This window comes from Aeromonas sp. R10-1 (assembly GCF_040908465.1).
In the GTDB taxonomy this organism is placed as follows: Bacteria; Pseudomonadota; Gammaproteobacteria; order Enterobacterales; family Aeromonadaceae; genus Aeromonas; species Aeromonas caviae.
In genome coordinates this window covers 1-56,121 of record NZ_JBFODT010000022.1, presented here as the reverse complement: position 1 = coordinate 56,121, position 56,121 = coordinate 1, and the positions used below count along the sequence as shown (strand labels likewise).

At 63.8% G+C, this 56,121-nt stretch carries 54 protein-coding genes (1 of these 54 only partly in view); 21 read left to right on the top strand and 33 right to left on the bottom strand.

What is annotated here, in order from left to right; all coding sequences use genetic code 11:
• The 4 genes from yegD to malZ all read left to right on the top strand — a co-directional run.
• A protein-coding gene (gene yegD / locus AB5Y93_RS09940) for a molecular chaperone (protein ID WP_010676066.1) crosses the window boundary here: on the top strand, positions 1–1,063 show its 3' portion. 299 nt of this gene lie to the left of the window's left edge; 1,063 of the gene's 1,362 nt are visible here — the last part of the coding sequence; its start codon lies beyond the left edge, outside the window; its stop codon occupies positions 1,061–1,063.
• Positions 1,064–1,241: 178 nt separating this feature from the next.
• Positions 1,242–1,661, top strand: coding sequence for an META domain-containing protein (locus AB5Y93_RS09935; RefSeq protein WP_010676067.1), 420 nt, complete (start codon positions 1,242–1,244; stop codon positions 1,659–1,661).
• Between the two features lie 69 nt (positions 1,662–1,730).
• Positions 1,731–2,579: an HDOD domain-containing protein gene (locus AB5Y93_RS09930; protein WP_319885945.1), complete on the top strand. Its 849-nt coding sequence runs from the start codon at positions 1,731–1,733 to the stop codon at positions 2,577–2,579.
• A 245-nt stretch (positions 2,580–2,824) separates the two neighbouring features.
• Positions 2,825–4,654, top strand: a complete 1,830-nt coding sequence (gene malZ, locus AB5Y93_RS09925; protein ID WP_368229263.1) for a maltodextrin glucosidase — start codon at positions 2,825–2,827, stop codon at positions 4,652–4,654.
• 154 nt (positions 4,655–4,808) lie between these two features.
• On the opposite strand, the gene AB5Y93_RS09920 is transcribed toward malZ, so the two are convergent.
• Both AB5Y93_RS09920 and AB5Y93_RS09915 read right to left on the bottom strand, forming a co-directional pair.
• Complete coding sequence (locus AB5Y93_RS09920) at positions 4,809–5,342, bottom strand: ATP--cob(I)alamin adenosyltransferase (protein ID WP_042016441.1); 534 nt, start codon at positions 5,340–5,342, stop codon at positions 4,809–4,811.
• Between the two features lie 94 nt (positions 5,343–5,436).
• Positions 5,437–6,558, bottom strand: coding sequence for a DUF5610 domain-containing protein (locus tag AB5Y93_RS09915; RefSeq protein ID WP_049636071.1), 1,122 nt, complete (start codon positions 6,556–6,558; stop codon positions 5,437–5,439).
• Positions 6,559–6,727: 169 nt separating this feature from the next.
• On the opposite strand from AB5Y93_RS09915, the gene trmA reads away from it, so the two are divergent.
• From trmA to AB5Y93_RS09895, 4 genes are all read left to right on the top strand, one after another.
• On the top strand, positions 6,728–7,861 hold the full coding sequence (gene trmA / locus AB5Y93_RS09910; protein ID WP_368229262.1) for a tRNA (uridine(54)-C5)-methyltransferase TrmA: 1,134 nt from the start codon (positions 6,728–6,730) through the stop codon (positions 7,859–7,861).
• Positions 7,862–8,125: 264 nt separating this feature from the next.
• Entirely contained in the window at positions 8,126–8,833 is a 708-nt protein-coding gene (rstA, locus tag AB5Y93_RS09905) for a two-component system response regulator RstA (RefSeq protein WP_039039674.1), read from the top strand.
• Positions 8,834–9,057: 224 nt separating this feature from the next.
• Positions 9,058–10,383 carry a two-component system sensor histidine kinase RstB gene (gene rstB, locus AB5Y93_RS09900; protein WP_368229261.1) on the top strand — a complete coding sequence of 442 codons (1,326 nt, stop codon included), beginning with the start codon at positions 9,058–9,060 and terminating at the stop codon, positions 10,381–10,383.
• A gap of 54 nt (positions 10,384–10,437) precedes the next feature.
• On the top strand, positions 10,438–10,620 hold the full coding sequence (locus tag AB5Y93_RS09895) for a hypothetical protein (protein ID WP_010676075.1): 183 nt from the start codon (positions 10,438–10,440) through the stop codon (positions 10,618–10,620).
• 72 nt (positions 10,621–10,692) lie between these two features.
• Here AB5Y93_RS09895 and AB5Y93_RS09890 read toward each other — a convergent pair whose 3' ends face one another.
• The 3 genes from AB5Y93_RS09890 to rpmE form a co-directional block, all read right to left on the bottom strand.
• Positions 10,693–11,949 (bottom strand): malic enzyme-like NAD(P)-binding protein, encoded by a 1,257-nt coding sequence (locus AB5Y93_RS09890; RefSeq protein WP_368229260.1) that lies wholly within the window; start codon positions 11,947–11,949, stop codon positions 10,693–10,695.
• Between the two features lie 179 nt (positions 11,950–12,128).
• Entirely contained in the window at positions 12,129–13,562 is a 1,434-nt protein-coding gene (locus tag AB5Y93_RS09885) for a DUF2867 domain-containing protein (protein WP_279988534.1), read from the bottom strand.
• A 116-nt stretch (positions 13,563–13,678) separates the two neighbouring features.
• On the bottom strand, positions 13,679–13,894 hold the full coding sequence (gene rpmE, locus AB5Y93_RS09880) for a 50S ribosomal protein L31 (RefSeq protein WP_010676078.1): 216 nt from the start codon (positions 13,892–13,894) through the stop codon (positions 13,679–13,681).
• 147 nt (positions 13,895–14,041) lie between these two features.
• Here rpmE and priA point away from each other — a divergent pair, with 147 nt between their 5' ends.
• Positions 14,042–16,249 carry a primosomal protein N' gene (gene priA, locus AB5Y93_RS09875; protein WP_368229259.1) on the top strand — a complete coding sequence of 736 codons (2,208 nt, stop codon included), beginning with the start codon at positions 14,042–14,044 and terminating at the stop codon, positions 16,247–16,249.
• Here the strand turns inward: priA and AB5Y93_RS09870 are convergent.
• Positions 16,246–16,785, bottom strand: coding sequence for a TetR/AcrR family transcriptional regulator (locus AB5Y93_RS09870; RefSeq protein ID WP_368229258.1), 540 nt, complete (start codon positions 16,783–16,785; stop codon positions 16,246–16,248). The two genes, priA and AB5Y93_RS09870, sit on opposite strands and share 4 nt — an antisense overlap.
• 150 nt (positions 16,786–16,935) lie before the next feature.
• Here AB5Y93_RS09870 and AB5Y93_RS09865 point away from each other — a divergent pair, with 150 nt between their 5' ends.
• Positions 16,936–17,331: an HPP family protein gene (locus AB5Y93_RS09865; protein WP_171864758.1), complete on the top strand. Its 396-nt coding sequence runs from the start codon at positions 16,936–16,938 to the stop codon at positions 17,329–17,331.
• 52 nt (positions 17,332–17,383) lie between these two features.
• Here AB5Y93_RS09865 and ompA read toward each other — a convergent pair whose 3' ends face one another.
• From ompA to ilvG, 6 genes are all read right to left on the bottom strand, one after another.
• On the bottom strand, positions 17,384–18,514 hold the full coding sequence (gene ompA, locus AB5Y93_RS09860) for a porin OmpA (RefSeq protein WP_368229257.1): 1,131 nt from the start codon (positions 18,512–18,514) through the stop codon (positions 17,384–17,386).
• A 248-nt stretch (positions 18,515–18,762) separates the two neighbouring features.
• Positions 18,763–20,295: a threonine ammonia-lyase, biosynthetic gene (gene ilvA, locus AB5Y93_RS09855; protein ID WP_041211987.1), complete on the bottom strand. Its 1,533-nt coding sequence runs from the start codon at positions 20,293–20,295 to the stop codon at positions 18,763–18,765.
• Positions 20,296–20,359: 64 nt separating this feature from the next.
• The gene (gene ilvD, locus AB5Y93_RS09850) at positions 20,360–22,201 is read right to left on the bottom strand and encodes a dihydroxy-acid dehydratase (RefSeq protein WP_043153414.1); all 1,842 of its coding nucleotides are present in this window, start codon (positions 22,199–22,201) and stop codon (positions 20,360–20,362) included.
• A 146-nt stretch (positions 22,202–22,347) separates the two neighbouring features.
• A complete protein-coding gene (locus AB5Y93_RS09845; protein ID WP_052815778.1) occupies positions 22,348–23,292 on the bottom strand; it encodes a branched-chain amino acid transaminase in 945 nt (314 codons plus the stop codon).
• A 12-nt stretch (positions 23,293–23,304) separates the two neighbouring features.
• Positions 23,305–23,562: an acetolactate synthase 2 small subunit gene (gene ilvM, locus AB5Y93_RS09840; protein WP_010676086.1), complete on the bottom strand. Its 258-nt coding sequence runs from the start codon at positions 23,560–23,562 to the stop codon at positions 23,305–23,307.
• Complete coding sequence (ilvG, locus tag AB5Y93_RS09835) at positions 23,559–25,205, bottom strand: acetolactate synthase 2 catalytic subunit (RefSeq protein ID WP_368229256.1); 1,647 nt, start codon at positions 25,203–25,205, stop codon at positions 23,559–23,561. The genes ilvM and ilvG overlap by 4 nt, the downstream gene beginning before the upstream one ends.
• A gap of 384 nt (positions 25,206–25,589) precedes the next feature.
• On the opposite strand from ilvG, the gene AB5Y93_RS09830 reads away from it, so the two are divergent.
• The 3 genes from AB5Y93_RS09830 to AB5Y93_RS09820 all read left to right on the top strand — a co-directional run bounded on the left by AB5Y93_RS09830 (position 25,590) and on the right by AB5Y93_RS09820 (position 29,103).
• The gene (locus AB5Y93_RS09830; RefSeq protein ID WP_368229255.1) at positions 25,590–27,107 is read left to right on the top strand and encodes a YifB family Mg chelatase-like AAA ATPase; all 1,518 of its coding nucleotides are present in this window, start codon (positions 25,590–25,592) and stop codon (positions 27,105–27,107) included.
• Between the two features lie 132 nt (positions 27,108–27,239).
• On the top strand, positions 27,240–28,139 hold the full coding sequence (locus tag AB5Y93_RS09825; RefSeq protein WP_039039683.1) for an acyltransferase: 900 nt from the start codon (positions 27,240–27,242) through the stop codon (positions 28,137–28,139).
• 7 nt (positions 28,140–28,146) lie between these two features.
• Positions 28,147–29,103: an acyltransferase gene (locus AB5Y93_RS09820; RefSeq protein WP_368229254.1), complete on the top strand. Its 957-nt coding sequence runs from the start codon at positions 28,147–28,149 to the stop codon at positions 29,101–29,103.
• Here the strand turns inward: AB5Y93_RS09820 and AB5Y93_RS09815 are convergent.
• Together AB5Y93_RS09815 and AB5Y93_RS09810 are read right to left on the bottom strand one after the other, a co-directional pair.
• Positions 29,049–29,534 (bottom strand): DUF523 domain-containing protein, encoded by a 486-nt coding sequence (locus tag AB5Y93_RS09815; protein ID WP_368229253.1) that lies wholly within the window; start codon positions 29,532–29,534, stop codon positions 29,049–29,051. The genes AB5Y93_RS09820 and AB5Y93_RS09815 overlap by 55 nt on opposite strands.
• Before the next feature lie 76 nt (positions 29,535–29,610).
• Entirely contained in the window at positions 29,611–30,261 is a 651-nt protein-coding gene (locus AB5Y93_RS09810) for a DNA mismatch repair protein MutT (protein ID WP_368229252.1), read from the bottom strand.
• Positions 30,262–30,335: 74 nt separating this feature from the next.
• On the opposite strand from AB5Y93_RS09810, the gene AB5Y93_RS09805 reads away from it, so the two are divergent.
• Together AB5Y93_RS09805 and pncB are read left to right on the top strand one after the other, a co-directional pair.
• Complete coding sequence (locus AB5Y93_RS09805; RefSeq protein WP_202044776.1) at positions 30,336–30,971, top strand: nicotinamidase; 636 nt, start codon at positions 30,336–30,338, stop codon at positions 30,969–30,971.
• 101 nt (positions 30,972–31,072) lie between these two features.
• Complete coding sequence (pncB, locus tag AB5Y93_RS09800; RefSeq protein WP_010676094.1) at positions 31,073–32,251, top strand: nicotinate phosphoribosyltransferase; 1,179 nt, start codon at positions 31,073–31,075, stop codon at positions 32,249–32,251.
• Between the two features lie 75 nt (positions 32,252–32,326).
• Here the strand turns inward: pncB and AB5Y93_RS09795 are convergent, their stop codons facing one another.
• From AB5Y93_RS09795 to rph, 9 genes are all read right to left on the bottom strand, one after another.
• A complete protein-coding gene (locus AB5Y93_RS09795; protein ID WP_010676095.1) occupies positions 32,327–32,935 on the bottom strand; it encodes a thiol:disulfide interchange protein DsbA/DsbL in 609 nt (202 codons plus the stop codon).
• A 209-nt stretch (positions 32,936–33,144) separates the two neighbouring features.
• Positions 33,145–34,134 (bottom strand): serine/threonine protein kinase, encoded by a 990-nt coding sequence (locus AB5Y93_RS09790; protein ID WP_039039688.1) that lies wholly within the window; start codon positions 34,132–34,134, stop codon positions 33,145–33,147.
• A 74-nt stretch (positions 34,135–34,208) separates the two neighbouring features.
• Complete coding sequence (ccoG, locus tag AB5Y93_RS09785) at positions 34,209–35,657, bottom strand: cytochrome c oxidase accessory protein CcoG (RefSeq protein ID WP_010676097.1); 1,449 nt, start codon at positions 35,655–35,657, stop codon at positions 34,209–34,211.
• A gap of 197 nt (positions 35,658–35,854) precedes the next feature.
• Entirely contained in the window at positions 35,855–36,118 is a 264-nt protein-coding gene (locus AB5Y93_RS09780) for a YihD family protein (RefSeq protein ID WP_010676098.1), read from the bottom strand.
• Positions 36,119–36,148: 30 nt separating this feature from the next.
• On the bottom strand, positions 36,149–37,303 hold the full coding sequence (locus AB5Y93_RS09775; protein ID WP_043153375.1) for a diguanylate cyclase: 1,155 nt from the start codon (positions 37,301–37,303) through the stop codon (positions 36,149–36,151).
• A 153-nt stretch (positions 37,304–37,456) separates the two neighbouring features.
• A complete protein-coding gene (gene cueR / locus AB5Y93_RS09770; RefSeq protein WP_010676100.1) occupies positions 37,457–37,846 on the bottom strand; it encodes a Cu(I)-responsive transcriptional regulator in 390 nt (129 codons plus the stop codon).
• Entirely contained in the window at positions 37,843–40,272 is a 2,430-nt protein-coding gene (locus tag AB5Y93_RS09765; RefSeq protein ID WP_368229251.1) for a heavy metal translocating P-type ATPase, read from the bottom strand. Before AB5Y93_RS09765 ends, cueR begins: the two co-directional genes overlap by 4 nt.
• A gap of 179 nt (positions 40,273–40,451) precedes the next feature.
• Positions 40,452–41,105, bottom strand: a complete 654-nt coding sequence (gene pyrE / locus AB5Y93_RS09760) for an orotate phosphoribosyltransferase (protein WP_010676102.1) — start codon at positions 41,103–41,105, stop codon at positions 40,452–40,454.
• A 75-nt stretch (positions 41,106–41,180) separates the two neighbouring features.
• Positions 41,181–41,897, bottom strand: a complete 717-nt coding sequence (gene rph, locus AB5Y93_RS09755) for a ribonuclease PH (protein ID WP_045522734.1) — start codon at positions 41,895–41,897, stop codon at positions 41,181–41,183.
• A gap of 146 nt (positions 41,898–42,043) precedes the next feature.
• Between rph and AB5Y93_RS09750 the strand changes: the two genes are divergently transcribed.
• Entirely contained in the window at positions 42,044–42,907 is an 864-nt protein-coding gene (locus AB5Y93_RS09750) for a YicC/YloC family endoribonuclease (protein ID WP_069652410.1), read from the top strand.
• A gap of 183 nt (positions 42,908–43,090) precedes the next feature.
• Here AB5Y93_RS09750 and AB5Y93_RS09745 read toward each other — a convergent pair whose 3' ends face one another.
• The 3 genes from AB5Y93_RS09745 to waaF form a co-directional block, all read right to left on the bottom strand.
• Positions 43,091–43,969, bottom strand: coding sequence for a DMT family transporter (locus AB5Y93_RS09745; RefSeq protein ID WP_368229250.1), 879 nt, complete (start codon positions 43,967–43,969; stop codon positions 43,091–43,093).
• 111 nt (positions 43,970–44,080) lie between these two features.
• Entirely contained in the window at positions 44,081–45,349 is a 1,269-nt protein-coding gene (waaA, locus tag AB5Y93_RS09740; RefSeq protein ID WP_368229249.1) for a lipid IV(A) 3-deoxy-D-manno-octulosonic acid transferase, read from the bottom strand.
• A 1-nt stretch (position 45,350) separates the two neighbouring features.
• Positions 45,351–46,448: a lipopolysaccharide heptosyltransferase II gene (gene waaF, locus AB5Y93_RS09735; protein ID WP_368229248.1), complete on the bottom strand. Its 1,098-nt coding sequence runs from the start codon at positions 46,446–46,448 to the stop codon at positions 45,351–45,353.
• 338 nt (positions 46,449–46,786) lie between these two features.
• Here waaF and AB5Y93_RS09730 point away from each other — a divergent pair, with 338 nt between their 5' ends.
• On the top strand, positions 46,787–47,563 hold the full coding sequence (locus AB5Y93_RS09730; protein WP_151028184.1) for a glycosyltransferase family 2 protein: 777 nt from the start codon (positions 46,787–46,789) through the stop codon (positions 47,561–47,563).
• A 341-nt stretch (positions 47,564–47,904) separates the two neighbouring features.
• On the opposite strand, the gene AB5Y93_RS09725 is transcribed toward AB5Y93_RS09730, so the two are convergent.
• Positions 47,905–48,948 carry a glycosyltransferase family 9 protein gene (locus AB5Y93_RS09725; protein ID WP_041214218.1) on the bottom strand — a complete coding sequence of 348 codons (1,044 nt, stop codon included), beginning with the start codon at positions 48,946–48,948 and terminating at the stop codon, positions 47,905–47,907.
• A gap of 221 nt (positions 48,949–49,169) precedes the next feature.
• On the opposite strand from AB5Y93_RS09725, the gene coaD reads away from it, so the two are divergent.
• Complete coding sequence (gene coaD / locus AB5Y93_RS09720) at positions 49,170–49,652, top strand: pantetheine-phosphate adenylyltransferase (protein ID WP_010676110.1); 483 nt, start codon at positions 49,170–49,172, stop codon at positions 49,650–49,652.
• Positions 49,653–49,726: 74 nt separating this feature from the next.
• Here coaD and AB5Y93_RS09715 read toward each other — a convergent pair whose 3' ends face one another.
• The 6 genes from AB5Y93_RS09715 to radC all read right to left on the bottom strand — a co-directional run bounded on the left by AB5Y93_RS09715 (position 49,727) and on the right by radC (position 53,375).
• Positions 49,727–50,599, bottom strand: a complete 873-nt coding sequence (locus AB5Y93_RS09715; RefSeq protein WP_161646791.1) for a VirK/YbjX family protein — start codon at positions 50,597–50,599, stop codon at positions 49,727–49,729.
• 176 nt (positions 50,600–50,775) lie between these two features.
• Positions 50,776–51,588 (bottom strand): bifunctional DNA-formamidopyrimidine glycosylase/DNA-(apurinic or apyrimidinic site) lyase, encoded by an 813-nt coding sequence (mutM, locus tag AB5Y93_RS09710; RefSeq protein WP_010676112.1) that lies wholly within the window; start codon positions 51,586–51,588, stop codon positions 50,776–50,778.
• Positions 51,589–51,602: 14 nt separating this feature from the next.
• Positions 51,603–52,058, bottom strand: coding sequence for a hypothetical protein (locus AB5Y93_RS09705; protein WP_368229247.1), 456 nt, complete (start codon positions 52,056–52,058; stop codon positions 51,603–51,605).
• Positions 52,059–52,148: 90 nt separating this feature from the next.
• Positions 52,149–52,316 carry a 50S ribosomal protein L33 gene (gene rpmG / locus AB5Y93_RS09700; protein ID WP_005323752.1) on the bottom strand — a complete coding sequence of 56 codons (168 nt, stop codon included), beginning with the start codon at positions 52,314–52,316 and terminating at the stop codon, positions 52,149–52,151.
• 11 nt (positions 52,317–52,327) lie between these two features.
• Positions 52,328–52,564 carry a 50S ribosomal protein L28 gene (gene rpmB / locus AB5Y93_RS09695; protein WP_005307492.1) on the bottom strand — a complete coding sequence of 79 codons (237 nt, stop codon included), beginning with the start codon at positions 52,562–52,564 and terminating at the stop codon, positions 52,328–52,330.
• A gap of 136 nt (positions 52,565–52,700) precedes the next feature.
• Positions 52,701–53,375, bottom strand: a complete 675-nt coding sequence (radC, locus tag AB5Y93_RS09690) for a DNA repair protein RadC (protein ID WP_041212008.1) — start codon at positions 53,373–53,375, stop codon at positions 52,701–52,703.
• A 147-nt stretch (positions 53,376–53,522) separates the two neighbouring features.
• On the opposite strand from radC, the gene coaBC reads away from it, so the two are divergent.
• The 3 genes from coaBC (at position 53,523) to slmA (ending at position 55,927) form a co-directional block, all read left to right on the top strand.
• The gene (gene coaBC, locus AB5Y93_RS09685) at positions 53,523–54,725 is read left to right on the top strand and encodes a bifunctional phosphopantothenoylcysteine decarboxylase/phosphopantothenate--cysteine ligase CoaBC (RefSeq protein ID WP_368229246.1); all 1,203 of its coding nucleotides are present in this window, start codon (positions 53,523–53,525) and stop codon (positions 54,723–54,725) included.
• Between the two features lie 76 nt (positions 54,726–54,801).
• Positions 54,802–55,260 carry a dUTP diphosphatase gene (dut, locus tag AB5Y93_RS09680; protein WP_368229245.1) on the top strand — a complete coding sequence of 153 codons (459 nt, stop codon included), beginning with the start codon at positions 54,802–54,804 and terminating at the stop codon, positions 55,258–55,260.
• Between the two features lie 70 nt (positions 55,261–55,330).
• The gene (slmA, locus tag AB5Y93_RS09675; protein ID WP_010676117.1) at positions 55,331–55,927 is read left to right on the top strand and encodes a nucleoid occlusion factor SlmA; all 597 of its coding nucleotides are present in this window, start codon (positions 55,331–55,333) and stop codon (positions 55,925–55,927) included.
• The last annotated feature ends 194 nt before the right edge of the window (positions 55,928–56,121 follow it).

Below are 56,121 nucleotides of genomic sequence, written 5' to 3'. Positions count from 1 at the left end.
AGAGCCGGACGAGGGCTACTACATCAAGTCCCCCAAATCCTTTCTCGGGGCCTATGGCCTCAAGGCTCCCCAGATCGCCCTGTTCGAGGACATCGTCTGCGCCATGATGCTGCACGTGCGCCGGGAGGCGGAGCAGCAGACGGGCAGCACCATCCGCCAGGCGGTGATCGGCCGACCGGTCAACTTCCAGGGACTGGCGGGGGAAGAGAGCAACCGCCAGGCCATCGCCATCCTGAGCGAGGCGGCACGCCTCGCCGGGTTCGAGCGGGTGGAGTTCCTCTATGAGCCGGTGGCCGCCGGCTTCGAGTTCGAGGCGCGCCTCACCGAGGATGCGGTGGTGCTGGTGGTGGACATCGGGGGCGGGACCACCGACTGCTCCGTGCTGCGCATGGGCCCGAGCCACCGTGACCAGCTGGATCGCAGCGGCGACCTGCTCGGTCACAGCGGCCAGCGCATCGGGGGCAACGACTTCGACATCCGCCTGACCGTTGAGGGCATGATGCCGCTGCTCGGCATGCACGAGACCCTCAAGACCGGCAAGCCACTGCCCCATCCCCTGTTCTGGGACGCCGCCGCCATCAATGACGTCAGTGCCCAGAGCCGTTTCTACAGCCTGGATACCGCCCGCCAGTTGCAGGATCTCCAGCTCGACAGCCAACCCGGCAGCAAGCTCCCGCGCCTTGCCAGCCTGCGGGCCCACAAGCTGAGCCATCAACTGGTGTGGCGCGCCGAGCAGGGCAAAATCGCCCTCTCCGACCACGAGCACAATCACCAGACCCTGAACGAGCTGGAAAAAGGGCTGGAGGCGGCACTCACCCGCCCCCAGCTGGCCAGTGCTTCCGCCCCCTTGCTGGAGAAGATTGGCGAGCTGATGGACGAGGCGATCCAGGCGGCAGGCGTGCAGCCTGACCGGGTCTTCGTCACCGGCGGCAGTGCCCGCTCCCCCCTCATCAAGGCCTTCATCCAGCAGAAACTGCCCAAGGTACCGCTGGAGGGGGGTGATGACTTCGGTTCGGTGGCCTCGGGCCTCGCCCGCTATGCCGAGCGCCTGTTTGCGGACTGAAACGGCCAGGGGAGCCATGGGCAACCGGTAGACAGGTTCGCTCGGGGCGGGTGTTGCCATTTGCCGACACCCCCTCTTCCCCCGGGGCGACAGAAGCGGTCGGGCTCCTCCCCCCTCGCCCTGCCGCCCGGGCCCGGGGACGGGTATGCTTGTCATACCCACCACCGGAGCCCCTTCAATGCCCAGATACCTGCTACTGCTGCTCGCCCTGCTTCTGCTCAGCGCCTGCAGCAGTGCTCCCCGCTTTGCCTCGCAAGACCTGCAACACCATCACTGGGTGCTCGATCGGCTGGATGGCCAGGCCATCGCCAGCCGCCGCAGCAATCCCCCCGACATCGAGATAGGTGAGCATTTCACCGTCAACGGCATCGCCGGTTGCAACCGCTACTTCGGCCAGGGTCACCTCAAGGGGAACAAGCTCTGGGTCACCAGCCTCGGCAGCACCGCCATGGCCTGCCCCCCCGAACTCGATCTGATAGAGCAGGCCGTGCTCGCCACCCTGACGGAGGGGGCCACACTGAGCGGTTCCACCCAGACCCTGATCCTCCAGGGAAAACGGCACCGTTTGGAATACAGACTGCAAGACTGGGTGTACTAGGGCTCACAAAACCGCTCGCCAGCAGGAACAACTGGCCAGGCTGTGGCACAATATGAGGCATTGTTAGCAATGGAGGCTGCCTCAGCCATGTCGATGGATCGCCTGTTTGGCAAGATCAAGCAACTGCCCACAATTCCGAAACTGCTGCACGAGCTGATGCAGAGTTTCAACGACGAGAATGCCCGCATCGACGAGATCGCGGCCAAGATCGCCATGGACCAGGTGATCAGCGTCAAGGTACTGCGGATGGCCAACTCCGCCGCCCTGCGCCGTGGCAATGAAATCACCTCCATCGAACAGGCGGTGATCCGCCTCGGTTTCAACCGCCTGCGCTCCGTGGTGGTCGCCTCCGGCATCATCAGCAGCTTCAAGGCCCCCCCCGGCTTTGACAAGCTCCACTTCTGGACCCAGACCTTCCAGGTAGCCACCATTGCCCGCACCCTGGCACAGCAGACCACCTCGGTGGATCCCGAGACCGCCTTCACCTGCGCCCTCATTCACAACATCGGCGAGCTGCTGATCCAGAGCACCCTGCCGGAAGAGGCGGGGCTCATCAATCTGGCCATCGAGAAAGGCAGCAGCCGGGTCGATGCCCAGCGGGAGATGCTGGGTTACGACTATGCCCAGCTCGGCGCAGAGCTGGCGCGGCGCTGGAACCTGTCGCCCGCCTTCGTGGATGCCATCGCCCAGCAGCTCGACCCCCTCTCCCACGATCCGGTCAGCAAGGAGGCCGTGCTCATCCGGCTCGCCGTCTTCGTCTCCTTCGCCTGGCAGGCCGGCGTACCGGCCCAGGCCATCATCGCCCGTTTCCCCAGAACCCTGGCTGACCAGCTGGGGCTGGATCCCGCCAGACTGGCGGATCAGCTGGAGCAGCTCCACGAGCAGGGCAACGCCCTGGCCGATTTGCTGACCCAGTAGATGCACAACGGCCGATCAGCAGGAGCCGGATCCCCGTCTCATTCTGGCGGATCAGCTGGAGCAGCTCCACGAACAGGGCAACGCCCTGGCCGATTTGCTGACCCAATAGCGTCACGGCAGGCCGCCCAGCCAAGCCGGAAGCACCGTCTCATTCTGACCGGTCGCCACATACACACGCCCATGGACGGGATAAGATGGCCTGCGCCCATCCCCCACTCCTGAGCCTCTCTGACACAGTAGATACCATGACCCATCCCTTCCTGTTTCACCCCCAGGCGGCACCCTGGTTCAAAGAGAGTGCCGACACCCTGCAGCTCACCCTGTTCAGCGAGCTGGACGCCCCCATCCGCGAGGTGTGGCTGCGCCACGAGCCGGACAACGAGGAGTATCTGGTCGCCATGACGCCGGTCGCCCCCCGGGACAGGCTTCAGGTCTGGCAGGTCGAACTGCCGCTGGCCAAGGGGCAGGAGATCCACCTCTACTGCTTCAAGTGCCTCACCGACGAGGAGCAGTGGTGGCTGCACGGGGCGGGCGTCAGCGCCGCCATGCCGCCGCGGGAGCAGCATTTCCGCTTCAACAGCCATCACCAGCCCCCGGCCTGGGTGCAGGATCAGGTGTTCTACCAGATCTTCCCCGACCGCTTCTGCAACGGCGACCCGTCGCTGAGCGTCAAGCATCACGAGTACGAGTACAGGGGCAAGGCGGTCATCAGCAAGGCCTGGGGCGAGCCGGTCAGCCGCCACGAAGAGGGGCACGGCGCCTGTGAATTCTACGGCGGGGATCTGGCGGGCATCGACGCCAAGCTGCACTACCTGCAATCCCTGGGGGTGACGGCGCTCTACCTCAACCCCATCTTCGATTCGCCGAGCAACCACAAGTACGACACTCAGGACTACTTCAAGGTGGATGCGCACCTCGGTACCAATGCCCAGTTTGCCGAGCTGACCCGCAACCTGCACCAGCGCGGCATGAGGATCATCCTGGATGCGGTGGTCAACCACACCTCCACCGAGCACCCCTGGTTCTGCCCGCCGCTGGGCGCCCAGAGCAACCCGGACTCCCCCTGGCGCAGCTTCTACACCTTCGATCAGGAAGGGGATTATGTTAGCTGGAAAGGGATCCGCAGCCTGCCCAAGCTGGATTTCTCAAGTGAACAGGTGCAGGACGCCGTTTATCGGGCAGACAACGCCATTCTGCGCTACTGGATGCGCGCCCCCTACCAGATCGATGGCTGGCGCTTTGACGTCATCCACATGCTGGGGGAGCGAGGCACTGCCGAGGGCAATCGCGGCCACGTGCGCGCCATTCGCGGTGCGGTGAAGCAGGAGAATCCGGACGCCTACGTGCTGGGCGAGCACTTCTTCGAGGCGAGCCAGTGGCTGCAGGGGGATCAGGAGGACGGCGCCATGAACTACTACGGCTTCGCCCACCCCATCCGCGCCTTCCTGGCGGGGCAGGACATCGCCTATCACCCCATCAAGATCAGCGCCACCGAGCTGGATCACTGGCTCAAGCTGGCGCGGGCCCATATTCCGTTCAAGAACCAGCTGGCCCAGTTCAACCTGCTGGACAGCCACGACACCGCCCGCTTCCTGCACCTGCTGGGAGAAGACAAGCAGCGGATGCGACTCGCCGCCACCCTGCTCATCACCTACATCGGCGTGCCCTCCATCTACTACGGCGACGAGGTGGGGCTCTCCGGCGGCAACGACCCGGACTGCCGCCGCTGCTTCCCCTGGGATACTACCGACTGGGATCACGTGCTGCACGACCACTATCGCCGCCTGATCCAGCTGCGCCGCCAGCGCCCGGCCCTGCGCCGGGGAGACATCCAGACCCTCTACGCCGGCCCTCACAGCTATGTGTTCGCCCGTACCCTGCAAAGCGATCAGGTGGTGGTCGCCTGCAACCGCCACCCCACGGAGCCCCGCACCATCAGCCTGCCCCTGTGGCAGACCGCCAGCCCCGCCAGCCGCTTCACCGACGCCTTCAACGGCGACAAGTTCGAGGTGGTGCAGGGGGTGGTGCAGCTCACCATCCCGGCCAACTCCGCCAGGGTACTGCTGTCGAGCTAGGGATCGCGGCAATAGAAAACCGGCGCTCGGGGCGCCGGTTTTTTTATGCCCGCACCCACCGAAGTGGCGGATGCTGCCTCATCGCTGTTTTTCGATCCGATAGCCCTACGTCGCCATGTGTGATGCGACGAATACATCAAACATCATCTCTTCATCAGTAGTTGATGCTGACATAGGGGACTTCGGTCACATCCCACGCCTGCTTGAGGTAGACGGTGAGCACGAAGAAGAAGTTGGCCAGCAGATTGGCGAAGCGATAGAGGATGGGATCGAAGCGCACGCCGCTCTCTTCCAGGCGTACCAGCAGACGCACCACCTTCTTGCTGCCACAGCGGCACAGGTGCAGGGTGGGAATGGGCTGGGGCCCCTGGGGCAGCACGAAGCCGGTCACCCGGCCGCGACTCGCCTCGTTGTAGTGATCGTACCGTCCCTTCAGCCAGTCCAGATCCTCCTCGAAGATGCCGAGCCGTCCCCGCACCGAGCCGTTGAGGTTGTAGATGAGCCGCTGCAGGGTCGCCAGATCCGCCATCACGGGCCGGGTATCCTCATCCGGCATCAGATGAGAGAGCACGGCCCCCACCTGGCAGCAGAGCTCGTCGGTGGCGATCTCGTAGTCGCACTGGAACTGGGTTTCGAAGATGAAGGGGTAGCAGAGCTCGCGCTTGTCTCTTGGCTTCTTGGGGTTCATGGCATCGCCGGGCTGGGGAAAAGGGCAGTGTGCCAGCCCGGGGACGGGCTGGCAAACACCCCGCCCCCGCCGGCATCACGGGGGCGTCGCCAGACTAGCCGGTCGCCATCTGCTGGCCAAGCAGCCTCATGGCTTCCAGCATCCGCTGGTTGAAGCCCATGAAGCCTGCCCCCTGGGTCGCCCCGTCCTGACCCCGCGCCGCCAGCACGGTGGGCGTCAGCGCCTCCTGCTGGGAAGGGGGCAGCAGGGCGTCGGCCTGCTGCTGCAACCGGCTGAGCCTCGGCAGGTAGTCCGCCAGGGGCTTGAGGCTCTCCTGCAGGGAACTGGCCCCCTGGTAGGTCTGACTCAACTTGGCCGATTGCTTGAGCTTGAGGGAGTAGGAGACCAGCTGGCTGTCATCCAGTTGCAGCCCGTTCAGCCCGTCCGCCAGGGTTTTGCCGTCGCCCCCCTTGAAGAACTGCCCGGCCAGCTCGTCCAGCCCCTTGACCAGGGTGCCGATGGCATCCATCTCGGCACTGTCGAGATCCCCCTCCAGGGAGAAGTCGAAGCTCTGGCTCGACTTGAGGCTGAACTGGCTGCCGCCCCCGTCGCTCTGGGACTTGAACTGCCAGCTGTCGCTGAAGCGCAGCATCACCTTGTCCCCGTCCCGGGTCTCGATCTCGAGGAGGGCCTGCTGGCGGCTGGCCATCCTGGCATCCCCCAGATCCGTGGTCGACACCTTGCCGAAGAACTCCTTCTCGAACTCGTCGAGCCCCTTCTGGATCAGCTTGTAGCTCTGATCCATGCCGGTCTTGATGTCCTCGTTGTCCGCCCAGTCACCGAGCTGCTTCCTGGCGTCACCGAAGCCCTTGTCCACCCCCTTGCGGGCCTGCTCCATCATTTTGGTCAGGTCGTCGTCGGACTTGCCGTCCGCACGGGCCGCGCCTATCCTCCCGGTGACGAACTGCAACACGTTGTCCGCCACCGACTGGAAATCGAACAGGGTCTCCGGGGTGATCTCCTGGGGTTCCTGCACCTTGGGTGCCTTGTAGCCCTGGCCGTTGATCTCCAGCGCAAATTGCAGCGCCTGCTGGATCAGCACCTGGGCCCATTTCGGGGGCTTGTTCAGGGAGACCTCATCCCCCTTGTCCGCCGTCTTCGACTCCGTCTGTTGAGGCGATTTGGGAGCAATGCCCACTCCCTTGGGTTGGGCTGCGCCCATGCCATCAATTTGCATCATTACTCTCCCGCCTATAGTGGTGGATCGGTTATCGGCCCGACTGGCCACTTCTTGACCACAAAAAACTTGGACAATCCGCAACGGCCTTTTAAAATCCCCACCCTTTGGTTGGCTGCGGCCTTCCCCCGGTCTTTCCCCGGCTCAGCCCGGTGCATGCGAGGTATCCATGACTCAATCCCAGCCATCTTCCGCCGACGCCCAGGGCAGACGGACTCCTGCCGACTACCAGGCCCAGCTCGACGAGAAGCGCGATCGCCTCACCCAGCTGTTCGCCCCCTTCAATCCGCCTGCGCTGGAGCTGCACGCCTCTCCCGCCGAACACTACCGGATGCGCGCCGAGTTCCGGATCTGGCATGAGGGGGACGACCTCTTCCACTGCATGTATGCACCGGCCACCAAGGAGATTATCCGGGTCGACAGCTTCCCCACCGCCAGCCTGCTCATCAACCGGCTGATGCCTGTGCTGCTGGCCGGGCTGCGCCCGCACCCCGTGCTGCGCAAGAAGCTGTTCCAGATAGACTATCTCTCCACCCAGTCCGGCCAGATCTGCGTCAGCCTGCTCTACCACCGCAAGCTGGAAGTCGAGTGGCAGCAGGCCGCCGAGGCGCTGCAGGCCGACCTGCGTGCCAAGGGGTTCGAGCTGCAACTGATTGGCCGCGCCCACAAGCAGAAGATCTGCCTGGGGGATGACTTCGTCATCGAACGCCTGACCGTGCAGGGGCGCGAGCTGGTCTACAAGCAGGTGGAAAACAGCTTCACCCAGCCCAACGCCGCCATCAACGAACAGATGCTGGGCTGGGCCCTGGACGTGACCAAGGGGAGCGAGGGGGACCTGCTGGAGCTCTACTGCGGCAACGGCAACTTCTCCATCGCTCTGGCGCAGAACTTTCGCAAGGTGCTGGCCACCGAGATCGCCAAGCCGAGCGTGGACTCCGCCCAGTTCAACATCGCCGCCAACGGTGTCGACAACCTGATCATCCTGCGCATGTCGGCGGAGGAGTTCACCATGGCGATGCGCGGCGAGCGGGAGTTCAACCGCCTCAAGGGGGTCGATCTCGGCGCCTACCAGTGCAACACCATCTTCGTCGACCCGCCCCGGGCCGGTCTGGACGACGCCACCGTCAAGCTGGTGCAGGATTACGACAACATCCTCTACATCTCCTGCAACCCCGAGACACTGCAGGCCAACATGGCCGTGCTCGGTGAAACCCACGAGATCGCCCGCTTCGCCCTGTTCGACCAGTTCCCCTGGACCCACCACATGGAAGCCGGGGTGTACCTGAAGCGCAAGGGCGGCTGATCCGGGCGGTTCCCCGGCTGCTCCATGGCAGCCGGAGCCGCTTTGGCCACTAAAGGGCGCGGATCCTGCCTCATCGCGCTGCCCCGACCCGCCACGGGACAAGTGGGGCGGCCCGATGCCAACCGGTTCATCCTGTCCCCCCTTCTCCCCCGGGAGAAAGGGCAAAAACCCCCGCATTGATTAGTTATCCCGGTGCAGAGCGCGGACGCAGCCGTTATGCTGGCGACACGCCCACTCACGCCATGACCGGGGAACCACGCCACCATGCCACGCGTTCTGTTTGTTGAAGACGATCCCGAGATAGGCCAGCTCATCAGCAGCTGGCTCGGTCGCCACGACATCGAGGTGATGCTGGAGACCCGGGGTGACCGGGCACTCGACAGGGCCCTGGCCGAGCAGCCGGATCTGGTGCTGCTCGACATCATGCTGCCGGGGCAGGATGGCCTCTCCCTGTGCCGGGATCTGCGCCCGCGCTTTGCCGGCCCCATCGTCATGCTCACTTCGCTGGACAGCGACATGAACCAGATCCTGAGCCTGGAGCTGGGGGCCAACGACTACATCCTCAAGACCACGCCCCCCCCGGTGCTGCTGGCCCGGCTACGAGTCCAATTCCGCCAGCAGGGGCAGAGCCAGCAGGCCGTGGTCCCCGCCGCCCCGCCCCAGCGCCTGCAGTTCGGCCGCCTCCAGATAGACGGCCCGGGTCGGGACGTGCGCCTCGATGGGGAGAGCATTCCCCTCTCCACCGCCGATTTCGACCTCCTGTGGGAGCTGGCCTGCCACGCGGGCCAGATCCTGGGGCGGGAGGCGCTGTTTCGCAGCCTGCGGGGGCGCGACTACGACGGCCAGGATCGCAGCATGGACGTGGCCATCTCCCGTCTGCGCCGCCGGCTCGGGGATGACAGCAACAACCCGACCCGCATCAAGACGGTGCGCCAGAAGGGTTATCTACTCGTACCCCAGGCTTGGGAATGAGCTGGTGTCTCACACGCCTGCACACCAGAAGCCAGGGAATGACAGCAACAACTCGATCTGGATCAAGACGGTGCGCCAGGTTACCTGCTGGTGCCCCAGGCCTGGGAATAAGCCCCGCCGAATGACCTTGATGCACTCAGCCTTCTCCCCTTGCGGGAGAAGGGTTGGGGATGAGAGGCAACAAGGCAATGTCCAGACGCAATCCAGGCAAGAGGAGAGCCCCCATGCGACGCCTGTTTATCCAGTTCTATCTGTTGCTGATAGGCTGCTTCACCCTCGCCATTCTGCTCATCGGGCTGGTCTATCAGGTCAGTGCAGAGCGGGCGGGGGACCGTTATCTGGAGCGGATGATGCAAGGCTCCCTCGGCCTGCTCACTGGCGAGCTGGCCCGGCTGCCGCCGGAACACTGGGCCACCCGCACCGGCGAGCAGAGCCGCCAGCTCAATCTGCCGCTGCAGATCGGCGTCCTCGCCAACCAGCCCTTGGCCAGCGAGGATCAGGCCTTCCTCGAGGCGGGAAACATCGTCATCGTCGAGGAGGATGACACCTTCCTGCAGCGCATCCCGAACACCGACAAGGTGCTGATCGTCGGCCCCGTCCCCTACCTCTCCTACCTGCACGAGCTGCACTGGGTGGACGTGGGGCTGCTGCTGCTCATCGGCCTTTCCCTCGGCCTGCCCATCCTGCTCTGGCTGCGCCCCCACTGGCGCGGCCTGCAACAGCTCGAACAGACCGCCCGCCGGGTCGGCGACGGGGATCTCTCCTGTCGCACCCGTTTGCCGCCCGGCAGCAGCCTGGGCCGGGTCGGCCGCACCTTCGACCAGATGGCGGAGCAGTTGCAGGCCATGCTGGCCAGTCGCAAGCAGTTGACCGACGCCATCTCCCACGAGCTGCGCTCCCCCCTGGTGCGGCTGCGCTATCGCCTCGCCATGCTGGCCGAGCCTCCCTCACCCGAGGAGCAGCAGGGACTGGAGCGGGACCTCGGCGCCCTCGATGCCCTCATCGAGGAGATGCTCACCTATGCCAGGCTCGATCGCCCCGAACTGCCGCTGCAATGCAGCGATCTGGAGCTCGGCAGCTGGGCCGGCAGCCGCCTGGCCGACTGGCAGGCCCTGCGACCGGACAAGCAGCTCGACTTCGTGCGCCCGGCCATGGCTCTGCCCTGGCGCGGCGACACCCGATTGCTAGACCGGGCGCTGGAGAACCTCATCGGCAACGCCCTGCGCCATGCCACCAGCCAGGCAAGCCTCTGCATAGCGCGACAGGGGGACGACTATCTGCTGGAGGTGGCCGACGATGGCCCCGGCATCGATCCCGCGCTGGCCCCGCAAATCTTCGAGCCCTTCGTGCGCCTGGATCAGAGCCGGGACAGACGCACCGGCGGCGCCGGGCTGGGGCTGGCCATCGTGCGCAGCATCGCCCACCACCATGGCGGCGAGGTGCAACTGCTGCCAAGCAGCAGCGGTGCCCGTTTCTGCCTGACCCTGCCCGTACATTTGGATACAAACCGTCACCAGTCGCTCACTGAACCGCAGGTCGAACAACCCTAGGATGAAGTCATGGAGAAACGCTCCATGTCATCAAACCGAACGAGGAACTGGAATATGAACAAGCTGATCCCCCTGACTCTGGCCGCTGTCTTCGCCCTGACCTCCGGCTTTACCATGGCCGCCACCCCGACCAAGGCCGCCGCTCCCCACGCCACCCAGACCAAGGTCGTGAAAAAGCATCACAAGGCTGCCCACGCCAAGGCGCCGGCCGTCAAGGTTGCCCCCAAGACCAAGTAAGCCGCCCGCTTCCGCCATGAAAAAGGGGCCCCCGACAGGGGGCCCCTTTTGTTTTTGCGCGCTTGCCGTGACTCAACCCAGCATGTAATCCCCTGGCAGTTCGATGCGGGCCACCCCGGAGGCAACCGCCGCCAGCGCCACGGCACGGGCAACCCGCGGCAGCAGGCGGGCATCCATGGGCTTGGGAATGACGTAGTCCTTGCCGAAGGCGAGTTCACTCACGCCAGCGGCGGTCAGCACCTCGGCGGGTACCGGCTCCTTGGCCAGAGCACGGATCGCCTCCACTGCCGCGATCTTCATGGCATCGTTGATGCGGCTGGCACGGGCGTCGAGGGCGCCGCGGAAGATGAAGGGGAAGCAGAGCACGTTGTTGATCTGGTTCGGGTAGTCCGAGCGGCCGGTACCCATGATGAGATCCCCGCGCACTCCGTGAGCCAGGGCAGGCTTGATCTCGGGGTCCGGGTTGGAACAGGCGAAGATCACCGGGTTGGGGGCCATCAGGGCCACCGCCTCGGCGGGCAGTACGTCCGGGCCGGAGACGCCGACGAAGACGTCAGCCCCGTCGATGACATCCATCAGGGTACGCAGGGAGGTGTCGTTGGCGAAACGCTGCTTGTACTGGTTGAGATCGGTGCGGCCGCTGCGGATCACACCCTGGCGGTCCAGCATGAAGATGTTGTGCGGCGCAGCCCCGCACTTGATCAGCAGATCCATGCAGGCGGTGGCGGCGGCACCTGCGCCCATGCAGACGATGCGGCTGGTGCCAATCTCCTTGCCCTGCACTTCCAGCGCGTTGAGCAGCCCGGCGGCGGTGACGATGGCGGTACCGTGCTGGTCATCGTGGAACACCGGGATGTCGCAGCGGGCGATCAGCGCCTCTTCAATCTCGAAGCACTCGGGGGCCTTGATGTCTTCCAGGTTGATGCCGCCGAAGGTGTCGGCGATGGCGGCCACCGTATCGATAAACTGGGCGCTGGTCTCGTGCTTCACCTCGATGTCGATGGCGTCGATGCCGGCAAAGCGCTTGAACAGCAGGGCCTTGCCCTCCATCACCGGCTTGGAGGCCAGCGGGCCCAGATTGCCCAGCCCCAGAATGGCGGTGCCGTTGGAGATGACGGCCACCAGGTTGCCCTTGCCGGTGTAGCGGTAGGCATCGGCCGGATTGGCGGCGATCTCGCGTACCGGTTCGGCAACGCCCGGGCTGTAGGCCAGCGCCAGATCGCGAGCGGTCTCGGCGGGCTTGGTGAGGGCGATGGCGATTTTGCCCGGAACGGGTTGGGCGTGGTAGTCGAGTGCCTGTTGGCGGAGATCGTGCTGCTGATCGGACATGGGGGACCCCGATACGGAAATGAATGAGTGATGCGTTGGCTCGCCAGCGGGCGAGGGCTGAGGATCATAAAGAAATCCCTCGCCCTTTCACAGCATAAAATATCGCTGGATAGCAATGACACGCTAGTCAGTAGCATGTCATGCCACCCCAAATTACCCAATTAGTTATAGATTCGATTTCAATCCATGACTGGAATGCCGGCTTTTGCCTCTGCCTGCCGGGCGATGGCCTCCGTCATCCCCTGGAAGATGAAGAGGTGGAACGGCAGCATGGCAAGCCAGTAGGCCAGCCCCCAGGCCCCCTGCGGATGCCAGTGGGCCGTCACCCGCAGCCGGGTCAGGCCGGACTCCAGGGGCTGGATGTTGAACTCCAGCCGACCGACGCCGGGGGCCTTCATGTTGAACAACAGATCCAGCCTGCGTCCTTCATCCACCCCGAGGATCTGCCAGGAGTCCAGCATGTCCCCCTTCACGAAGCGATCCGGGTTGGTGCGCCCCCGGGTCCGGGCCGGGCCGCCGATCAGATGATCCATCCATTCGCGCACCACCCACAGCTCGTTCATGTAGAAGTAGCGCTGCTCACCCCCCAGTTGCTGCAACACCTGCCACACCACCTCGGGGGCGGCGAGGCAATCCGCCTCCCCGCTGGCGGTGCGGTCGTAGAAGCCATATTCGGGATGGCGCCAGCGCAGACCAAGGGGCGTCTCCTCCCCGTGCTGCTCGGCACCGAGCCTCTGCTCCAGCGCCAGGCTCTCCGCCAGCGCCTCGTCGAAGCTGAGCAGATGCTGGGGCAACAGGGCGCGCAAGGTGCCGTCATCCGCCGGGATGTCGTGCTTGAGCCCCCCCACCAGCGCCTTGGCGATGGGTTGGGGAACCGAGGTGGCGAACTGCAGCCACCAGGCGGAGAGCCGGGGGCTCAAAAAGGGGATCGGAATGATGGGGCAGCGTTTGCCGATATGGGCGGCGAACTTCTGGAGCTGCTGCTGGTAGCTGAGCAGCTCGGGGCCGGCCGCATTGAAGATCTGGCCATCCACCCCGTCGGCTTCCACCAGCCCGCCCAGATAGTGCAAGAGGTTGGAGAGGGCGATGGGGGGCGTGCGGGAACGCACCCACTTGGGCGTCACCATCATGGGCAGGTTGTACACCAGATCCCGCATCACCTCGAACGCCGCCGAGCCTGGGCCTATGATGATGCCGGCACGCAACTCTACCGTGGGCACCCCTGCGCTGCGAAACAGCTCGCCACAGTAGCGCCGGGAGTTGAGGTGGCGACTGTTGCAGGGCTCGGGCTGGATGGCGCCGAGATAGACGATGCGGCGCACCCCGGCAGCACGGGCGGCGGCGGCGAAGTTCTTCACTCCCTGCTGCTCCAGCCGGTGAAAACCGGCCCCCGCCCCCATGGCGTGTACCAGATAGAAGACGGTGTCGACCCCCGCCAGCGCAGGGGGCAGGGTGGCAGGCTTGAGGCTGTCGGCGAGGCGAAACGCCACCCCCTCCGGCAGACGGCAGGGACGACGGGCCCCGGCGATGACCCTGTACCCCAGACCCTGCAGATGGGGCACCAGGTAGGATCCTATGTACCCGGCAGCTCCCATCACCAGACATGTGCGCATCGGCTCTTCTCCCTTGGTTGAGCCAACACCATAGGGCAAAGCGGGGAATTACAGAATGGCGGCCAATAAAAAAGGCACCCGATGGGCGCCTTTTTCAGAATTCTTCAGAAGCAAGATTACTTCTTGGAGGTCAAGCCACCGAAACGCTTGTTGAACTTGTCTACGCGGCCGCCGCTAGAAACTTCTTTCTGCTTGCCGGTGTAGAACGGGTGGCACTCGGAGCACACGTCCAGGTTCAGATCTTTACCGATGGTAGAGAAGGTGTTGATGACGTTACCGCAAGAGCACTTGGCGGTGATGGCTACGTAGTCAGGATGGATACCAGCTTTCATGGACAACCTCAATTATCAGGCCGTGTCGCCATCCGATCTCTTGTCGGACACCACACGATTGTTGAACACAGTTTCAAAGGCTGCGAATAATATAGGAAACGCCTGAGATCAGGCAAGTGGCTTCGCAGAAAAAATAGGCAACCCCTGGTGAATTCTTCCCAAACGCTGGATCTGGTTCGTGTGGCTGTGCCGGTGCCGTTACGCCGTCATTTCGACTATCTCTCTCCCCTGCCCTTGCCTGCCCCCGGTTGCCGGGTCGAGATCCCGTTCGGCCCGCAGACCCTGGTCGGTCTGGTGGTGGATCACCCGACCGAGAGCCAGGTCCCCCGCAACAAATTAAAGCCCTTGAAGAGGGTGCTCGACAGCGCCCCCGTGCTGGGGCCCGACATTCTGGCGCTGATGGCCTGGAGCGCCGGTTACTACCAGCACCCGCTGGGAGAGGTACTGCCCCACGCCCTGCCGGTGCTGGTGCGCAAGGGGGAGCCCGCCGCCTATCGGGAGCTGGAGTTCTGGTTTGCCACCGATGCGGGCATGGCCATCGACCTCAACGAGCTCAAGCGGGCGGCCAAGCAGCAGCAGGCCCTCGCCTTGCTGCGCAAGGGGCCGCAGACCCCCTCCGCCCTCAAACAGGAGGAGATCCAGAGCGCAGCCCTCACCGCGCTGGAGAAGAAGGGACTGCTGGAGAAGCGCTCGCTGGAGCCGAGCCATGATGGCGATTGGGCCACCCGCTTCGAGCCGGGTGAGGGGCTGCGCCTCAACGGCGAGCAGGCGCTGGCGGTGGCCGCCGTCACCAGCCAGAGCAACAAGTTCGGTGCCTTCCTGCTGGACGGCATCACGGGCTCCGGCAAGACCGAGGTTTACCTCAGCATCCTCGAGCCCCTGCTCAAGGCGGGCAAGCAGGCGCTGGTGATGGTGCCGGAAATTGGCCTCACCCCCCAGACCATCAACCGCTTCCGGCGCCGCTTCAACGTGCCCGTGGTGGCGATGAACTCCGCCATGAACGACAGGGAGCGGCTCGATGCCTGGCTGGCCTGCCGCGACGGTGGTGCCGCCATTCTGATCGGCACCCGATCCGCGGTGTTCACGCCGTTCAAGGACCTCGGCATCATCATCATCGACGAGGAGCACGACGGCTCCTTCAAGCAACAGGACGGCTTTCGCTACCACGCGCGGGATCTGGCGGTGATGCGGGCCCATCGCGCCGGCATTCCCATCCTGCTTGGATCTGCCACCCCGTCGCTGGAGACGCTGCACAACGCCAGCAGCGGCAAGTATCACCACCTCACTCTCACTCGCCGCGCCGGCAACGCCCAGACCGCTCGCCAGGTGATCCTCGACATCAAGAACGTGCGGCTACAGGCCGGGCTCTCCCCCCAGCTGGAGCAGCTGATGGCCGAACACCTGGCGGCGGGCAACCAGGTGATGCTGTTTCTCAACCGCCGTGGCTATGCCCCGGCTCTTATCTGCCACCAGTGCGGCTGGAGTGCCGCCTGCGAGCGCTGTGACGCCTGGTACACCTGGCACCAGGCCGGTCGGCGGCTGCACTGCCACCACTGCGACAGCGTGCGCCCGCTGCCCCACCACTGTCCCGAGTGTGGCAGCAACGAGCTCATCGGCTCCGGGGTCGGCACCGAACAGCTGGAGCAGCTGCTTGGCACCGTGTTCCCCCAATATCCGGTGGTGCGCATCGACCGGGACAACACCCGCCGCAAGGGGGAGCTGGAGACGCACCTCGGCGACATCAAGGCGGGCAAGTACAAGATCCTGATCGGCACCCAGATGCTGGCCAAGGGGCACCACTTCCCGGATGTGACGTTGGTGGGGCTGCTGGATGTGGATGGGGCTCTTTTCAGCGCCGATTTTCGCGCCGCCGAGAAGCTGGCCCAGCTCTACACCCAGGTGGCGGGCCGCGCCGGTCGCGCCAGCAAGTCGGGGCTGGTGGTGCTGCAGAGCCACCATCCCGAACACGCTCTGCTGCAGGATCTGACCCAGAACGGCTATGGCCACTTCGCCGACACGGCGCTGAAAGAGCGCCGCCTGCTGGGGCTGCCACCGTTCAGCCATCAGGGACTGTTCCGGGCCGAGGCCAACGGCCGCGACGAGGTACAGCTGTTCCTCAGTCGTCTCGCCGATACCCTGCGCAGCGCCCGCTATCCCCAGGTGCAGGTGCTGGGGCCCATCAGCGGCTTCATGGAGCGCAAGGCGGGCAAGTTTCGCATGCAGCTGCTGGTGCAGGGGCCGAATCGGGCACCGCTGGCCCAGCTGCTCGACTGGGCGGTGACGGAGCTGGAGGGGTGGCCCGAGACCAAGCGGGTGCGCTGGAGTCTGGATATCGACCCCACGGAACTGAACTAGCGCGGCTCTGCCAGCACGGCCTCCGTCAACACCCTGGCCTGTTCCAGAGCCAGGGGCTGCTGATAGCTGTGGGCCATCACCACGGCCCCTTCCAGCAGCAGGCATAACCCGGTGGCCTGCACCTCGGTGCATTCGAGGGCCTTCCTGACCCAGTTCAGCAACGCACGCTTGTGGGCCACCACCAGCTTGCGCACCGGGTGGCGAGGATCGGAGAACTCGGCGCTCGCGTTGATGAAGTTGCAGCCGTAGAAGTCGCTGCGGCCAAACCAGTCCGCAAAGCCATCGAGCAGCGCCAGCAACCTGGCCTCCCGTCCCGATACCCCATCCATCCTGGCATCGAGCAGGGCAAAGAACTCCGCATCCCGCGCCATCAGCACGGCTTCGATCAAGGCATCCTTGGTGGGGAAGTGGCGATAGAGGGTACGTTTGGTACTGCCTGCCTCGGCCCAGATGCGATCGATGCCGGTGGCGTGAAAGCCGTGACGATTGAACAACCGATAGGCTGTCGTCATCAGCTGTTGCCGTTTGTCGCTCATGGTGACTTTCCTCTTGAAGTACACCGATCTGTCTACCTAATGTCGCAGGCTGGATCAAGTGATCCGACACAGACAAGGAGACAGGAGATGGAAACAAGACGATGGCGAAGTGCCTGGCTGGCAGGGCTCGGTGCCTGCCTGGCCATAATGTTGCTCGGCTGGCTGGACATGAGCTGGCAGTCAACCCTGTTGATGGCACCGTTCGGGGCAAGCTGTGTGCTGCTCTTCTCACTGCCGGACAGTCCGCTGGCCCGTCCGCAGAACGTGCTGGGAGGCCACCTGTTATCGGCCACCGTGGGGTTGGTGGTGCAATTGCTCCCGCTACCGATGGAACTCAAGCTGGCGCTGGGTGTGGGCCTGTCCATTGCACTCATGCAGGGACTGGGGCTGATCCACCCACCCGCCGGAGCCAATCCACTGTTGATCCTGCTCACCACCCAGTCCTGGCCTTTCCTCTGGCAAACAGTGCTGCCCGGCGCCTTGCTGCTGATCATGGTCAGTCATTGCGCCAAGCGGCTGCAAACGTCACGGCTCACACCCACATAAACAACGAGGGGGCCTTGGCCCCCTCGTTGTTTAATAGCAAGGCAAAGATGGCTTATTCGGCGACCTGGGAGACCCCGGTCAGGCGCACCTCGACCCGGCGATCCGGGGCCAGGCAGGCGATCATCTGCGCCTTGGCGCCATCCAGGCAGCTGCCCCCGGTCACGGGCGAAGACTCTCCCCGCCCTTCGGCACGCACCTTGTCGGCAAACAATCCCTTGGCGATGAGATAATCCGCCACCGTGCGGGCACGCTGTTCGGAGAGGGACTGGTTGTAGGCCTCCGAGCCGATGCGGTCGGTATGACCGATCACCGTCGCCACCCCGTCTTTCGGATTGGCCGCCAGGATCTGGGCAAACAGGTTGTCGAGGGCCTGACTGGCGGCCGGCTTCAGGGTCGCCTTGTTGAACTCGAACAGCACATCGGAATCCAGGCTGAACTGTTTCTCTACCAGCACGGGGGCCGGGGCGCGCGCAGGTTCGGGCGCAGGCGTTGGTGCCACCGGCTCGTCGCCGATCTGGCCGAAGCGATAGAGCATGCCGACCGACAGCAGGCCGTTGTCCATCTCGATGCCTGACTCGTCGAGGGAAGTCTTGCCAAGGGGGGTGGTGTACTGGTATTCGAGGCGGGCGGCCCAATCCTTGTCGATGGCGTATTCGACCCCCAGCGCCCCGACAAAGGCGGCACCATGATATTTGTTGCCCTCATGGGATTCGGAGGGGCTGCTGGTGCCATCGCTGGCCCTGACGTTGAGTGAGCTCTCGGTCCAGGCATAGGCACCCCCGAGACGACCGTAGATATCCAGTGCCGAGGTTGCAGGCAGGATAATCTTCATGGTGGCCTGCACCATCTGGGCCTTGGCCTCACCATCGAGTGCGAAATCAACCCCGTTGCCCGAGTAGTGCTTGTCCACCTGATACTTGCCGAGCCAGTCATAGCCGAGCTCAATCGCCACGTTTCTGTTCACCTGATAACCGGCAAACAGCCCCAGACCGAGATCATCGCTGTTCTCGTTCACCTTGGTCGCATCGAACAGCTCTTCGACCTGAGCGTTGTAATCCACCCCGTAATAATTTGACCAGCCGGCCTTGCCGCCGACATACCAGGTGTTGTCCTGGGCGGCAGCCTGCACCGTCCCTGTTGCCATCAAAGCGCCGATCAGGACGGCGAGCATAGATCTGTTCATGGATGAGCCCCTGCAATGAATTGTTATGACGCGGCTGCGTCTCTCTTCCCTGACGGGGCCCTGAACCCAAGCCCCGCATTCAGATTATCCCATCTGCAACCAGCCTCAAACGACCAGGGACTCAGGAGTGTGATATTGGCGACATTATCAGCCACCGTGCCCCCAATCATGGAGGCCGGCGCGTTGCCCATAAAAAAACGAAGAGCCGGGCTCTTCGTTTTTCATCTGGCAAGGGGATGGCTCCCCGCTCACTGACTGCCCTGGCTCGCCAAGAAGAGGCGGTAGGCGGGATCCTCGCTCACCTCTTTCCAGCCGTAGCCAATCTCGTGCAGGTAGTCGTGGAAGGCGGCCACGTCCTCGTCCGGCAGCTCGAAGGCGCAGAGCACCCGTCCATAGTCGGCGCCGTGGTTGCGGTAGTGGAACAGGCTGATGTTCCAGCGACAGCCCAGGGTCTCCAGGAAGCGCATCAGGGCCCCCGGCTGCTCCGGGAACTTGAAGCTGTAGAGGCGTTCACCGAGGGGCCGGGCCGGGCGGCCGCCAATCATGTAGCGCACGTGGTTCTTGGCCAGTTCGCTCTCGGTCATGTTGACCACCGGATAACCGTTGCCGCCGAGCTGATCGATGATCTGGCCCAGCTCCTCGTCACCGCCGGTGAGGCGCACCGAAACGAACAGCGACGCCTGCTCGGCATCCGCATAGCGGTAGTTGAACTCGGTCACCATGCGCGGCCCCAGCTGACGACAGAAGTCAAGGAAGGCCCCCTTGCGCTCGGGGATGGTCACCGCCAGCATGCCCTCGCGCTTCTCGCCGATCTCGCAGCGCTCGGAGACGTAGCGCAGGCTGTGGAAGTTCACGTTGGCGCCGGACAGAATGGCCGCCATCCGTCCCCCTTTCACCTGCTCTCGCTCGCTGTAGGCCTTGAGGCCTGCCAGGGACAAGGCCCCCGACGGCTCGGCGATAGCGCGACAGTCATCGAAGATGTCTTTCAGTGCGGCGCAGATCTGGTCGTTGGAGACGGTCACCACCTCGTCCAGATACTGGTTGCACAGGCGGAAGGTCTCCTCGCCGATGCGCTTGACCGCCACCCCGTCCGCAAACAGGGAGACCCGCTCCAGATTGACCGGCTCGCCGGCCGCCAGCGCCGCCTTGAGGCAGGCGGACCCCTCCGCCTCCACCCCGATCACCTTCACATCCGGCAGCAGTTGCTTGATGTAGACCGCCACCCCGGCGGCCAGGCCGCCGCCGCCCACCGGCACGAAGACGTGGGTGAGGTGGGTATCCTGCTCCAGCAGCTCCTTGCCGATGGTGCCCTGGCCCGCGATCACCTCGACGTCGTCGAACGGCGGGATCAGGGTGTAGCCCTCCAACTCGGCGAGTCGGCGGCTCTCGCCGTAGGCCTCATCGAAGCTGTTGCCAAACAGCATGACGTTGCCGCCCTGACGGCGCACCGCGTCGATCTTGATGTCCGGCGTGGTCTTGGGCATCACGATGATCGCCTTGATGCCGAGCTTGGCGGCCGACAGGGCAACCCCCTGGGCGTGGTTGCCGGCGGAGGCGGCGATGACGCCGCGCTCTTTCTGCTCCTGGGTCAGGGTGGCGATCTTGTGGTAGGCGCCGCGCAGCTTGAAGGAGTGAACCGGTTGCAGATCCTCCCGCTTCAGGCTGACGTGATTGCCGAGCCGCTCGGAGAGTTTCTTCAGGGTTTGCAAGGGGGTGACCCGCGCCGCCTCGTAGACGGGGGAGAGCAGTACCTTGCGTAGATAATCCGCCGCAGAGACCATGGTTTATACCCCCGTCTCGTGGCGAAGGGCGTGCAATGCGCCCATATCATGACAGTTCATCCTCTCACTCCCCCAGCAGGGTGCGATCGCGCACCGCGCCCTTGTCGGCGCTGGTGGCGAACATGGCGTAGGCACGCAGGGCAAAGGAGACCTCGCGCTGACGATCGACCGGCTTCCAGCCACGGGCAGAGACGGCGGCGCGACGAGCAGCCAGCACGCTGTCGGCCACCTCCAGCACCATGCTGCGGGCCGGGATGTCGATGTTGATGATGTCGCCATCCTCCACCAGACCGATAGTGCCACCGGAGGCCGCCTCCGGGGAGACGTGGCCGATGGAGAGACCCGAGGTGCCGCCGGAGAAGCGACCGTCGGTGATGAGGGCACACGCCTTGCCCAATCCCATGGACTTGAGATAGGTGGTGGGGTAGAGCATCTCCTGCATGCCGGGGCCCCCTTTCGGGCCTTCGTAGCGGATCACCACCACTTCACCGGCTTTCACCGTGCCGTCCAGAATGCCGCTCACCGCGCTCTCCTGGCTCTCGAATACCCGGGCCGGGCCGCGGAAGGTGAGGTTCTCCTCGTCCACCCCGGCGGTCTTGACGATGGCCCCGTTGAGGGCGAGGTTGCCAGCGAGGACCGCCAGGCCACCTTCCTGGCTGTAGGCGTGATCGAAGGAGCGGATGCACCCCTCGGCGCGGTCCAGATCCAGCTCGGGCCAGCGGCAATCCTGACTGAACGCCTTGGTGGTACGGATGCCGGCAGGGCCTGCACGGTAGAAGTCGTGAACCCCCTTGTCATTGCTGCGGCTGACGTCATATTCGGCCAGCAGCTCCACCAGGGAAGTGCCCAGCACGTTGCGGGTATCCCCGTGCACCAGGCCCGCTTTTTCCAGCTGACCCAGGATGGCGACCACGCCGCCGGCGCGGTGCACGTCTTCCATGTGGTACTTCTGGGTGGAAGGCGCCACCTTGCACAGCTGGGGCACCTTGCGGGACATGCGGTCGATGTCGGCCATGGTGAAGTCGACGCCCGCCTCCTGGGCTGCCGCCAGCAGGTGCAGCACGGTATTGGTGGAGCCGCCCATGGCGATGTCGAGCGCCATGGCGTTCTCGAACGCCGCCTTGGTGGCGATGTTGCGCGGCAGTGCCGAGGCATCGTCCTGCTCATACCAGCGCTTGGCCAGAGTGACGATGCGCTGGCCCGCCAGCTTGAACAGCTGCTCGCGATCGGCGTGGGTCGCCAGCAGGGAGCCGTTGCCCGGCTGGGAGAGACCCAGTGCCTCGGTCAGGCAGTTCATGGAGTTGGCGGTGAACATGCCGGAGCAGGAGCCGCAGGTGGGGCAGGCGCTGCGCTCGATCTGATCGCTCTGTGCATCGGAGACCTTGGGGTCGGCGCCCTGGATCATGGCGTCCACCAGATCCAGCTTGATGATCTGGTCGGAGAGCTTGGTCTTGCCCGCTTCCATGGGGCCGCCGGAGACGAAGATCACCGGGATGTTGATGCGCAGGGCAGCCATCAGCATCCCCGGGGTGATCTTGTCGCAGTTAGAGATGCAGACCATGGCGTCGGCGCAGTGGGCGTTGACCATGTACTCCACCGAGTCGGCGATGAGTTCGCGGGACGGCAGGGAATAGAGCATGCCACCGTGGCCCATGGCGATGCCGTCATCCACGGCGATGGTGTTGAACTCCTTCGCGACCCCGCCAGCCGCCTCGATTTCGCGGGCGACCAACTGGCCCAGATCCTTGAGGTGGACGTGGCCCGGCACGAACTGGGTGAAAGAGTTGACCACGGCGATGATGGGCTTGCCGAAATCCTGATCGGTCATGCCGGTGGCACGCCAGAGGGCGCGGGCCCCGGCCATGTTACGTCCGTGGGTGGTGGTGGCGGATCTCAACTTCGGCATTGTCTCTACTCCCTGAATGCCCCTGGGGCGCATTGTCTTTCAACATGAATGTGTGATTCGCGGATCGGGAATCGATCCTGGTGAAGGCACCTTGAGGAGCCTTCACCGGAAGCGACTCGGGGAGGCGTGACGCCTCCCCGCTATCATCAGTCGTTGACCGGCGTCAGCCAGCCCCACTTGTCTTCGGTCTTGCCGTTGAACAGGCCGAAGAATGCGTTCTGCAACTGCTCGGTCACCGGGCCACGGCAACCGGCGCCCACCTTCATCCGATCCACCGAGCGCACCGGGGTCACCTCGGCCGCCGTGCCGGTCATGAAGATTTCGTCTGCGACATAGAGCGCCTCACGGGGCAGCGCCTGCTCGCGCACCTCGTAACCCAAGTCGCGCGCCAGCGTCATGATGGTGTCGCGGGTGATGCCGGGCAGGATGGCAGCGGTGGCGGGCGGGGTGAACAGCACGCCGTTCTTCACCAGAAACAGGTTCTCCCCCGCCCCTTCGCTCAGATAGCCGTTCACATCCAGCGCCAGCCCCTCGGCGAAGCCGTTGCGCTTGGCCTCGCGGCTGATGAGCTGGGAAGAGAGATAGTTGCCCCCCGCCTTGGCACCGGTCGGGATGGTGTTGGGAGCGAGCCGGTTCCAGGAGGTGACGCACACATCCACCCCGTTTTTCAGCCCCTCTTCTCCGAGGTAGGCGCCCCAGGGCAGGGCCGCGACCATGAGGTCGGCCTTGGCATCCAGCGGCGGATGCAGCCCCAGCCCCACGTTGCCGACAAAGGCCAGCGGGCGCAGGTAGCCGCTCTTCAGGCCGTTCTCGCGCACCACGGTGCGGCAGGCTTCATTCACTTCGGTCTCGCTGTAGGGGACGTCCATCCAGTAGATCTTGGCGGAGTCGAACAGGCGGCGGGTGTGCTCCTGCAGGCGGAAGATGCAGGTCCCCTTGGGAGTGTCATAGGCCCGCACCCCCTCGAACACCGAGGAGCCGTAGTGCAGGGCATGGCTCATGACATGCACCTGGGCATCCTGCCAGGGGACCAGCTTGCCGTTGAACCAGATGTATTGGGGGTGGGCGGCGGATTGGGAAGGCTGTGACATTGGCTTGGCTCCTTAAGCTCTGATCCGGGGTTGCTGTTCCAGTGCATCGACCCGGGAGACATCCACCAGCTTCACCAGCTGGCTCCACAACTGCTGGATGGGACGTACCGATTCGACAGTAACCGTGATCCGCAGCTGTTGGCAATCCTGCTCCATGTTGAGGGCGCAGAGATTGAAACCGCGGTGACGGACCACCCGCAGCACCCGTTCCATCACTTCGGGTCTGGGTTGGGCATGGATTTCCAGGGTGCTGGTATTGAGCTGGTTCATGGGCGTTGCTCCATCATCTTGTGGTTGGCGACTCCTGGCGGAACCAGGGGCCAGACATTTTCTTCCTCTGAAATAGCCACATGCAGCAGATAGGCACTCTCGCTCGCCAGCAGGCGATCCAGTGCCGGACCTATCTCTTCCTTGCATGTGATGGTCTCGCCGGGGATGCCGAAGGCGGCGGCCAGAGCGACGAAATCGGGGTTGTCGGACAGATTGGTCTCGCTGTAGCGACCGTCGAAGAACAGCTCCTGCCATTGGCGCACCATGCCGAGGCGCTGGTTGTCCAGCAGCACCATCTTCACCTTGAGCCGGGCACGGCGGATGGTGCCGAGCTCCTGCACGTTCATCATGAAGGAGCCGTCACCGCTCACCAGCACCACCTCGTCATCGGGGCGCGACATCTTGGCGCCGATGGCGGCGGGCAGGCCGAAGCCCATGGTGCCTAGGCCGGCACTGGACAGGTGGTTGCGCGGGCTGGTGAAACGCATGTGCTGGGCCACCCACATCTGGTGCTGACCCACGTCGCAAGCCACCACGCTGGTGTCAGGCAGCTGGCTTGAAAGCTCTTTGAGCAGGGCCGGGGCGTAGATGGCCTGACCCGGATGGTCGTAGCGGAAGGCGTATTCCCGAGCCATGGTGGCGCAGTGCTCGCGCCAGGGGTCGAGGGTCAGCGTCATCGCCAGGGCGGGCAGCACACGCTTGAGATCCGTGGTGATGCCCACATCGGCGGCGCGGCGCTTGCCGAACTCGGCGGCGTCCACATCCAGGTGGATCACCTTCGCCTCGGGGGCAAATTCCTCCAGCTTGCCGGTCACCCGATCATCGAAACGGGCGCCTACCACCACCAGCAGATCGCACTGCTGTACCGCCAGGTTGGCGGCCTTGGTACCGTGCATGCCGAGCATGCCCAGATAAACGGGGCTGTCGGGGTCGAGGGCACCTATCCCCTTGAGGGTGGTGACCGCCGGCATCCCCGTGGTGGCGGCAAAGTCGCGCAGCTGCTGCTCGGCATTGGCCATGCCCACCCCACCACCGACGTAGAGTACCGGACGCTCAGCTCCGGTCAGCAGGGTGCGGGCGACCGTCAGCTCGGCCTGATTCAGGGGCTCGGGTTCCTCCACGGCAAACAGCGGGCTTTGAGAGGGAACGGCGGCCAGTTGCACATCCTTGGGCAGGTCGATGAGCACGGGGCCCGGACGCCCTTCGGTGGCGATGGCGAAGGCTTCGGCAATGACCCGTCCCAGATCCGCCGGGTCCGTCACCATGAAGGAGTGCTTGGTGCAGGAGAGGGACATGCCGAGCACGTCCACTTCCTGAAAGGCATCGGTACCGACGGCGGCGCAGGGCACCTGGCCGCTGATGGCCACCAGCGGTACAGAGTCGAGCAGTGCCTCCGCGAGGCCGGTGACCAGGTTGGTGGCGCCGGGGCCAGAGGTGGCGATGCAGACCCCCACCTGACCGGAAGCGCGGGCATAACCCACCGCAGCCATGGCGGCACCCTGCTCGTGGCGGCAGAGCTGATGGGCCAGGCCACCGTCATACAGGGCGTCATAGACCGGCATGATGGCCCCGCCCGGGTAACCAAACACCTGGGTCACACCCTGTTTTTTGAGAGCCTGTACCAAAAACTGCGCGCCGTTCATGTGGAAAATCCTGTCCTTTGGTCGAAAAAAAACCCCCGGGCCGTGAGGCTCGGGGGTCGCTTGTTTCGTTCTGTCCGGTGGTGGGTCTATCCCTTGTTCCGTGCAGCCAAACGAGCCCCGAGCGGTGAGATAATAATCACCACTAGGACCACAATAATGCTGACGAAACGGGAGGCCATGTTCATAGTTACAACCGGAAATCCTGTGAAATGGGAGCGGAGCTTGCCGCGAATGGCTATTAGAACTAGCACGGTGATTTTTATTGGGCAAGCACTTTTTACCTGACAAGACTCTGATTTTAACTGCTCTGAAACCTGACAACTGGAACAAAAAACTAATAAAAAACGGTTAACCAGCATATACATCAAACCAAGGACGGTATTTATGTCATTAGCTGTTGTTTATAGCCGTGCCAGCCTGGGGATAGCGGCGCCGCAAGTCACGGTGGAGGTGCACCTCTCCAACGGCCTGCCCGCCTTCAACATGGTGGGGTTGCCGGAAACCTCGGTGAAAGAGTCGCGGGATCGGGTGCGCAGCGCCCTGCTCAACGGCAATTTCGAATTTCCGGCCAAGCACATCACGGTCAACCTGGCCCCTGCGGATCTGCCCAAAGAGGGGGGCCGCTTCGACCTGGCCATCGCCATCGGCATTCTCGCCGCATCCAAGCAGATACCCGCAAAATACCTGCTAAATCACGAATTTTTAGGGGAATTGGCCCTGACGGGCGAGATCCGCCCCGTGCTTGGGGTGCTCCCCTCGGTGCTCGCCTGCCGCGACGCAGGGCGCACCCTGCTGGTCCCACGGGAGAACGGTCCGGAGGCTTCCCTCATACAGGATGCCGAGGTGCGCACCGCCCACCAGCTGCTGGCAGTCACCGCCTGGCTGGCGGGCCAGTACGAACTGCCGCTGCCGGAACCCCAGAGCGCGGAGATCCTGCCCGACGTGCCGGATCTGCAGGACGTGATCGGTCAGTCCCAGGCGAAGCGGGCGCTGGAGATCGCCGCCGCCGGCAGCCACAACCTGCTGTTCATCGGCCCCCCCGGCACCGGCAAGAGCATGCTGGCCAGCCGTCTGCCCGGCATTCTGCCACCGCTCAGCGAACAGGAGGCGCAGCAGACCGCCGCCATCCACTCCATCGGCGGCCTCACCCCCCGCGCCGGCCACTGGCACCACAGGCCGTATCGCACGCCCCATCACAGCGCTTCGGCGGTGGCGCTGGTGGGCGGGGGTACCCATCCCAGGCCTGGCGAAATTTCCCTCGCCCACAACGGGGTCCTGTTTCTGGATGAACTGCCGGAGTTCGAGCGCAAGGTGCTCGACTCCCTGCGCGAGCCGCTGGAGACCGGGCACATTACCATCAGTCGTGCCGCCCGCCAGGTGGATTTTCCCGCCCGCTTCCAGCTAGTGGGTGCCATGAATCCCAGCCCCTGCGGCCATTATGGCGACGGCCAGACCCGCTCCAGCCCGGATCAGATCCTGCGCTATCTGGGCAAGCTCTCCGGCCCCTTTCTCGACCGGTTCGATCTGACGGTAGAGGTCCCACTCTTGCCCAGGGGAAGCCTGACCGGCAAGGCGGAGCGGGGGGAGTCGAGCCAGCAGATACGCGAACGGGTGCTGGGAGCGCGAGAGCGCATGCTGAGTCGCAGCGGAAAACTCAACAATCTGCTGGATAGTCGTGAAATCGAAGATGTTTGCAGATTATCGCCACAGGATGCCGAGTTTCTGGAGGGTGCAATCCAGAAGCTGGGGCTCAGCATCCGGGCCTGGCACCGCATCCTGCGGGTATCGCGCACCATCGCCGATCTGACGGGACACGCCACCATCGAGAGAGCGCATCTGATCGAAGCCCTGGGCTATCGTGCCATGGACAGGCTGTTGTCACGGCTGCGCGGGGGCCAGTGAGCGGGGGAACGGCAGCAGCCACCTCCCGACTCGGAAAGGGCGCCACCATGGTCTAGTCGTGGGCCGGCTGATATTATGGCCACAGATCTGACCACTTGGTTGCCATCCACCGATACGAAGACGGATTCCACCATGCCCAACAAGCTGATAGAGCGACTGCGCGGCAGCCTCTCGACCCTGCTCTATTTCATCAACACCCTGTTCTGGTTTGTCCCCGTCCTGCTGCTTGGCCTCATCAAGCTGCTGCTGCCCTTCAAGGGGGCGCGACGTCTCTGCAACACACTCCTGGACGGCTGTGCCACCCACTGGATAGGTTTTAACAATCTGATCCAGAAAACCATCATCAACACCCCTTTCGATGTGGTCGGAGTGGACAAAGGGCGCCGGAATGAGTGGTATATGGTGATTGCCAACCACCAATCCTGGGTCGACATACTGGTATTGCAGCGGATTTTTAATCAAAAAATCCCCTTCCTGAAGTTTTTCCTCAAGAAAGAACTGATTTGGGTACCTTTTCTCGGTCTGGCCTGGTGGGCGCTGGATTTCCCATTCATGCGGCGTTATTCCCGAAAATTTCTGGAAAAGCACCCGCATCTGAGGGGAAAAGACATAGAAACCACGCGCAAGGCGTGTGCCCGTTTCCGCCATATGCCGGTGAGTGTGATGAACTTCGTGGAAGGGACCCGCTTCACCGTCGGCAAGCACGACAGGCAAGGGGCACCCTATCGTCATCTGCTGCACCCGAGAGCAGGGGGCATCGCCTTCACCCTGGCGGCCATGGGGGATCAACTGCACAAGCTGGTGGATGTGACCATCGCCTATCCCGGTGGCGTCCCCAGCTACTGGGACTTCATGTGCGGTCGGGTCAAGGAGATCAAGGTTCGGGTCCGCTTCCTGCCGATCGAACGCAATCTGGTGGGGGATTACTTCAATGACCCCGAGTTCCAACAAGAGTTTCAACAGTGGTTGAACGGGATCTGGCACGAGAAGGACCAGACCCTGGATAAGCTGCTGGCGGACAAGACGCAGTAAGACACTCATGCCAAACCTGCTCCCGGGCCCCCTGGTGCTGTTCATCAGCGCCAGCCTGACCATACTGTTTACCGCCCTGTGTGCCAGCCTGATCCTGCTGGTGTCACTGGCCAAACTGCTGCTGCCCGTACCGGCCTTTGGTCGCGCCTGCAGCCGGCTCAACAACCGTTTCATGGGGCTGTGGCTCGGTTGCAACGCCCTGGTGATCCGCCTCACTACCCGCATCGACTGGCAGATTGAGGACAATACCCGGCTGCGCAAGGATGGCTGGTATCTCATCATCAGCAACCACATGAGCTGGACCGATATCGTGGTGCTCGGCCACCTGTTTCGCAATCGGCTGCCGGTGCCCAAGTTCTTCATGAAGCACGAGCTCATTTACATCCCGCTGCTGGGGCTCGCCTGCTGGGGGCTGGACATGCCCTTTATGCGCCGCTATTCGAGAGAGTTTCTGTTAAGAAATCCGCATCTGCGGGGCAAGGATATCGAGACCACCCGCAACGCCTGCGAGAAGTTTCGCCAGATTCCCACCACCGTCATCAACTTTGTGGAGGGGACCCGCTTCACCGATCAGAAGCGCGAGGCCGCCCGCTCCCGCTATCGCCATCTCATGCCCCCCAAGGCGGCAGGACTCGCCTTCACCCTGGCAGCCATGGGCGATCAATTCGACAGCCTGATCAACGTCACCATCAGCTACCCGGACAACCACGACACCCCCTTCAAGGATTTCCTGATGGGGAAGATGAAGCGCATCCGGGTGCGGATCGAGGAGCTGCCGGTGGACGAGCAACTGGTGGGGGACTACTTCAACGACAAGCAGTTTAAACGCGGTTTCCAGGAGTGGCTGAACGCACGCTGGAAGGAAAAAGACGACGTGCTGGCGCAGTGGCAGGCGGCCGATGCGGCGGCTCAGACCGACCCGCAGGCAGCCAAGGCGAGCGCCGAGGCCAGCTCGGGCAGCTGACCCTCGCTGAACACCGCGATGCCATGGCGACGCAGCAAAGCCGTGGTCTTGCCCTCTCCCGCCAGTGAAACCCCTTCGAAGCGGCCATTGTATATGCGACTGCTGCCGCAGGAGGGGCTCCCCTCCTTCAGAAGGGCGAAGCGAATGCCCTGCTGCTGACAGAGGGCCAGCGCAAGGGCGGCGCCCCGATCGAACTCCTCCGTCACATCCAGCCCGCTTTCGGTGACCACCCGCTCCCCCTGGCACTCGGCAGGGGGGCGTGGCGTCGGCAGGCCACCCGCCACCTCGGGGCAGAAGGCCAATGCCCGCCCCTCGGCTCCCAGCGCCTGCAGCCAGTCGCTGACAATCCCCTTGCTCTGGCCGTCGTAACGTACTGGCTGCCCCAGCAGACAGGCACTCACCAGCACCTTGTGCATTCCCGTCTCTCCCATGCTTTCACTTACTGTGTGAGGTGCCAGTGCACCAGACCCGTTATGGGGTGACAACCCGGCTTTCGCAGACATCGGCTTATGCTTCCGCACCGTGCATCACCTGATCGAACATGACGCAGCAGGGGGTCTCCAGCCGATAGAGGATGGCGGGACGTTGCTTGCCGGTGCGCTTGCGCCCTGTGTCCACCAGGATGTCGGCACGGTGGAGCCGCTTGCGAAAGGCGGCCGTGTTCATGGGGGTCTGCAGGACGATCTCGAACGCCCGTTGCACCTCGGAGAGGGTGAATTCTGCCCCCAGCAGATGCAGCGGCAGGGTGCTGTAACGGCTCTTGATGCGCAGCCGCTCCAGCCCCATGGCGACCAGCTTGCCGTGATCGAAGGCGAGTTGCAGGCCGGGCAGATCGTCCAGAGGATGCCAGCGACCGCGCACCGCCCCCCCATCGGGATCCGCCAGACAGAGATAGACGAGGGTGGTGGACCAGCCGCGGGGATCCCGCTCCAGGTTGCCGAGGGTACAGACCTGCTCGCTGTAGCAGTGCTCCAGCCCCCACTCTGCGAACAGGCGATGGCGAGCCGCGTCCAGATCCCGATCCCGGGCCTCGTCGATGCGCAGGGCCGGCAACTGCCAGCAGTGGGCAAAGGGGGGGCGATCCCGGGTCTCGAGAAGCAGCTCGAGCCGCTCCTCGCGCAACCGCAGCACCACCATATCCAGACTCATTCTCGGCATCCTGGTCGACCTGCTCGCCTTCTAATAATGTTTGGTAGATAATATCACAAGAATATTATGTGAAGGAGCCATCCATGGGAATCATCGCCAGCCTGGATATTGATGCGCAGAAGGGATTCACCCCCCTCTGCCCGAACGAGCTGCCCGTCGCTGGCGGGGATACCATAGTGGCGGCGCTCAATGCCCAGGCTGCCCTCGCCACCCTGCGAACCGGCAGCAAGGATGCCCACCCCGCGAACGCCCCCTGGGTGGTGACCGAACCCGGCGCCATGTTGCAACCCCTTGCTCTGGCGAATGCCGATCTCACCTGGCCGGCCCACTGCGTGCCCGGCACACCTGGGTTCGAGCTGCTCGACGGCCTGCCCGCCCCCATCGACTACGACTTCTTCGTCTGGAAGGGGGTCGAGCCGGACCTGCATCCCTATGGCGTCTGCTATCACGACCTGGCGGAACTGCGCAGCACCGGGCTTATCGAGTTTCTGCAAGCCCGCGGCGTCACTACCGTGCTGGTCGGCGGCCTCGCCACCGACTACTGCGTCAAAACCAGCGTGCTGCAACTGCGTCGCGCCGGTTTCCGGGTCATCGTCCACCTCGACGCCTGCCGCGGCATCGCCCCCGAGACAATCGACCAGGCCCGCACCCGGATGATCGAGGCCGGCGCCGAGCTGGCCCAGACCCTGGCCGACATTCAACGCCTGCTGGATGCCTGATATGCCTTCCATTTTCCACTGCCCACCCGACACCGGCGCCCACCCGTCACAGATGCAGCCAGAGTGCGTTGCCCGCGCAGCACTCATCACAGGAGCCTGATATGCCTCCCATCCTCCACAGCCTGCTCGACACCGATGCCTACAAGCTGCACATGCAGCAGGCGGTGTTCCATCGCTATCCGGATGCCGACGTCGTCGCCGAGTTCCACAGCCGCAACGAAGAAGATCTGCTGCCCATGATGGGCCAGATCGAGGAACAACTGCGCCTCGCCGGCTCCCTGCGCCTGACCCGGTCCGAACTCGACTTCCTGGCCGAACGCCCATTCTTCACGCCCGACTACCTGGACCACCTGCGCCGCAAGCCGCTGGACGCCTCCCTGCTCAAGGTGTTCGAGCAGGATGGCCGCATCAATGTGCGGGTCGAAGGCCCCTGGCAGGACGTGATCCTGTGGGAGATCCCGGTGCTCGCCATCATCAGCGAGATGCGTAACCGCTTCCGTTATCCCCAGTTCGGTGTCAGCCAGGCACTGGAGCGGCTCGATCAGAAGATCGACAAGCTGGAGCGGGAACTGAGCCGGGAGGAGATGAGCGAGTTCAACCTCATCGACTTCGGCACCCGTCGCCGCTTCTCCCTTGCGGTACAAGACGCCGTGGTGGGTCGCCTCAAAGAACGACTGCCGGCGTTTCGCGGCACCAGCAACTACCTGCTGGCCCAGAAGTACCGGTTGCCCGCGGTGGGTACCCAGGCTCACGAGTGGTTCCAGGCCCACCAGCAGCTCGGCTTCCCGCTGGAGCTCAGCCAGCGCGCCGCCCTCACCAGCTGGCTGGACGAATTCACCAACCACCTCGGTATCGCGCTCACCGACTGCATCACCATGGATGCCTTCCTGCGTGACTTCGACTTCGAGCTGGCGAGCCGCTACCAGGGGCTGCGCCACGACTCCGGTGATCCCGTGGTGTGGGGCGAGAAGGCCATCAGCCACTATCAGCGGCTCGGCATCGACCCTGCCGAGAAGACGCTGGTCTTCTCCGACGGGCTCAACCTCGACAAGGCCGTCGAGCTGCTGCGCCACTTCCGCGGCCGCATCAACACCAGCTTCGGCATCGGCACCAAGCTCACCTGCGATCTGCCCGGCGTCAGCCCGATGAACATCGTGTTCAAGCTGATGGAGTGCAACGGCGGCCCGGTCGCCAAGATCTCCGACAGCCCGGGCAAGACCCTCTGCCGGGATGCGGACTTCATTCGCAACCTCAAGCAGGCCTTCCACGTCGGGGTCTGAGTCAGGCCCGCGAGACGCAAAACAAAAAAGCCCGCCGGTTTGCACCGGCGGGCTTTTGTATCGACTCAGGAATGATCAGTCCTTCTTGGCCAGCAGGAATTTCACCAGCTGGTTGAACTGCTCCTGGGAAGTGATGGATTCAATCTTCACCATGTATTTGCCGTTGACCAGGAAGGCCGGCACACCGCGCACATTGTAGCTCTCGGTGTTGCGATCGAACTGGGAGACCATGCCGGAGACGGCGAAGCTGTCGACGGCACCGTCGAACTCCTCGGCCGGCACGCCATTGTCCACGAAGACCTGCTTCACGTCGGCGCGGCTCTGGGGGATCTGGCGCTGGGTGTGGATCTTGTCGAAGATGGCCGGGGTCAGCTTGCCTTCCACGTTCAGCAGATTGGCGACGGCGTAGGCACGCTGCATCTCGGGGCCCATTTCACGGCCCAGGAAGGCTACCGGGTTCTTCTTCATCGGCACGCCTTCCGGCAGGCTCTTCTTCAGATCCTCGGCAATCGGCTCGAACTTGGCGCAGTGCGGGCAGAAATAGGAGAAGAACTCCATCACTTCCGGCTGGGCGCTGCCGGTCTGGCTGACCACGTCATAGTTGACACCTTCCTTGAATTGCGGGGCGGCGTGAACCATGGGGATCATCAGCATGGCAGCGAGGAAAAATAGTACTTTTTTCATGACGTTTCCTGTTAAGGGATCACTGTGAGGCACGCCCGGCGAACCGAAGCAGTCCAAGCCTATTGCCTCACCCTCGTGCCGTCAATGGCAAAGGCAGACAGGCGGGACCGCCATCCCGCCTCCCACGGGCACCTTGCCGCTGTGGCAATGGTACGGGCAACACCACCAGCGGACGCCCCGTGGTGTGGCGATCTGCCGGGTTCACGCCCCTACCACTGCGGCATCAGGCTGAGGGGCGGGGCCTTCAATGCCTCGAGCTGATCATGCAGGGTCGCAATCTGCTGGCGCCAGTAGTGTTCGGTGTTGAACCAGGAGAAGTGGCGGGGGAAGGCGGGATCTTCCCAGCGTCTTGCCAGCCAGGCCATGTAGTGGACGATGCGCATGGCACGCAGCGGCTCGATGAGCGCCAGCTCCCGCGGGTCGAACTCCATGAACTCCTCATACCCCGCCAGCAGGGTATCGAGCTGGATCTGCTGCTCATGACGCTCCCCGTTCAGCATCATCCAGAGGTCCTGGATGGCGGGGCCGGTGCGGCAATCGTCGAGGTCGACAAACAGGGGGCCGTCACGCCACAGGATGTTGCCCGGGTGGCAGTCCCCATGCAGGGAGATGCGCGCCACGTCCAGGGTCATGGCGTCGCATACGTGCCGGATCAGCTCGTCCAGCACCCCGAAGAAGGACTTGGCCAGCCCGCTCGGCAACCACTCGCCTGCCGCCAGCAACTGACGCGGCTCGTGCAGCATGCTCTCCACATCCAGCGGAACCCGGTGATGAAAGGCATGGCTGGCACCGACGCTGTGGATGCGGCCGAGGTAACGCCCCACCCACTCCAGCTGGTCCAGGTTGTCCACCTCGAACTGACGCCCCCCGACGCTCTGCCAGATGGCAAACGGGTAGCCCTGATGCTCCAGCAGGGTCTCGCCGGCAAAGGCAATGGGAGCGGCGACCGGGATCTCAGCTTCACAGAGGCGAGCGGCAAACGCGTGCTCTTCCAGGATCTGGGCCCGGCTCCAGCGACCGGGGCGGTAGAACTTCACCACGTAGCGACGGCGATCCTCATCCTGGAACTGATAGACGCGGTTCTCGTAACTGTTGAGCTCGATAAGGCCGGAGTCGATGCGCAAGCCGCTGAGATCGATGGCATCCATGATGAGATCGGGATTGAGGTCGGAATAGTTGAAACGCATGTCATCCACCATAGAAAAGGGGCGCTGTTGCGCCCCATTCTATCACCACTGTCTGCCGTTGCCGTGCATGGCGGTGCGCCTTGCCGTCACAACCTGCTGATAAACTTGCTCGGTTGGCGCAAGGTCCCCTTGCTGTCGTCCGGCGCCGCGCCTTCCCGCTTGAGCACGAACTGGACGTCCAGAGTGGGGCGCTTCAGGTTGAAGGGATCCACCGCCAGACTCACCGGCAGGGTATAGATCTCGCCCGCCTTCAGGGTCACCTCGCGGGGTCCGAACCACTGGTACTCCGGCAGCCCTTCCACGTCCAGCCGGTAGGTCTGGGAGTTCAGGGTCTTGTTGAGGATCTTCAGGGTATAGGTGTTCTCGATGAGTCCTTCACTGTTTTCCCGGAACAGCTGGTTGCGATCCCGCAGGATGTCGAGCCCCATGGGCATGATGGACATGGCGTTATAGACGAAGACCCCCAGCATGACGACCATCACCAGGCCATAGCCAATCAGCTTGGGCCGCGCCACCTGGGTTTCACTGTGGGCCAGTTTGTGCTCGGTGGTGTAACTGATGAGCCCTTTCGGATACCCCATCCGCTCCATGGTCTGGTCGCAGGCGTCGACACAGGCGCCGCAGTTGATGCACTCGTACTGCAGACCGTCACGGATGTCGATACCGGTCGGGCAGACCTGCACGCAGAGGTCGCAGTCGATGCAGTCCCCCAGCCCCAGAGCCTTGGGATCGGCCTTGCGACCACGGGCGCCGCGGGTCTCGCCACGCTGGCTGTCATAGCCGACGATGTAGGTGTCCTTGTCGAACATGGCGGACTGGAAGCGGGCATAGGGGCACATGTGGATACACATGATGGCGCGCATCCAGCCGGCGTTGCCATAGGTGCAGGCGGCAAAGAACAGCACCCAGAAGATGACCCAGCCTCCCGCCTGCAGGGTGAAGAAATCGGGTACCAGGTGGAAGACATCCTGGAAGTAGGCGACGAAGGTCAGCCCCGTGCCCAGCGACAGCAGGATCCAGGCCAGGTGCTTGGCGCCCTTCCGGGCCAGCTTCTCGCCGCTCCAGGGCGCCGCATCCAGCTTGCGACGCTTGTTGGCTGCCCCTTCCAGCTTCTCCTCGAACCAGATGAACAGGAAGGTCCACACCGTCTGGGGACAGAGGTAGCCGCACCAGACCCGGCCCAGGAAGGTGGTCACGAAGAAGAGGGCGAAGGCCGCGATCATGAAGACCCAGGCCAGCAGGGTGAGATCCTGCGGCCAGATGGTGGCACCGAAGATATGGAACTGCTGGTGCTCCAGATCGAACAGCACCGCCTGACGGCCGTCATAACGCAGCCAGGGCAGGAGGACAAAGAGCGCGACGAAGAACCAGCCCATGGCCTTGCGCACCCGCTGCCAGTAGCCGGTCTGGGAGCGGACATAGATGCGGTTGCCGGGGTTGAACCTGTCATCTCCCGCCTTGAAGGTGTTGGGATTGAAGGTCCCGGTGACGTCACCGGTCACATCCTTGATGTCGATCTTGTCCTTGTCGGCCATTGCAACACATCGCTCCACTCATATTGTTATGAAAGCGATTATATCTTAAACAACCTGCTAATTGTGTGGGTTAAATGTATCTATAGTTCGAGTCCCGTCGCAATTTCAGGCAACAAAAAAGGCCCATAGCCAGTTGACTATGCGCCTTTTCACAGATTCTCTTGAAACCTTTCTCTGATGGCGATGTGACGCCCGGATTACTTGATGCCGCGGGCCTTGAGCAGGGCTTCCTTGAAGTCGGGCACGTGATCCTTGGCCAGCCCCGGGATCATCGCCTGCTTGTCGGATTCCCGCATCTTGAGGTGGTAGATCAGCATGTCGTCGGTCAGTGCGGACAGCGGACCGTCAAATCCCGCCTCCTCGGCCAGTTTGGCAACAAACTGCACCAGGCTGAGATCCTGCTCCTTGATCCAGGCAGGCTGCAGCAGTTCCAGCAGCTCTTCGATACGATGACATTGCATAGACGACCTCTTTAATCTGTCTTGTGAAACTCAGGCAACCTTACCCATCAAGGCTACTTCGATACGATCCCGGCCATTATGCTTGGCCTGATAGAGCGCCGCATCCGCTTTCTGGATAAGCTCGGCAATGGAGTGATGCTGATCCGGCACCAGGGTCGCCACCCCGAAGCTGCAACTGACCCGCCCCGAGACCCGGGATTTGTGGTGGGGAATGCCGAGGGCTCGCAACGAGGTACGCACCTGCTCGGCGATCTGCATGGCACCCTGCAAGGTGGTGCAAGGCAGCAGCAGGGCGAACTCCTCTCCGCCGTAACGGGCAGCGAGATCGTCTTCCCGCCGCAGCACTTCGGCCAGCAGGCTCGCCACCTGTTGCAGGCACTGGTCCCCCACCTGATGACCATAGTGATCATTGAACTGCTTGAAGTAGTCCACATCCACCAGCACCAGAGAGAGAGGCGCCCTGGCACGGTGGCAGCGACGCCAGGCGCGCGCCAGGGAGTCGTCGAGATGGGCCCGGTTGGCGATGCCGGTCAGACCGTCGAGGCGGGACGTGAGCTTGAGGTGCTCGGAGACCGCCTTCAGCTCGGCCACCAGGTCCGCATTGGAAAAACTGTGGTAGAGAGAGGCCACCTGATCCCGCCGCAGGCGCCGCAGCAGGGTCGGCAGAAAGACGAACAGATACCCCGCCAGCATGCAGGAGACGATACGCTCCTGGGTGTTGCCGCCACTGAGCTCGAACAACATGGCAAACCCGAGGGGCAGCACGGCCCCATAGAGGGTACGACGGCTGCCGAACAGCATGATGGCGCTGCCGGTCAGGATCAGGCTGGAGAGCATCATCATGGCGGCACGATAGGTGTCGGGCAGCTTGTCCATGTAGAGCAGCACTCCCAGTGCCCAGATGATGGAGGTGATGGTCACCCCGACAAAGAGTTCGCGCTCGAGCACCGGCAGCGGAAGCTCCGCCAGCCTGGGCTGGCGCCAGCGCAAATGCCACCAGCGCCCCAGCAACAGCAGCAGGACCAGACCGAGCCAGCCCAGCGACTCGCTGGCCGGCAGGTAATCGTGGAACAGCAGGCTCCAGCTGATCGCCAGCAGCCCCAGGCAAGGCAGGCTGAAGGAGGCATGGGTATAGAGCTGGACCATGATGGCCCGCCGCACCTGATATTTCACACTCTGTGTCAACTGGGTACTCCCTGTACAAGAGCCGCACAGTTTAACACTCCCCTTTCCTGCTCAACAATCAATCGACCGCTATTAAGCTGCCACTCAGCGCGTCCTCTCCCGTACAGGCCCCGACAGACCCTTTTCTGCAGGGTCGAATGGCGCAGCCCTCCCTCACCCTTTCTCCAGCTCGTCGAGGATGGGGCACTGGGGATTCGCATCTCCGTGACAGCAGCTCACCACCTCCTCGAGGGCGCTGAGCATGGCTTGCAAACCGGCGATGCGGGAGCGCAGATCGACGATCTTCTCCTGCGCCAGCTTCTTCACCTGGGCACTGGTTCTGTGCTCGTCCCGATAGAGCGCCAGCAGCTCCTGACACTCCTCCAGATTGAAGCCGGTCTCCCGCGCACGCTTGACGAAGCGCAGCTCCCGCAGGGAGGCATCCGTATAACTGCGATACCCGTTGTCGCTGCGCACCGGCGACGAGATGAGGCCGATGCTCTCGTAGTAGCGGATGGTCTTGGCGGTCAGGCCGGTGGCCTTGGCGACCTTGCTGATGTTCATGAATGACTCCTTTGGGATTCAGATGCACGCAGGCTGCCCGCCCGGGGCTGCCAGCGCTTCAATAACAGGGAATTGCTCAAGACGGTGATACTGCTCAAGGCCATGGCCGCCCCCGCCAGCTCGGGGCTGAGGTAACCCAGTGCCGCCAGCGGAATGCCGATGATGTTGAACACGAAGGCCCAGAACAGGTTCTGCTGGATGGTGCGCCAGGTGGCCGCCGAGATGTCGATGGCATCGGCCACCAGCCGCGGATCAGACCGCATGAGGGTGATGGAGGCGGTCTCCATCGCCACGTCGGAGCCGGAGCCCATGGCGATACCCACATCCGCCGCCGCCAGCGCCGGGGCGTCGTTCACCCCGTCTCCCACCATGGCGACCAGCCCGCTGGTTTGCGCCCGCAGCGCCTCTACTTTCTCCACCTTGCCGGCCGGCAGCACGGAGTCAAAGGCCCCGTCCAGCCCCAGCTTGGCGGCAATATGGGCCACCGGCGCCGGCGCATCACCGCTCACCAGCCAGCTGGCGATGCCGCGCTGACGCAGGGTGGCGATGGCATCCGGGCTCTCGGGGCGCAGGGTATCGGCCAGGGCCGCAATGCCCGCTACCACGCCGTCGATGGCCACCCAGACCCGGGTCGCGCCGTCGGCAGGCTGTTGATCCTGCGCGGGCACCTCAATGCCGAGCTGGGCCAGCAAAGAGCCATTGCCGATGGCGACCGTATGACCGGCGACCTGACCGACAATACCGGCCCCGACCCGCACCTCGACGGCTTCCGGCTGGGGCAGCGTAGCCTCCTTGCCGACCGCCTCGCGCATGGCCAGTGCCAGCGGGTGTTCACTCGCCTGCTGCAGGGCGGCGGCGAGGCGCAGTTGCTCGTCGTTGCCACTCCAGCTGGCCAGCACCGGCTTGCCTTGAGTGAGCGTGCCGGTTTTGTCGAAGATGAGCGCCTTGATGGCGTGGGCCTTCTGCAGGGTATCCACATCCTTGATCAGAATACCGTGGCGCGCCGCCACCCCGGTACCGGTGACAATGGCCGCCGGTGTCGCCAGCCCCAGCGCACAGGGACAGGCGATCACCAGCACGGCTACCGCCGCCAGCAGCGCCTGACCAAAGTCGTTGCTGATGGCGTACCACACCAGCAGGGTGAACAGGGCGATGGCCATCACCACCGGCACGAACACGGCAGAGACCTTGTCCACCAGCTGTTGCAACGGGGCCTTGCCCATCTGGGCGTTCTCTACCAGCGCGATGATCTTGCTGAGGCTGGAGTCCTCCCCCACCGTAGTGGCTTCAATTTCCAGCACGCCGGAGCGGTTGATGGCACCGCCCAGCACCTTGTCGCCCTCACCGCGGGGCACCGGCAGGCTCTCACCGGTGAGGATCGACTCGTCCAGCTCGCTGGCACCGCTCACGATTCTGCCGTCCACCGGCACCCGTTCCCCCACCAGCACCCGCAGCCTGTCGCCGCGCAGTACCTCGTCGATGGCGACACTCTGCCAGCTCTCGCCACGCCAGACGGTGGCGGTTTCCGGCCGCAGCGCCATCAGTTCGCGAATGGCGGACTGGGTGCTGCGTCTGGCCCGAGCCTCCAGCAACTTGCCGAGGGAGATCAGGGTAATGATGATGGCGCTCGCCTCGAAATAGAGCTGGCCGCTGGCGGCCATCCCTAGGTTAAGCAATAGATAGAGGCTGTAGAAGAAGGCCGCGCTGGTACCGGTGGCCACCAGCACATCCATGTTGGCGGAGCGGTTCTTGATGGCGAGCCAGGCGCCGCGATAGAAACGGGCCCCGATCCAGAACTGCACCGGGGTGGCGAGCACCAGCTCCAGCCAGGCGGGCAGATGCCAGGGCAGCAGACCGGCCATGGCCAGCATCCCCACCAGCAGCGGCAGGGTAAGCAGCGTCGAGACGATGACCTGGGTTTGCGCCTGACGGGCGCTGGCGGCCTCCTGCGCTTCCCGCTCCAGCAACTGCTGGCGGCGGCCGCTGGCCGAGCCTTGCGCCAGTTGGGCGCCAAAGCCGAGGGCCTCGATCTGCTCGCGCAGGGCCGCGGGCGTCTGCATCCCGGGTACCAGCACGATACGAGCCTGCTCGATGGAGAAGTTGACGTCGGCGGAGATGACGCCGGGCAGCGCCGCCAGCATCTTGTTCAGGCGGGCCGAGCAACCGGCACAGGTCATACCGGTGATTTGAAACAGGATGGTCTCACTGCCGTAGTCATAACCCTGCGCCTGGATGCTCTCCAGTACCGCCGGCAGACGGTCGGGGCTGGTCAGCTCGATGGCCGCCTGCTCCAGCGCGAAGTTGACGGTGGCCGATACCCCGTCGAGCTTGTTGAGGGCGGTCGTGATGCGGCCGGCGCAGTTGGCGCAGCTCATGCCGCTGAGCGGCAACTGCAGATGAATGGGTGATTGAAGATGAGTGGTCATGTTGTTCCTCCCAGGAACCCGTCGGCACCACAAAATGCCGACTGGCAAACCCTAACCTTTACTGTAAGGGTAAGCTCAAGCCACATGATCCACTTTTTGCAGATGAAAAAACGGCGCCCGTTTGCTGCCAGAGAACAAACGGGCGCCGCCTTCAACTATTGCGCGGTATGCGCGGCGACTCAGATACCGTACTGGGCGCGGTAAGCCTTCATGGCGGCCAGTTGCGCCGCCAGCTCCGGCTGTTCGGCCTGCTTCTCTTCCAGATACTGGATCAGATCGCTCATCTGGATGATGGCGATGATGTGGGCACCGTAGTCACGCTCCACTTCCTGAATGGCGGAGAGCTCGCCCTTGCCCTTCTCCTGACGGTCCAGCGCGATCAGCACGCCAGCCAGGGAGGCGCCGTTGGCCTGGATCAGATCCATGGATTCGCGGATGGCGGTGCCGGCAGTGATGACATCGTCCACCAGCATGATGCGCCCCTTGAGCGGGCTGCCCACCAGATTGCCACCCTCGCCGTGATCCTTGGCCTCCTTGCGGTTGAAGCACCAGGGCACGTCCACGTCGTGCTGCTCCACCAGCTGCACCGCGGTGGCGGAGGCGATGGGGATCCCCTTATAGGCCGGGCCAAACAGCACGTCGAATTCGATGCCGGCATCCATCAGGGCGGCGGCATAGAAGCGGCCGAGACGGGCCAGATCGCGGCCGCTATTGAACAGGCCGGCGTTGAAGAAGTAGGGGCTTTTACGACCGGATTTCAGGGTAAATTCACCGAATTTGAGGACCTGTTTCTCCAGGGCGAACTCGATAAATTGACGCTGGTAGGCTTTCATTCTGGCTCCTTGCTTGGCTTGTCGTTGTCTTGTGTGGGGGTATAAAAAAACGCGGTCAATGCCGCGTTTTTAAAATCATGCAAGTGACTGCTTCTGCAGCGCAATGATGTCGGCGATGCCGCCCTTGGCGAGGGCCAGCATCTCCAGCAGCTCCTCGTGGGTGAAGGGTTCGGCCTCCGCGGTGCCCTGCACCTCGATGATGCGACCATCTTCGGTCATCACCACGTTCATGTCGGTCTCGGCGGCGGAGTCTTCGATGTACTCCAGATCGCAGATGGCCTCCCCTTCGAACATACCGACGGAGACGGCAGCGATCATCTGCTTGAGCGGGCTCTGTTTGATCAGCCCCTTCTCCACCATCCAGTTCAGCGCATCCACCAGCGCCACGCAGGCCCCGGTGATGGCGGCGGTACGGGTACCGCCGTCGGCTTGCAACACATCGCAGTCAACGGTAATGGTGTGCTCGCCCAGGGCACTCAAGTCTACCGCCGCGCGCAGGGAGCGGGCGATCAGACGGGAGATCTCCAGGGTGCGGCCGCTCTGCTTGCCGGAGGCCGCTTCGCGGTTCATCCGGGAGTGGGTGGAGCGCGGCAGCATGCCGTACTCGGCAGTGACCCACCCCTGCCCCTTGCCTTTGAGGAAGCGCGGCACGCTGGTGTCGACGCTGGCGGTGCAGAGCACGCGGGTGTGGCCGAATTCCACCAGCACGGACCCTTCAGCATGCTTGGTGAAGTGGCGGGTGATGGTTACCGGACGCACCTGGGCGGCGCTGCGATCGCTGGGACGGGACATGGGACTGACCTCTGGGCTGGCTGAATTGGCGCAGGAGTATAAGCGATCGCTACTCAAATATCAGCCGCTAAAACCACCTCGTCGGCTGACGGAGCAGGCCTGGCTGAGTATACTGGCCGCACACTTCATCAAGCCCGGAACAATCAATGATTCACAGCATGACCGCCTACGCCCGCAAGGAACTCAAGGGCGACTGGGGCACAGCCGTTTGGGAAATTCGTTCGGTCAACCAGCGCTATCTGGAGACCTACATTCGCCTGCCGGAACAACTGCGCAGCCTGGAGCCGGTTCTGCGTGAGCGCTTCCGGGCCAAGCTGCAGCGCGGCAAGGTGGAGTGCAACCTGCGCTTCGAGGCCGCCCAGGCCGCCGCCAGCCAGCTGCACATCAATGAAGAACTGGCCAAACTCATCATCGACAGCGCCAACTGGGTGATGAAAGAGGCGGGCCAGGGCCAGCTCAACCCGGTCGACGTGCTGCGCTGGCCGGGCGTGATGGCTGCCGCCGAGCAGGACATGGACGTGGTCGCCACCGAGCTGATGGCCGGCTTCGACTTGACCATGGAAGACTTCCTCGCCTCCCGCGCCAGCGAAGGGGCCAACCTCAAGGCGCTGATCGAACAGCGTCTGGCCGGCATTCAGGTAGAAGTGAAGAAGGTGCGGGAGCACCTGCCGCAGATCATCGAGTGGCAGCGCCAGAAGCTCACCGACCGCCTGGCCGAGGCCAAAGTGGAGCTGGATCCTGCCCGCATCGAGCAGGAGATCGTGCTGCTGGCCCAGAAGATCGACGTGGCCGAAGAGCTGGATCGCCTGGAGATGCACATCAGCGAAACCAACAAGATCATGAAGAAGGGTGGCGCCTGCGGCCGTCGTCTCGACTTCATGATGCAAGAGTTCAACCGCGAGTCGAACACCCTCGGTTCCAAGTCGATCAACGCCGAGGTGACCCAGTCCGCCGTCGAGTTGAAAGTGCTCATCGAGCAGATGCGCGAGCAGATCCAGAACATCGAGTGATCTCCCTCATCGATGCACCAGCCCCCGCCACCCGGGGGCTTTTTTATGCTCGTTTCCCGCAGCGCTCAGCCGCCTGACTGATGGTAACCCCTAGCAAAGGGAGCCCGACATGTGCCATCACGCAAAGAGGGTCTGCCATGCAGACCCTCTCCTTCTTTTTGATCCATCCCCCGCCCGTGCAGGCTAGACCGGTGACTTCAGCCTTCGGCTGCGCAGCAACAGGGGGAGCTGGTAGAGCACCAGAGCCCCCAGCACCAGGCCGGCACCAGCCAGCTTGGCGGGGCCCAGGGGTTCGTCATAGAAGAGGGTGCTCAGGATAAGAGTCCAGACCGGTTCGAGCAGCATCAGCAGGGCGGCGTGGGCCGTGGTCATCCGGCTCAGGGCGTGGGTGAGCAGCCAGTAGCGCAGGGTGGTGGCGATCAGGACGCTGGCCGCAAACCAGCCCCAGATACCAGTGCCGATGCTGGCGGGCCACTGCTCGGTCAGCAGGGAGAGCAGGGTGCCGAGCAGTCCGGTCACCGCCAGCTGGATGCAGGTGAGCCAGGTAGGGGGAATGGACTGGGCGAAGTGGCGGTGTACCGCGAGCTGAACCCCCAGGGTGGCGGCCGCCGCCAGAAACCAGAACAGGGAGAGCGACACGCCCCAGTGGGTGCTGCTGGAGAGCAGCAGCAGACCCGCGACGGCCACGGGCAGAGTCAGCCAGTAGTGACGGCCGGGTCTGGCCTTGAAGGCGGCCCAGGCGGCGAGCGGCGCCATCAGGGTGGCCACGCTCATGATGAAGGCGCCACTGCCGAGGGCATCGCTCTGGCTGATGGCGGTAACCCAGAACAGCAGGCTGGCCCCGAGCAAGGTGCCACACCCGGCGGCACGCAGCAGTTGTGAGCCACTGGGGGGCAGCTCGCGCAACCAGGCGAGCGGCAAGAGCAGCAGGGCGGCCAGCAGGAAGCGGCTGCCGATAAAGGCGGCGGTGGGCAGTTCGCGAATCGCCTCTTTCGAGAAGAGCCAGCCAGCGGCCGCCAGCAGGGTGACCAGTATCATCAACAGCAGGGGAGCGCGGTTCATCGGAGCATCACAGGGTCAGGGGCAAAGGGAAGAGCATAAAGGAAAGAGGCGCGGATTGTCTCCCGGGGTTTGGCAGACATGCTGGCGGGGTGGCCACCACGCCGCCCCGCCTCAGTCGTCACTTTCCAGGCTGGCGAGGCAATGGGAGAGGGTGCGCGCCAGCGCCCCCTGATTGCGCAGCACCACGGCGCGGGCCTGCTCCCCCATCTCGCGGCGGGCAGGGGCATCGCCGAGCAGGGTGCTCACCCGGTGGCCGAGCGCCTCGGCGTCCGCCACCACGGCAGCCCCACCCTGAGCCACCAGCTGGCGGGTGATGTCGCTGAAGTTGAAATAGACGGGGCCGGTCAGGCAGGGTTTGCCCAGCGCCGCCGGTTCCAGCAGGTTGTGACCGCCCACAAGCACCAGGCTGCCACCGACAAAGGCGAGATCCGCCGCCGCCAGCATCAGCGGCAGCTCGCCCATGGTGTCACCCAGGTAGATCTTGTCGCTCTCGCCGACCGCACTGCCCGCCGTGCGCCGCACGCAACCGTAGGGGGCGCACAGCTCGGCCACCCGATCGAAACGCTCGGGATGGCGCGGCACCAGGATCAGCAGGGCGGAGGGGTGGGCCTTGAGCACCCGATCGAAGGCGGCCAGCACCTGCTCGTCTTCCCCCTGGTGGGTACTGGCGGCGATCCAGACAGGTCGTGCCTCCCCCAGTTGCTGGCGCAGGGCACGGCCCCTGGCCTGCACCTCGTCGCCAAACTGGATGTCGAACTTGATGGATCCGGTCACCGCCAGCCGGTTGCGCGCTATGCCCAGCCGATGGAAGCGATCCGCATCGTCCTGATGCTGGCACAGTAGGTGGGTCAGCGGGCGGCTCAGGGCATCGAAGGCCCCCTGGAAACGACCATAACGCTGACAGGATCGCTCCGAGAGGCGGGCATTGAGGATGGTCACTGGCAGGTGCCGTGCCTCGCAGGCCGCCAGCCAGTTCGGCCACAGTTCGGTCTCCATCACCCAGAGGGCGCGGGGTTTGACGGTGCTCAGAAACGCCGAGACGGCCCAGGGGTAGTCGAGAGGGGCATAACGGTGCACCACCAGATCCCCGAGCTTGGCAGCCTGTTCGGCGCCGGTGCGGGTGGTGGTGGTGAGCAGGATGGGCAGCTCGGGGCGCTCGGCCTTGAGGGCGCGGATGAAGGGGGTGATGGCCAGGGTCTCCCCCACGCTCACCGCATGGATCCAGAGGGGAGCCTCCTGTCCGGTCGGCGGCAATTGTCCCAGATGCTCGGCCCAGCGCGCCCCGAAGCCGGGCTTGCCTTTTTTGGGCTTGTAGAGCGCCAGCAGCGCCAGGGGCAACCCCAGGTGGATCAGCAGGTTGTAGAGCAACCGGTAGATCATGCTAGCTATTACCTGGTTCAGCAGCAGAGGATTCCACCGGCTGCCGCACTATGGTCAGATCTGCCATTTCACCACGCTCCAGCCGATTTCCCGCCTCGATGACCTGTTCCGGCATCAGCTCGATCAGGCACTTGAGGTGGCCGAACTTGCAGGTGCGCTTGAAGCAGGGGCGGCACTCGATGTCGGTGTGGACGATCTCGACCCTGTCCGCCAGCGGTGGGGTATAGAGGGGCGAGGTGGAGCCGTAGACGCCGATCAGCGGCCGGTTGAGGGCGGCCGCCACGTGCATCAGGCCCGAGTCGTTGGCGATGACCCGACCGGCCAGCGCCATCAGGTCGATCGCCTCGTGCAGGCTGGTCTTGCCCGCCAGCACGTGGCAGTTGGGGCGCGACAGGGGGTTGATCCGATCGCGGATGGTGTTGGCCACGTCCACGTCCTTGCCCGAGCCGAAGATCCACACCTGCCACCCCTCGTCGAGGTGCTTTTGCGCCACCACGGCGTAGTGCCCCTCCGGCCAGCGTTTGGCCGGGCCGAACTCGGCCCCCGGACAGAGCACCAGCACAGGGCGGGCACGATTCAGGCCGAGCCGCTCCAGCGCCTTGCCCTGGTTGATGAGATCCACGTGCAGGGAGGGATGGGGAATAGCGGGAATGTCGTCCCGACTCTTCATCCGCCCCTTGGGGTAGGCCAGAGCCACATAGCCTTCCACCATCAGCGGGAAGGCCTGCTTGTTGCTGCGCATATCGTTGAGCAGACCGAAGCGGTGCTCCCCCTTCCAGCCGGTGCGCACCGGGATCCTGGCAAACCAGGGGATGAGGGCCGACTTCATGGAGTTGGGCTGGATGATGGCCTGATCGTACTGCTCCGTGGCCAACTGCTTGCCAAGGCGGCGGCGTGCCCCCAGCTTGAAGTCACCGTGGCCAAGCGGCATGGGGATGGCCTTGTCCACCTCGGGCATGCGCTCCAGCAGCGCAACGCACCAAGCCGGCGCCATCACATGGAGCTCGCTGCCCGGGTGGTTGCTCTTGAGCGCCTTGTAGAGGCTCTGGGACATCACCATGTCGCCGACCCAGGAGGGGCCGATCACCAATATCTTCATCGCGCGTCTTCTCTCGGGACTGGCCCGGCTGTTGATCATTACTGGGCGAGATTATGCCCCAAGAAAGGCCGAAGAAATAACAGAAGATACCCGTCTGCCCCCGCAAACGCCTACCTGGCAGGATCTGCTCCCCCGCGCCCCCCTCCTGAGGCCCTCTTCCACCCGGACACGGCGTGCCCTGGGCCACCGACTGCCGGGTAGCAGAGATCCCCCTTCCCCCGCATTCAAAAGCGGGCCCACCGGGCCCTCGGGTCATGCCCCGCGCGGGGTTTTAGGCTAGAATGGGCGCCAATCCGAGCATGACCCGCCCGCCGGGCACCAACAAGAGTCCCTTGCCTGTGAAAAAACCGACCCTGGCGGCCGTCCTGATCGTCAAGAACGAAGCCGACAACCTCCGCGCCTGCCTCGCCTCCCTCGAAGGCCTGGCGGATGAAATCGTCATTCTCGACTCCGGCAGTCAGGATGACACCCCGGCCATCGCCGCCGAATTTGGCGCCCGCTTCTTCGTCAACACCACCTGGCCCGGTTTCGGCCGTCAGCGCCGCCTCGCCCAGTCCCATGTCCAGTCGGAGTGGGTGCTGTGGCTGGACGCTGACGAGCGGCTCACCCCGGAACTCAGGGAAGCCATCCAGGGGGTCATGGCCAACCCGGCCAGCGACACCATCTACTCCATCCCGCGCCTCTCCTGGGTGTTCGGCCGCTTCATCCGCCACAGTGGCTGGTACCCGGATCGGGTGCTGCGCCTCTACCCCAAAGCGCTGACCGGCTACAACGAGGCGCTGGTACACGAGAAGGTGGAGGTACGCGCCAACATAAAGATCGTCAACCTGCAGGGCGACCTCCTCCACTACACCTACCGGGATCTGGAACACTACCTGGTCAAATCCGCCGGCTATGCCCGCGCATGGGCCGATCAGCGCACCGCCCGCGGCAAGAAGGGATCCCTCGGTCAGGGGCTGGTCCACGCCGTCGGCTGCTTCCTCAAGATGTACCTGCTCAAGGCCGGTTTCCTCGACGGCAAGCAGGGCCTGCTGCTGGCCATCCTCTCCGCCCACTCCACCTTCGTCAAATACGCCGATCTCTGGGTTCGCCAGCAGCCCCAGCAGCCGAAATAGGGCATCGCGCCTCAAACATCGCATTAATCACTCACCCCTTGTTCCAGCGGGACAAGGGGCAAACCCCATGGCCAGGGATCGGGCGCAGCCCTCGCGGGGCCGCTCACGGCGCAACCCCGGGCGCCACGGACGAAAACTGGCCGCTATAAGCCGAATGCATGGATATTGGTAACATGACCCGACTCCGGCTTATACCGACAGGTTTCCCCTGCCCGGGGCCCGGGCAGGCCCGTCAAGGGGGCTGTCGGGGACCACGTCCGGTAGGCTGGCCTGCCAGCAGGGCTCATCCCCATACAAGACAGGGCCCCGCGGGGCCCTGTCTGTATGTTCTGTGTGCGCTCTCAGCGCTCGGCGCGCCAGAAGGGCGGCGCCCAGCGGGCGATCTCTGCCGCCATGGCCTTGGGATCGAGCTGGCTCATGTCCTCCGGGTGGTCGCTGTCTTCCGGCGGGCTGAAGGGCAGATGGCGCCCCTCGCCGTTGAGCGGCCGCCAGCGCAGCGGCGTCGCCGAACGGTGTGCCGGGAAGAAACCGACGGTCGGCACGTCCATGGCCGCGGCGATGTGCAGGGGCCCCGTGCTGCCCGCCACGAACAGGGCGGCGTTGGCCATCACCTGGCAGAACTTCGGCAACCCCTCGTCGGAGCGATAGATCCAGCCGTTGCCCCCATGGGCCAGCAATTCGGCCGCCAACTGCTCCGCCTTCCCCTCCTCCCCCGGGCCTGCCGTCAGCACGCACTGCAACTCGGGACAGGCCTGGTTGAGCTTGATGATGAGGCGCGAGTACTGCTCGATGGAGAGGTTGTTGGCCGAGCCACCGCTGCCCGCATGCACCATCAGCCAGGGGCGGCTGGCGTCGAGCCTGAGACGGGCGGCAACCTGCTCGCGCACCTGCAGCAGGCTCTCGGGGTCGAAGTCGAGGTAGGGGCCTTGTGGCTCCACCACGGTCTGATGCTGATCGGCGAGGAAGCGGCGCACCAGATCCAGGTTGTATTCGTACTCCGGCTTCTGGGAGCGGGAGCGGCGCTGCACCAGGCGCTGGTTGTAGAGCACCTGGGCCAGCTTGGTGGCCGGGGCCAGCCGGTAGGGAATGTGCGCCTTCCACACCAGCTTGGCATTGCGGGTGTTGGAGAAGAGGCAGATGGAAGCATCGAAGGCGGCCGCCTTGATGCGCGCCAGCAGGGCGCGTTGCTGCTCCTTGTCGGCCCGGGCACCCGGATCCAGGATGATCTCGTCGATCCATGGGCAGAGGCGGGCCAGGGGCGCCGTGTAGGCGGGAACCAGGGCAGTCACATGACACTCCATGGAGCGCTTGAGCATGGCAAAGCTCGGCCACGCCAGCATGAAGTCACCAATCTTGTCATTGCGGACTACCAGAATACGTTTCATAAAAAATCCCTATGCTCCCTGTCACCAGCGAAGGAGGCTTGATGCGCGATGCGGGTATTCTTGCCTGATGCAGGGCGATTCTCAAGCGAAGACGCCACGGGGCTCCGATTTGTGCGACCCCGGCCGCCGATCAGCGCCAGAAATCCGCGCCATCCCGGTCGCGACAAACCGGCAACAGCCCCTATAATGCGACCAGTTTTCCGGTTTCAGGAATCAGCAGCATGACCAACAAGGTAATCTATCCCGGCACCTTCGACCCCATCACCAACGGCCATACCGATCTCATTGGCCGCGCCGCCAGACTGTTCGACGAGGTGGTGGTCGGGGTGGCCAACAGCCCGAGCAAACGGCCGCTGTTCGATCTCGAGGAGCGCGTTCAGCTGGCTCGGCAGGTGACGGCTCACCTGCCCAACGTCAAGGTGGTGGGCTTCTCCGGCCTGCTGGTGGATTTTGCCAGGGAGCAGCAGGCCAACGTGCTAATCCGCGGCCTGCGCGCCGTCTCCGACTTCGAATACGAGTTCCAGCTCGCCAACATGAACCGTCGCCTGATGCCCACCCTGGAGAGCGTCTTCCTCACCCCGGCGGAGGAGAACTCCTTCATCTCCTCCACCCTGGTGAAGGAGGTGGCGCTGCACGGAGGCGACATCCACCAGTTCGTCGACCCCCTGGTGGCTCAGGCCATTGCCGCCAGGCAGCAGCGCTAATCCCCTCCCCTGATGGGCAGAAACGAACAAGGGCTACCCGCGGGTAGCCCTTGTTGCATCAACGCACTGCACGCCTAGCTGCGGGCAAACTGCTGGCGGATCGCCCGCTCCAGCCCGTCCAGCCACTCGTAGCGACGCCGGTACATGGCCCGCTTCTTGGCGGCCACCTCCTCCAGCGGCTTGCGCACCACGGGCTGCAGCCGCACGAAGTTGGCGTCCTGATCGAGGGCGCCAAACTCCTGCCACAGCTCGTCGTAGTCCGCCTGCAGGCAGGCTTTCTTCTTCTTGCTGTACCGTCTTGCCTGGAAGATGTGGGCCTTCATGCGCACCGCACAGACCCGGTGGGCCCCCATGGCCCCGGCCAGCGCCATCACCAGCATCACCACCAGCGACTTGGGTCTCAGACCCTGACCCGCCCGGGTCAATGCCCGTACCTGCTCCTGGGGCTGTTCGACACAGGGCTCCGGCCCCTGCACCGACCCGATCACCAGGGCCAGCTCCTGTTCGTTGCCCGCCAGGGAGAAGGCACAGCTGTAGAGTCGCTCCCCCCGCGCGTTGACGATGGAGAGCGCCAGCTCCGCCTCCCGGCGGAAGGTGCCGTCGTGACGCAGCACGATGCGCCAGCCGCCATCGGGATAATGGCCCAGCACTATCCCCTCCCCCAGATAGAGCGGGTCGATGAGCTCGGGGTACAGGCCCAGCAGCAGGCGGTAGTGATCCTCCACCATCTTGACCCGCTGGTTCACCGTCGAGCAGGCGAAGCGATAGGGGCGCATCGGCTTGTCGAGCAGCTCGGGGTGGCGGGCGGGAAGCGCCCGCAGGGGGGCGCTCTGGAACAGCTCGAATACCCGGTTCAACTGCGCACGGTAGAGCAGACTGCGCAGCAAAAACTTGCCGCGATTGAAGGTCTTGCGGGCGCTGTCTTCGGGATAGAGGAAGCGGGCCATATCGTGGGCACAATAGTGCCCCTGCCGGGATAAATGTTCCCAGTCTATTGATTTAGCTGTCATTTTATTACCTCGCAGCCTGAACTGGCGAGATAGTAGTCATGGGCTGACGCCGCTTCAACAGACCGGAAATACTCTCTTACAACTTGGCCGATCCCGGCTCAAAAATCCCACTTTCAGCGTTGGCAGTGGGAGCAGAACACCGTGGTTCGCTGGCCCATCTTCACCTCGGTGAGCAGGGTGTGGCAGTGGAAACAGGGCTGCCCCCCGCGGCCGTAGACCTGCAGCTGCTGGACGAAATAGCCCGGCTTGCCGTCGGCGCTGGTGAAATCCTTGAGGGTGGTGCCCCCCTGGCGAATGGCTTCGGCCAGCACCCGCTTGATCTCGCTCACCAGGGTGCCCAGCCGCTCGGCGCTGATGTTGCCCGCCGCCCGCCTGGGATGAATGCCGGCGGCATAGAGCGCCTCGTTGGCGTAGATGTTGCCCACCCCGACCACCACGTGGTTGTCCATCAGGAACTGCTTGATGGCGGTGCTGCGCCCCTTCGCCCGCTCCCGCAGGTAATCGGCATGGAAGGCATCGGTGAGGGGTTCCGGCCCCAGCTTGGCGAGCAGGGCATGGGCCTCGGCCGGTTCGCGGGTCCACAGCAGGGCGCCAAAACGGCGCGGATCGTTGAGCCGCAGCAGCTTGCCGTTGGCCAGCTCGATATCCACGTGATCGTGCTTCTCGGCCGGGGTGCCGATGTCCAGCACCCGCAGGCTGCCGGACATCCCGAGATGCAGGATGGCGGTGCCGAAGTCGGTCTCCAGCAACAGGTATTTGGCGCGGCGGCTGACGCGGTGGATGACGAGATCCACCAGCTCCTGGATCTCGCCGGGCACGGGCCAGCGCAGGCGGCCGTCCCGCACCACCACGCGGGTCACCTTGATGCCGGTAAGCCAGGGGGAGATGCCCTGGCGGCTGACTTCGACTTCCGGTAATTCAGGCATGGGCGATCTCTCGTTCAGGGAATGGGACGCATCAGGTCACGGTATTGCGCCTGACTCAAGCTGAGCCAGGTCGAGGAGGGCAGCAGGGCGGCAAACTTGCCGTCGTCCTGATAGAGCCCGACTTCCACCGGATCGCTCTGTCCGGCGATCCAGATTTTGAGGGTCACCGGGGTGCCGCGCACGGGCTCGCCGGGGGGCAGCAGCCATCCTTGCCACGCCTCGATGCGGGCCGCCAGCTGGGCGCTGCCAAGCCCCAGATCCGGCACGCTGCGCCAGCCCTGGCCGATACGCTCTATCTGCCAGCTCGGCCCCTGCCAGGTCAGCACCACGGCACTCTCCGGCAACAGCGGACGCGCGCGTTTGGCACTGTTCTCCTGCTGGGCCTGCTCCAGCCGGTGCAACAGGGTAATGACGATCAACACGACCACGATGATCACGTTGTTCCAGCCTTTGCGGCTCAGTCTGAACATGGCTAGCCTCCCTTCGAATCGGCAGTGTACTGAATTCCAGCCATAAAAAAACCCGGCACGAGGCCGGGTTTTTGCAGCGAAACCAAGTAATTACTTGATTTTGCCTTCTTTGTAGATCACATGCTGACGAATCACGGGATCAAATTTCTTGATCTCCATTTTTTCGGGCATGGTGCGCTTGTTCTTGGTAGTGGTATAGAAGTGACCAGTACCGGCGCTGGAGTTCAGGCGAATCTTATCGCGAATACCTTTAGCCATGATCTAATTCCTTATACCTTAACGCCGCTGGCACGCAGTTCAGCCAGAACCACTTCAACGCCGCGCTTGTCGATGATACGCATGCCTTTTGCGGATACGCGCAGGCTCACGAAGCGTTTTTCACTCTCAACCCAGAAACGGTGAGTGTGCAGGTTCGGCAGGAAACGACGCTTGGTAGCGTTGTTAGCGTGCGAACGGTTGTTACCAACTGCCGGGCGCTTGCCGGTTACTTGGCATACTCTAGACATGTCAGTCTCTCCAAATCTTACTTCATTGCTCGAGCAAATATCTGCCCCGCTGGCCTTCGATTGCGGGGCAAACAGAAGGCGGCATTTTATACAGCATCCGTGATCAAAGATCAACTAATACAGTGCCAGAGCCCAGTCACAACCAACCACGCTCTGCGAAAGAAACCGTGATGCCATCACCGATCACCAGGTGATCAAGCACTCTGATATCGACCAGGGCCAGGGCGGCCAGGATCCGATCCGTGATCTGGCGGTCCGCCCGACTGGGCTCGGCCACGCCGGATGGGTGATTATGCGCCAGAATCACGGCGGCTGCATTATGTTTGAGCGCGATCTGCACGATTTCTCTGGGCCAGACGCTCGCCGAGTCGAGGGTGCCGTAAAAAAGTTCGACAAACCGGATGACCCTGTGCTGGTTGTCTAGCAGCAACAGGGCGAACACCTCCCGCCCCCGATCCCGCAACTGGGCTTGCAGAAAGTCACGGGTAAGCCCGGGCGAGGTGAGCGCCTCTCCCCGTTGCAACTGTTCGGCCAGATGGCGCCGCCCCATCTCCAGCACCGCCTGCAACTGGGCATACTTGGCAGGTCCCAGCCCGTGAGCGCCACAAAAATCCTGCTGCTCGGCTCCCAGCAGTGCCCGCAGGGAACCAAACTGCTGCAACAACTGGCGGGAGAGATCCACCGCACTCAACCCGCTGACCCCGGTGCGCAGGAAGATGGCCAGCAGTTCGGCATCGGAGAGCGCCGCCGCTCCTCGGCGCAGCAGCTTTTCCCTCGGGCGCTCCTCTTCCGGCCACTCCTTGATGCTCATTTGTCTCTCCCTCATGGCTATTGAGAGAAAACATAGCAAAGAATCCCGCGAGCCCGACCACAACTCCCCCATGTCAGCCTCTGTCGCCACCCATTGCCTGTGCTATCTTAGCCGACCAGTCAGAGTGAGCCGGAAGAGAAGCAGCAGATGAGATTGGCCGATAAACGCATCCTGTTGGGTGTCAGTGGCGGGATCGCCGCCTACAAGAGTGCCGAACTGGTACGTCGCCTGAAAGATCAGGGGGCCGAGGTGCGAGTGGTGATGACCCGCTCCGCCAAGGAGTTCATCACCCCGCTGACCCTGCAAGCCGTCTCAGGCCACCCGGTGGCCGACAGTCTGCTGGACCCGGCTGCCGAGGCGGGCATGGGCCACATCGAACTGGCCAAGTGGGCCGATCTGGTGCTGATCGCCCCCGCCAGCGCCAACCTGATGGCCCGCATGGCCGCCGGCATGGCGGACGAGCTGCTCACCACCCTCTGCCTTGCCACCCCGGCGACTGTCGCCCTGGCGCCAGCCATGAACCAGCAGATGTACCGCAACGCCGCCACCCAGGCCAACCTCCAGACCCTCGCCGAACGCGGCATTCAGCTGTGGGGGCCGGATTCCGGCAGCCAGGCCTGCGGCGATGTGGGCCCGGGCCGGATGCTGGATCCCCTGGAACTGGTGGAACGCTGCTGCCAGCAGCTCGCCGCCGAGCCACTCCTGGCAGGCGTCAGGCTGCTGCTCACAGCCGGGCCGACCCGCGAGGCGCTGGATCCGGTGCGCTATATCAGCAACCACAGCTCCGGCAAGATGGGCTACGCCATCGCCCGCGCCGCGCGCGAAGCGGGCGCGGAGGTGACCCTGGTGAGCGGCCCGGTGGCACTGGCCACCCCGGCCGGCGTTACCCGCATCGATGTGGAGAGTGCCCTGCAGATGCACGAAGCGGTGATGAGCCGGGTCGGTGAGTGCGACCTCTTTATCGGCTGCGCTGCCGTCGCCGACTACCGTCCCGCCCAGGTGGCCGAGCGAAAGATCAAGAAGACCGGCGACAACGACCAAATGCAGCTGACCCTGGTCAAAAACCCCGACATCATCGCCGATGTGGGGGCGTTGTCAGACAAACCCTTCACCGTCGGATTTGCCGCCGAAACCGTGGATGTGGAACAATACGCCCTCGACAAACTTCGACGTAAGCGGCTGGACATGATCGCAGCCAACGATGTGTCCCGTGCAGGCCAGGGCTTCAATGCCGATGACAACGCTCTGACCGTCTTCTGGCAAGGGGGTCAAGCCGCCCTGCCCCTGGCCGATAAGCTGACGCTGGCCCGTCATCTTGTCGCCCTGATTGCACGCCATTATCGACCCTGAGCCCATTGAACATGCCGGGAGCCCCAGGCTCCTGCAGTACCACCCGATCGCCAGGCGATCCAATTGAAAAAGATTCATGACGACACAAATTGAACTGAAAATCCTGGATGCCCGCATCGGCACCGACTTCCCGCTGCCCGCCTACGCCACACCGGGCTCCGCTGGCATGGACTTGCGCGCCCTGCTGGATGCCCCGCTGACCCTGGCCCCGGGCGACACCACGCTGGTGCCGACCGGGCTGGCCATTCACATCCAGGATCCGGGTCTGTGCGCCACCATCCTGCCCCGCTCCGGCCTCGGCCATAATCACGGCATCGTGCTGGGCAACCTGGTCGGCCTCATCGACTCCGACTACCAGGGTCAGTTGATGGTCTCGGTCTGGAACCGTGGCAACGACAGCTTCACCATGCAGCCTGGCGAGCGCATCGCCCAGCTGGTGATCCTGCCGGTGGTACAAGCCAGCTTCCAGTTGGTCGACGAATTCAATCAGAGTGAACGGGGTGAAGGCGGGTTTGGTTCTTCTGGTCGCCAATAACAAGACCACACGGCCCCCTGGGGCACGTGCCAAATAATAGAATCAAGCCATTGTTTTTTTAGGGGAATCCATGGCAAGCAGTAACCAGAAACAGAGTCGGCGCGATCAGATCCTGCAGGCACTCGCCCACATGCTGGAAACCAGCCCGGGCCAGCGCATCACCACGGCACGCCTCGCGGCCGAGGTGGGCGTGTCCGAGGCGGCCCTCTACCGGCATTTTCCCAGCAAGGCGAGGATGTTCGAGGGGCTGATCGACTTTATCGAGGATTCCCTGCTGTCACGGGTCAACCTGATCATGGCCGAAGAGAAGGACACCATGGCCCGCTGCCATCACATACTGCAGCTGCTGCTGGTGTTCGCCGAGCGCAACCCCGGCATCACCCGCATTCTCAATGGCGATGCCCTGCTGGGCGAACACGATCGGCTGCGGGATCGCATCAGCATTCTGTTCGACAAGCTGGAGACCCAGATCAAGCAGGTACTGCGCGAGAAACGGCTGCGGGAAGGCCAGGGCTTCCAGCTCGACGAGACCATGCTGGCCAACCTGCTGCTGGCCTATACCGAGGGCCGCATCAGCCAGTTCGTCCGCTCGGAGTTCAAAATCAAGCCCACAGCCGGCTTTGAAGATCAGTGGCAGTTTATCCGCAGCCAGCTGCTGCAAAGCTGAGCCAGCAGACCGCATCAACCAATGCACGTCCGCTCCGAGTTCAAAATCAAGCCCACCGCCGGGTTTGAAGATCAGTGGCAGTTCATCCGCAGCCAGCAGCTGCAAAGCTGAGCCAGCAGACCGCATCAACCAATGCACGTCCGCTCGGAGTTCACAATCAAGCCCACCGCCGGGTTTGAAGATCAGTGGCAGTT

Bases quoted from the DNA above. Each gene is read 5' to 3' on its own strand.
- AB5Y93_RS09935 (WP_010676067.1), top strand. From the start codon at position 1,242: ATGCCCAGATACCTGCTACTGCTGCTCGCCCTGCTTCTGCTCAGCGCC.
- AB5Y93_RS09930 (WP_319885945.1), top strand. From the start codon at position 1,731: ATGGAGGCTGCCTCAGCCATGTCGATGGATCGCCTGTTTGGCAAGATC.
- malZ (WP_368229263.1), top strand. From the start codon at position 2,825: ATGACCCATCCCTTCCTGTTTCACCCCCAGGCGGCACCCTGGTTCAAA.
- AB5Y93_RS09920 (WP_042016441.1), bottom strand. From the start codon at position 5,342: ATGAACCCCAAGAAGCCAAGAGACAAGCGCGAGCTCTGCTACCCCTTC.
- AB5Y93_RS09915 (WP_049636071.1), bottom strand. From the start codon at position 6,558: ATGCAAATTGATGGCATGGGCGCAGCCCAACCCAAGGGAGTGGGCATT.
- trmA (WP_368229262.1), top strand. From the start codon at position 6,728: ATGACTCAATCCCAGCCATCTTCCGCCGACGCCCAGGGCAGACGGACT.
- rstA (WP_039039674.1), top strand. From the start codon at position 8,126: ATGCCACGCGTTCTGTTTGTTGAAGACGATCCCGAGATAGGCCAGCTC.
- rstB (WP_368229261.1), top strand. From the start codon at position 9,058: ATGCGACGCCTGTTTATCCAGTTCTATCTGTTGCTGATAGGCTGCTTC.
- AB5Y93_RS09895 (WP_010676075.1), top strand. From the start codon at position 10,438: ATGAACAAGCTGATCCCCCTGACTCTGGCCGCTGTCTTCGCCCTGACC.
- AB5Y93_RS09890 (WP_368229260.1), bottom strand. From the start codon at position 11,949: ATGTCCGATCAGCAGCACGATCTCCGCCAACAGGCACTCGACTACCAC.
- AB5Y93_RS09885 (WP_279988534.1), bottom strand. From the start codon at position 13,562: ATGCGCACATGTCTGGTGATGGGAGCTGCCGGGTACATAGGATCCTAC.
- rpmE (WP_010676078.1), bottom strand. From the start codon at position 13,894: ATGAAAGCTGGTATCCATCCTGACTACGTAGCCATCACCGCCAAGTGC.
- AB5Y93_RS09870 (WP_368229258.1), bottom strand. From the start codon at position 16,785: ATGAGCGACAAACGGCAACAGCTGATGACGACAGCCTATCGGTTGTTC.
- ompA (WP_368229257.1), bottom strand. From the start codon at position 18,514: ATGAACAGATCTATGCTCGCCGTCCTGATCGGCGCTTTGATGGCAACA.
- ilvA (WP_041211987.1), bottom strand. From the start codon at position 20,295: ATGGTCTCTGCGGCGGATTATCTACGCAAGGTACTGCTCTCCCCCGTC.
- ilvD (WP_043153414.1), bottom strand. From the start codon at position 22,201: ATGCCGAAGTTGAGATCCGCCACCACCACCCACGGACGTAACATGGCC.
- AB5Y93_RS09845 (WP_052815778.1), bottom strand. From the start codon at position 23,292: ATGTCACAGCCTTCCCAATCCGCCGCCCACCCCCAATACATCTGGTTC.
- ilvM (WP_010676086.1), bottom strand. From the start codon at position 23,562: ATGAACCAGCTCAATACCAGCACCCTGGAAATCCATGCCCAACCCAGA.
- ilvG (WP_368229256.1), bottom strand. From the start codon at position 25,205: ATGAACGGCGCGCAGTTTTTGGTACAGGCTCTCAAAAAACAGGGTGTG.
- AB5Y93_RS09830 (WP_368229255.1), top strand. From the start codon at position 25,590: ATGTCATTAGCTGTTGTTTATAGCCGTGCCAGCCTGGGGATAGCGGCG.
- AB5Y93_RS09825 (WP_039039683.1), top strand. From the start codon at position 27,240: ATGCCCAACAAGCTGATAGAGCGACTGCGCGGCAGCCTCTCGACCCTG.
- AB5Y93_RS09820 (WP_368229254.1), top strand. From the start codon at position 28,147: ATGCCAAACCTGCTCCCGGGCCCCCTGGTGCTGTTCATCAGCGCCAGC.
- AB5Y93_RS09815 (WP_368229253.1), bottom strand. From the start codon at position 29,534: ATGGGAGAGACGGGAATGCACAAGGTGCTGGTGAGTGCCTGTCTGCTG.
- AB5Y93_RS09810 (WP_368229252.1), bottom strand. From the start codon at position 30,261: ATGCCGAGAATGAGTCTGGATATGGTGGTGCTGCGGTTGCGCGAGGAG.
- AB5Y93_RS09805 (WP_202044776.1), top strand. From the start codon at position 30,336: ATGGGAATCATCGCCAGCCTGGATATTGATGCGCAGAAGGGATTCACC.
- pncB (WP_010676094.1), top strand. From the start codon at position 31,073: ATGCCTCCCATCCTCCACAGCCTGCTCGACACCGATGCCTACAAGCTG.
- AB5Y93_RS09795 (WP_010676095.1), bottom strand. From the start codon at position 32,935: ATGAAAAAAGTACTATTTTTCCTCGCTGCCATGCTGATGATCCCCATG.
- AB5Y93_RS09790 (WP_039039688.1), bottom strand. From the start codon at position 34,134: ATGGTGGATGACATGCGTTTCAACTATTCCGACCTCAATCCCGATCTC.
- ccoG (WP_010676097.1), bottom strand. From the start codon at position 35,657: ATGGCCGACAAGGACAAGATCGACATCAAGGATGTGACCGGTGACGTC.
- AB5Y93_RS09780 (WP_010676098.1), bottom strand. From the start codon at position 36,118: ATGCAATGTCATCGTATCGAAGAGCTGCTGGAACTGCTGCAGCCTGCC.
- cueR (WP_010676100.1), bottom strand. From the start codon at position 37,846: ATGAACATCAGCAAGGTCGCCAAGGCCACCGGCCTGACCGCCAAGACC.
- AB5Y93_RS09765 (WP_368229251.1), bottom strand. From the start codon at position 40,272: ATGACCACTCATCTTCAATCACCCATTCATCTGCAGTTGCCGCTCAGC.
- pyrE (WP_010676102.1), bottom strand. From the start codon at position 41,105: ATGAAAGCCTACCAGCGTCAATTTATCGAGTTCGCCCTGGAGAAACAG.
- rph (WP_045522734.1), bottom strand. From the start codon at position 41,897: ATGTCCCGTCCCAGCGATCGCAGCGCCGCCCAGGTGCGTCCGGTAACC.
- AB5Y93_RS09750 (WP_069652410.1), top strand. From the start codon at position 42,044: ATGATTCACAGCATGACCGCCTACGCCCGCAAGGAACTCAAGGGCGAC.
- AB5Y93_RS09745 (WP_368229250.1), bottom strand. From the start codon at position 43,969: ATGAACCGCGCTCCCCTGCTGTTGATGATACTGGTCACCCTGCTGGCG.
- waaA (WP_368229249.1), bottom strand. From the start codon at position 45,349: ATGATCTACCGGTTGCTCTACAACCTGCTGATCCACCTGGGGTTGCCC.
- waaF (WP_368229248.1), bottom strand. From the start codon at position 46,448: ATGAAGATATTGGTGATCGGCCCCTCCTGGGTCGGCGACATGGTGATG.
- AB5Y93_RS09725 (WP_041214218.1), bottom strand. From the start codon at position 48,948: ATGAAACGTATTCTGGTAGTCCGCAATGACAAGATTGGTGACTTCATG.
- coaD (WP_010676110.1), top strand. From the start codon at position 49,170: ATGACCAACAAGGTAATCTATCCCGGCACCTTCGACCCCATCACCAAC.
- AB5Y93_RS09715 (WP_161646791.1), bottom strand. From the start codon at position 50,599: ATGGCCCGCTTCCTCTATCCCGAAGACAGCGCCCGCAAGACCTTCAAT.
- mutM (WP_010676112.1), bottom strand. From the start codon at position 51,588: ATGCCTGAATTACCGGAAGTCGAAGTCAGCCGCCAGGGCATCTCCCCC.
- AB5Y93_RS09705 (WP_368229247.1), bottom strand. From the start codon at position 52,058: ATGTTCAGACTGAGCCGCAAAGGCTGGAACAACGTGATCATCGTGGTC.
- rpmG (WP_005323752.1), bottom strand. From the start codon at position 52,316: ATGGCTAAAGGTATTCGCGATAAGATTCGCCTGAACTCCAGCGCCGGT.
- rpmB (WP_005307492.1), bottom strand. From the start codon at position 52,564: ATGTCTAGAGTATGCCAAGTAACCGGCAAGCGCCCGGCAGTTGGTAAC.
- radC (WP_041212008.1), bottom strand. From the start codon at position 53,375: ATGAGCATCAAGGAGTGGCCGGAAGAGGAGCGCCCGAGGGAAAAGCTG.
- coaBC (WP_368229246.1), top strand. From the start codon at position 53,523: ATGAGATTGGCCGATAAACGCATCCTGTTGGGTGTCAGTGGCGGGATC.
- dut (WP_368229245.1), top strand. From the start codon at position 54,802: ATGACGACACAAATTGAACTGAAAATCCTGGATGCCCGCATCGGCACC.
- slmA (WP_010676117.1), top strand. From the start codon at position 55,331: ATGGCAAGCAGTAACCAGAAACAGAGTCGGCGCGATCAGATCCTGCAG.